Below are 56,631 nucleotides of genomic sequence, written 5' to 3'. Positions count from 1 at the left end.
CGGTGGCCAGGTAGGCGACTCTGGCTACCTGGAAACCGACAGCGGCGTTCGCTTTGAGGTTCGGGACTGCAACAAACAGGGCGCCAGCCATTTGCACATTGGCCGCCTGTTGCATGGAGCCATTGCGGTCGGGGATACCCTGTCGGCCCGCGTGGAGGGCAATGTACGCCAGGCGACCGCGCTCAACCACTCTGCCACGCACTTGATGCACGCCGCGCTGCGCGAAGTATTGGGGGAACATGTGACCCAGAAAGGGTCGCTGGTGGACTCCGAGCGGCTGCGCTTCGATTTCTCGCACTCTGAACCGGTGAGCGCTGAGCAGATCAAAGCCATCGAAGCCATTGTTAATGAACAGATACGTGCGAATACGGAAGTGACTACTGAACTCATGGATATCGAGTCTGCCCGTACCAAAGGGGCTATGATGCTGTTCGGTGAGAAGTATGGCGATGAGGTTCGTGTGTTGAGCATGGGCGACGGCTTCTCCGTGGAACTCTGTGGTGGCACCCACGTCTCACGCACGGGGGATATTGGCGTGTTCCGTATTACGGCGGAATCCGGTGTGGCTGCGGGCGTTCGTCGAATCGAAGCCGTGACCGGTCTGGGGGCGCTGGCGTTGTTTGACCAGCTCGAACAGCTGGCCGAAGGTACTGCCCAGGCGCTCAAGACCCGTCGGGCGCAGGTGCCCGAAAAAGTACAGCAGCTGTTGACCCAAAATCGCAAGTTGGAGAAAGAACTGACCGCTCTGAAAGCAAAGCTGGCCACGGCGGGCAGTGGCAATCTGCTGGATGAGGCGCAGGATGTGAACGGTGTGAAAGTGCTGGCCATCAAGCTGGAAGGCGTGGACAGCAAATCGTTACGCGACAGCGCCGATCAGTTGAAAAACAAACTCGGTAGCGGCGTTGTCCTGCTGGCGGCAGTGGACGGCGACAAAGTGGCGCTGGTGGCAGGAGTGACCAAAGACCTCACTGATCGACTGAAAGCCGGCGACCTGATGCGGGATGTGGCCTCGAAAGTCGGCGGCAAAGGCGGTGGCCGACCGGATATGGCTCAGGGCGGAGGCACCGACCCCAGTGGTCTGAAAGAGGCGCTGGAGGCGGTGCCAGAGTGGGTAAGGGACCGGTTGTCCTGAAAGCCGGCTCGCGGCGAGGGTGGGGCGAGCGGTCAGTCGGCCTCATTCGCTTCTAAATAGCTCAAAAACCCTGTTAAAACCGTCGAAAAACGGTTTCACCGACACAAGAATTGCGCTTTAATAGCGGGCCGCGCCTGGCGCGTTATTAAGCAAACGTTGGACCAATGAGATCGCCGCCGCGGCGATCCTTCGAGGAAGCGCGCAAGCATGAGTTTGTTCGTTCAGAAATATGGCGGCACCTCCGTCGGCAGTGTCGAGCGGATTGAGGCGGTGGCCGAAAAAATCGCAGGGTTTCGCGCACAGGGACACGACATGGTCGTGGTGGTATCGGCGATGAGTGGCGAGACCAACCGGCTGATCGGTTTGGCGCAAAGCCTTCAGGAGACACCGGATCCACGGGAACTCGACGTGCTGGTGGCCACGGGTGAACAGGTGACGATCGCCCTGTTGTGTATGGCGTTGAAAAAGCGAGGTTGTGATGCTCGCTCTTATACCGGTAGCCAGGTCCGTATTCTGACCGACAGTGCCCACACGAAAGCACGCATTCTGGCGATTGATGAAGCCAATATGCGCGCTGACCTCAGCGCTGGCCGAGTGGTGGTGGTGGCCGGTTTCCAGGGGGTTGATGAGCAGGGCAATATCACCACTCTGGGGCGTGGCGGTTCCGATACCACCGGTGTGGCCCTCGCGGCGGCCTTAAGAGCCGATGAATGTCAGATCTATACGGACGTGGACGGCGTATACACTACCGATCCGAGGGTTGTCGAGCGGGCGAAGCGCCTGGAGCGCATCACGTTCGAGGAAATGCTGGAGATGGCCAGCCTGGGCTCCAAAGTGCTACAGATCCGGTCGGTCGAATTCGCCGGGAAGTACAAAGTTCCGTTAAGGGTGTTGTCCAGTTTCAAAGAAGGGCCAGGCACTCTGATAACTCTCGATGAGGAAGATGATTCTATGGAACAACCCATTGTCTCGGGCATTGCGTTCAATCGTGATGAGGCGAAGGTGACCCTGGCGGGCGTGCCCGATACCCCGGGGGTGGCGGCACGCATTCTGGGTCCGGTGGGGGCTGCCAATATCGAAGTGGACGTGATCGTCCAAAACGTAGGGGCCGATAACACGACCGATTTGACCTTTACCGTAAACAAGGGCGACCTCAAGAAAACCCTGGGAATTCTGGAGAGTGTGGCCAGCACGATTGGCGCTCGCGAAGTGCGTGGTGACGATCGCGTTGCGAAAGTGTCTATTGTCGGGGTGGGTATGCGTTCCCACGCCGGCGTGGCTTCCACCATGTTCAACGCCCTGGCGGAAGAAAACATTAATATCCAGATGATCACCACCTCGGAAATCAAGATTTCGGTGATCATTGAGGAACGCTATCTGGAGCTGGCCGTGCGCTGTTTGCATTCGGCGTTTGATCTGGACAGCGAGCCGGAAGAGAGTCGCGAGCGGGGCTGAGCCCCGCAAGGTACAGGGCGCGGCGGCGCGAACCGGGTTGGTTAGCGATTGCTCAACAAATCTGTTAAAGTTGCCACCGCGTAATGTAACCAGGGAGAAAAAGTGAGACAGGATGCAAAATGTTTGTCCTAATCGTTGAGTATGGTCAATACTAAGACTTGGGGGTTAATGTGTTGGCCTCATGGCTCGGCGAGCGGGGTTAGCCGAGAAGCGGCAGCGGACGATGGAGTCTACGCCGTGTTCTTACAGGATGAGTGAAGGAGATAAAGTATGTTGATTCTGACCCGCCGTATTGGCGAAACCTTGATGGTTGGTGACGAAGTCACCGTGACGGTTCTTGGAGTAAAAGGCAACCAGGTTCGTATTGGTGTCAACGCTCCCAAGGATATCGCGGTTCACCGTGAAGAGATCTATCAGCGCATTCAGCGCGAGAAGCAGACGCAGGACGACGACTCACAGGATTAAACCCCTGTTCTCGTCAGCCCGGTCTCGGGAGCACGGTTTCCGTTGTGCTCCCGAACCGAGCCACCCGAAAAGGGTAAAGAGTGAAAGAAGGCGTAGACTTTTTCACGATAGATCTGGCTCAACCCTTTGATTTTTCGTGAGATATGGTATGATGCGCCGCACTTGTCGAGAGGCACCCGAGGTGCGGAGACAAGAGACAATTTGATGGTGAGGTGGCCGAGTGGCTGAAGGCGCTCCCCTGCTAAGGGAGTATACCCTAATCCGGTATCGAGGGTTCGAATCCCTCCCTCACCGCCATACAGAAACCGCTCCTGCATAGGGGCGGTTTTTTTATGCGTGCTTCAAAAAAGTATGATATGGCACCCAACTTGCCTGCCTCGTGGCAATTGTCGGAAGCGCATAACGCGCCTCCGACAATTGCCGGTTCGAGGATCTACAAACTCTCGATGCGTTTTATCTGCTCCTGCAGCTTGCCCAGGGCAGACTTCAAACCGTCCAGACGGTCGCGCTCCTTATCCACCACCTCTTTGGGAGCCTTGTCCACAAAGCTGGCGTTGCCGAGTTTGCCTTCGGTTTTCTGAATATCCTTCTCCAGCTTGGCCACTTCTTTGTTCAGGCGCTCTAACTCGGCGTCCTTGTCAATTAGACCCGCCATGGGCACCAACAGCTCGAGGTCACCCGCCAGGGCTGTGGCTGAAACCGGTGCGTCCTCCCCGGCGTTCAGCCAGGTCACCGCCTCCAGAGCCGCCAGCTTGATCAGGTACTGGCGGTTTTCTTCGAGTCGGCGCTGGTCATCAGCAGAGCCGTTGTAGAAATACAGGGGCAGCTTTTTCGCCGGGGAGATATTCATTTCACCGCGAATGTTGCGTACACCGAGGATGACCGACTTCAACCATTCAATGTCTGCGGAAGCGGCGGCATCCACTTTGCTGTCGTCTGGGCTGGGGTAGGGTGCGAGCATGATGGTATCGCCACTGGCCCCGGCCAGCCCTTTGATTTTTTGCCAGATCTCTTCGGTGATAAACGGCATCAGCGGGTGTGCGAGACGCAGCGTGGTTTCCAGTACGCGAATCAGCGTGCGGCGGGTGCCACGCTTCTGTTCGGCGCTGGCGTTGTCGTCCCAGAGGACTGGTTTGGACAGCTCCAGATACCAATCGCAATACTCGTTCCAAATGAATTCGTAAAGCGCTTGCGCTGCCAGATCGAGACGATAGCTGTTCAGCGCCTCGGTGACGCTGGCCTCGGCGTTTTGCAGGCGGGAAATAATCCAGTGGTCGGCCAGTGACAGTGAAACTTCACCGCCGTTTTGCCCGCAGTCTTCACCGTCGCACTGCATCAGCACGTAGCGAGTGGCATTCCAGATTTTGTTGCAGAAGTTGCGGTAGCCTTCCACCCGACCCATATCGAATTTGATATCCCGGCCGGTCGATGCCAGCGAACAGAACGTAAAGCGCAACGCATCGGTGCCGTAGGCCGCAATGCCTTCCGGGAACTCCTTGCGGGTTTGCTTTTCGATCTTCTGTGCATCCTTCGGGCGCATCAGGCCCTTGGTGCGTTTCGCCACCAGGCTTTCCAGGTCAATGCCGTCGATGATGTCCAGCGGGTCCAGCACATTGCCCTTGGACTTGGACATTTTCTGCCCGTAGCTGTCGCGCACCAGACCGTGGACGTAGACGGTTTCAAAGGGCACCTGCGGCTTGCCGCTCTCGTCTTTGATCAGATGCATGGTCAGCATGATCATGCGTGCGACCCAGAAGAAAATAATATCGAACCCAGTGACCAGCAGGTCGGTGGGATGGAATTTCTTCAGCAAGTCGGTCTGCTCCGGCCAGCCGAGCGTGGAGAAAGTCCACAGGCCCGAGCTGAACCAGGTGTCCAGTACGTCGTCATCCTGCTGTAGTTTCACATCGCGAGGCAGGTCGTACTTGCTGTAGATTTCGGCTTCGTTGCGGCCTACATACACGTTGCCGTTCTCGTCGTACCAGGCGGGAATCCGATGGCCCCACCACAGCTGCCGGCTGATGCACCAGTCCTGAATATCACGCATCCAGGAAAAGTACATGTTCTCGTACTGCTTGGGCACAAACTGAATGCGGCCGTCTTCCACCGCCTCGATGGCCGGCTCGGCCAGGGGTTTGGTGCTGACGTACCACTGATCGGTGAGCCAGGGCTCGACCACCACGCCGGAGCGGTCGCCACGTGGCTGCTTCAGGGCGTGGTCTTCGATGTTGTCCATCAGGTCTGACGCCTGCAAGGCCTCGACAATAGCCTCGCGCGCGGCGTAGCGATCTTTGCCCGCCAACGCATCGGGCAGTGCTGTATCAATATCGGTGCGGGTTTCCCCAGCGTAATTGAATGTCTGGGCCGTACCGAGAATAGCGGCGTTTTTGTCCAGCACATTGATCAGCGGCAGGTCGTGGCGCTTGCCGACTTCATAGTCGTTGAAGTCGTGAGCCGGGGTGATTTTCACGCAGCCGGTTCCGAACGCGGGGTCCACGTAGTCATCGGCAATGATCGGAATGCGACGGCCCACCAAGGGCAGTTCGATAAACTTGCCCACCAGCGAGGCGTAGCGTTCGTCTTCCGGGTGTACCGCCACCGCCGAGTCGCCGAGCATGGTCTCCGGGCGGGTGGTGGCGACTACCAGGTAGCCTTTGCCATCGGCCGTCTTTTCGCCATCGGCGAGCGGATACCGCATGTGCCAGAAAAAACCCTTTTCATCGTGGTTTTCCACTTCCAGATCGGAAATGGCGGTGTGCAACTTCGGGTCCCAGTTGACCAGGCGCTTGCCTCGGTAAATCAGACCGTCTTCATACAGGCGCACAAAGGCTTCACGCACAGCGTCGGACAGGCCCTCGTCCATGGTGAAACGCTCGCGGCTCCAATCCAGAGAGGAGCCCAGGCGGCGCAACTGACGGGTGATATTGCCGCCGGACTCGGCTTTCCATTCCCAGATTTTTTCCAGGAACTTCTCACGGCCGAGGTCGTGCCGATCCTGTCCTTCGGCGGCCAGCTGCCGTTCTACCACCATTTGCGTGGCGATGCCGGCATGGTCGGTGCCCATTTGCCAGAGCGTGTCGTCGCCTTTCATACGGTGGTAGCGAATCATGGCGTCCATCACGGCGTTGTTGAAGCCGTGGCCCATATGCAGGCTGCCGGTCACGTTGGGCGGAGGAATCATGATGCAGTAGGGGTCGCCCTCACCTTGGGGCTTGAAGTAACCTTTTTGTTCCCAGGTCTGATACCACTCGCGCTCGATGGCGTGGGGGTTGTACGTTTTTTCCAAAGACATGCGGTAACCTGTACTAAGCTCTATGAAGGGCTGGCGTCAAACCGGCAATTATACAGCTTAGCGACCCACCGGCCTACCGGGAGAGAACCATGGCAGATCACAGCCACAACCCGCCGGGTGAAACCCACGAAGTGTTCAATGTGCCGCCCCCGCTGACGGGTTACAACGCCTACCGGGAAGATGTGGCGTTGCAGGATGCGGTCAAGGTGGGCAATGCCTCCCATCGCTCGCCCGAGCTGACCATTCAGGGGCGCCGTGTCGGCGAGCCGGAATGGCAAAATCTCGGGTTTGAAGCCAACGCGAATCCGCCCGTGCTCGAAACTCATGACCGCTGGGGCCACCGCCTGGATCGGGCGCACTATCACCCTGCGTATCACCAACTGATGGAGCGGGCCATCAAGCTGGAACTGCACGCCGGGCCCTGGCGTAAACCGGGCGATGGAGCCCAGGTCGGGCGGGCCGCCTTGCTGTACCTGCAAACCCAGCTGGAGCAGGGCCACGGCTGCCCGATCACCATGACATTTGCCGGTATTCCCGTTATCCGGAACTCGCCCGCGCTGGCCGAAAGCTGGTTGCCGGGGCTGTTATCCCGGCAATACGATCCCTCCGACCGGCCTTCCTCCGAGAAAGCGGGGCTAACCCTCGGCATGGCCATGACAGAGAAGCAGGGCGGTTCCGATGTGCGGGCCAATACCACACGGGCCCGTGAAACCGATGGCTATTACCACCTGACGGGCCACAAGTTTTTTATGTCCGCGCCCAATTCGGATGGTTTTTTGACGCTGGCTCAGGCCGAGGGTGGTTTGACGTGTTTTCTGGTGCCGCGCTGGCGCAGCGATGGCCAGCGCAATGGCCTGAAGTTACAGCGGCTGAAAAATAAGCTCGGCAACGTTTCCAATGCGTCTAGTGAAGTCGAGTTGGTGTCCGCCGAAGGGATATTGCTGGGAGAGCCGGGGCGAGGAGTGGCCACCATTATTGATATGGTGGCCCTGACGCGGTTTGATTGTACGTTGGCGTCGGCGGCTGCGATGCGGCAGGCGGCGGTTCAGGCCATTCATCACTGTGTTCACCGCCGCGCCTTTGGTCAGTCGTTGGTTCGACAGCCCTTGATGCAGAATGTACTGGCGGACTTGGTGGTTGAGAGTGAAGCCGCGTTGCAATTGGCCATGCGGCTGGCGCGTTCGCTGGATCATCGCGGTGACCCGCAAGAGCAGCTGTTTCTGCGGCTGGCGACCGCGCTGGGAAAATACTGGGTGTGTAAACGCGTGGCGGGTCACAGTGTCGAGGCGATGGAATGTCTGGGCGGCAGTGGGGCCATGAACGAGTTTATGACGGCGCGTTTGTATCGCGAGGCGCCCATCAACGCGATCTGGGAGGGCAGTGGCAATATCCAGTGTTTGGATGTGTTGCGAACGTTGCAAAAAGCCCCGGAATCGCTGGAATTGTTTATGCAGGAGGTGGGTCGATCACGCGGTGTCGATGCCAGACTGGATGGGCGCATCAGAGAGCTGGAGCAGCATCTTGCGCAACGAGAGACAGCGGAGTTTTCAGCGCGCACGCTGGTGGAAACCATGGCGGTGGTGCTTCAGGCCTCGTTATTGCTTCGCCACAGTGATGGCAGAGTCGCGGACGCGTTTATTGCCACTCGTATTGAACAACCGATGGGGTTGTATGGCAGTTTGCCAAAGGGCACACCAGCGTCGGCCATTATCGCCCGTGCTTTGCCGATGTATGCATGACGAGAGGACCTGCTTTGCGTTCGCCCGCTCGTCATGCCATCAACACTGCGTCTTAAATGTCGCCTCGGTTATGGGGGGCTTTCAAGTTCAGCATGGGACCATTTGGCACAATGCGTGTCGGGTTGATGGTGTCGTGGCTGTAGTAATAATGATGTTTGATATGATCGAAATGGACCGTTTCGGCCACGCCGGGCACCTGATACAGCTGCCGTAAATAATTGGACAGATGCGGGAAGTCCGCGATGCGGTTGCGGTTGCATTTAAAGTGTCCGACATACACCGCATCAAAACGCACCAGCGTGGTAAACAGCCGCCAATCAGCTTCGGTAACGACCTCGCCGGCCAGGAATCGCTGGCGTGACAACAGTGCTTCGACGTCGTCCAATGCGTCAAATAACGCCTCATAGGCTTTATCGTACTTGTCCTGCTGTGTTGCAAAGCCCGCCCGGTACACGCCGTTATTAATCGAGTGATAGACCGTTTTGTTAACGGCATCAATTGTCTCTCGCAAAGGCTCCGGATAGAAATCCTGTGGCGAGTGAGCGAACTCGCGAAACCCGGTGGGCAACATACGAATGATTTCCGCCGACTCGTTGTTGACGATCGTTTCCTCTTGCTTGTCCCACAATACCGGCACGGTTACCCGGCCTGAGTAATCCGGGTCGGCTTTGGTGTAGACCTGATGCATAAAATCCAGGCCGTACAGCGGCTCTGGCCCTTGCGTGTCGAATTGTTTATCCGTTCGGAATTCCCAACCATTTTCCAGCATATGCGGATGCACCGCCGATACGCTGATGACATCTTCCAGCCCGAGCAACTGGCGAAAAATCAGTGTTCGGTGCGCCCAGGGACAAGCGTAGGAGACATACAAATGATAACGGTCGGCTTCTGCCTTGAAGCCCTTTTGTCCGTCTGGTCCGGCACTGCCATCGGGCGTCACCCAGTGGCGGTACTGGGCATCTTCGCGAATGAATTCGCCACCGTTTTTTTCGGTGTCGTACCATTGGTCATGCCAGGTGCCTTTTACGAGTAGCCCCATAATGTGTGCTCTCCAAAATATGAGTGGTCCTGGCTAGCGTAAAACGCTTTTCAATAGATATCCACGGCACTGTAAAGCCCGCTAACCAATCTTTACATTAAATGGCAGGCTGGCGTCGGAAGCCACCTCGTTATTTGTATGATACTAGCGTAGTCTATTACTCAAACGATCAGTACCGGATGCTCAGTATCCAGCGATGTATACGCGGGCCTGACTTACACGGACGCGTCGCCTTTTCTCTAACGATAATTTGACCGATTTTTGTATGAAACAGATGTTCCTCTCTCCCGTCAGAGGCCTTTCGGGCTGTGTGGCGTTGGCCGCGATGTTACTCACCGCCTGCTCAGATTCTTCAGCGCCCCCCTCCATGCCCGGCAGCGCCGAGCGTATCCGACCGGTACTGACGGAAAACGTGGAATACCGTGCAGAGCGGATGTTTGTGGAGGCGGTTGGCACGTCCCGCGCACTGAAATCGGTGGAGGTTCGTCCCGCGGTTACCGGTGAAGTCATTGCCGTGAATTTCGAAATGGGGCAGAAGGTGGAAAAGGGACAGGCTCTGTTGCGACTGGATGACCGCGATGAACGGCTGGCGGTGGATCTGGCGCGCGTGGAGCTGCAAGACGCCGAGCGTCGCCTTGATCGTTACGAGCGAACGTTCGGGGCTGGCGGCGTGACTCAGAGCATGGTCGATGACGCCTCCAGCGAAGTGGAGCGGGCCCGCATTGCGCTGCGTCGTGCTGAAGTGGAGCTGGAATATCATACGGTGCGCGCGCCGTTTACGGGTTATATCGGCTTGACGGAAGTGGACCCCGGTGCCTGGATTTCTCCCACTGATGTGATTGCCACGCTTGATGATCGCGATACCTTGCTGGTGCGTTTCCAGTTACCCGAACTGTTGCTGGGTCGTCTGCAAAAAGGGGAGCAGATTCAACTGAGCACCTGGAGCGATCGGTTTACGCTCGCCGAAGGGGAGATTGTCGATATCGCCTCTCGCGTAGATAACCAGACCCGTACCTTTTCCCTGCGCGCGCACGTCGATAATTCCGATGATCAACTGCGTCCGGGGATGAGCTTCCGTATTCAATTGGTTCTCGATGCCAACCGATACCCGGCAGTGCCGGAAATTTCGCTGCAATGGGGTGGGGAAGGTGCCTTCGTGTGGACGGTGGAAGACGGCCATGCCAAACGCATTCCAGTCAACATCGTACAGCGCACAGACAGCGGGGTATTGGTGGAAGCGGATCTCCCTGAAGGCACGCCGATTGTGACCGAAGGGGTACACCTGGTTCGCGCCGGTATGCGCGTGCGGCCTTTGAACACCGAGTTGGATGATAGCAACGACAGCGCCGAGGTTCAGACCGACAACGACCAGGTTGGGGTTGAGTCGTGAGTGAAGAGTCCAAAGTCCATACCGTTCAGGACGCGAATGATCTGCCCAGCCTGAGTATCCGTCGTCCCATTTTAGTGTTGGTGATCAATCTGCTGATCGCTCTGGCCGGGATCGCCGCCATTCTCGCGGTAGAAGTTCGGGAGTTGCCCGATATCGATTACCCGTTTGTGGTGGTCAGTGGTAATTATCCTGGTGCCTCACCTGAAACGATGGACGCCGAAGTCACCAGTCTGGTTGAAGGCGCGGTGGCCAGGGTAACCGGGTTGCGCACCGTGCGTTCCGATAGTGAGGAAGGCTATTTCCGCATGACGCTGGAGTTCAACCCCGGCGTCGAGCTTAACGACGCGGCGTCGGAAGTGCGTGAGGCGGTGAGCCGGGTTCAGCGCGACCTTCCGGAAGACGTGGAGCGGCTGACCATTACCAAAGCCGATCCGGACGCCCAGGCGATTATTAACATTGCCGCGATCAGCGATACGCTGTCGGAAACCCAACTGACCCGGCTGATCGAGCAGGATATTGTGCCTGAATTGATTTCCGTGGAAGGCGTGGCGGATGTGCAGGTTTTCGGGGGGCGGGAACGTGTATTGCGAGTGGTGATGGACCCGGTGCGCCTGGCGAGCTTTGGTTTGGGCGTAGCCGATGTTGCCGATGCGCTGCGCAATGCGCCCTACGATGTACCCAGCGGCAGCTTCCGTTCCAACGATCAGGAGCTGCTGGTTCGCGCCGATGCCACCGCGATTACCGAGGAAGAAATCCGGGATATTATCATTCGCGGTGAAACTCGCGTCGGCGATGTCGCCCGGGTGTTTTACTCACCGCAAGATGCCGGTTCACTCGTGCGCTTTAATGACCGTCCGGTGGTGGGCATGGGTATTGTGCGCCAGGCGCAGTCCAATACCCTGGAAATCTCCAACGGTATCCACAAAGTGATGGGACCGCTGAATGAACGGTTCTCTGAAGTGGAGTTGATGATTACCGAAGACAACGCCACGTTTATTCGCGGCTCGGTCAAGGAGGTGATTACCAGCTTGCTGCTGACGGTGGCGATTGTGGTGGCCACCATTTGGCTGTTTATCGGCTCCTTCCGAATCACCCTGGTGCCAAGCCTGGCCATTCCCATTGCGCTGATCGGCACGGTCGCCTCTATCTGGGCACTGGGTTTCTCAATCAATATTCTCACACTACTGGCGCTGGTGCTGGCCACCGGGCTGGTGGTGGATGATGCCATTGTGGTGCTGGAGAATATTCAGCGTCGAAGGGGCCAGGGCCTCGGGGCCAGAGCGGCCGCTGTACTGGGTACACGACAGGTGTTCTTTGCGGTAGTGGCGACCACAGCGGTCCTCGTGTCCGTGTTCATTCCCATTGCCATTCTGCCGAGCACGGCGGGTCGTCTGTTCCGTGAATTCGGCTTTGTGCTTGCCGTGGCGGTGGCCATTTCCTCCTTTGTGGCGCTGTCGCTGGTGCCGGCGGCCGCGGCGCGAATTTCGCCCGAACCGGCCAATAAACCCCACCCGTTCAGAGATCGTCTGAGCCGCGTCGGCAACTGTGTTGCAGCCGGCTACGGCTGGTTGGTGGATCTCGCCTTGCGCCACGCGTGGTTGACCTTTGCCTTGGCGGTGCTGGTAACTATTGGTGCCGGGTTCGCCTACCAGAATGTGGCCAAGGAGCTGTTGCCGCCGGAGGATCGCGGCGTGATTTATATTGATGCGCGCGGGCCGGAAGGGGTTGGCTTGGAGTACACCGAACGTCAGGCATACGCCATCAGTGATGTGGTTCAGCCACTGCTGGATTCCGGTGAGGCGGAGCTGGCGTTCTCCATTATTGGCTGGCGCGACCCGAACCGCATTCTGTTTGTACTGCCCCTGGCACCCTGGGAAGAGCGCAGTCGCAATCGCCAGACAATCGCGGAAGAGCTTGAAGGCCCGCTCAATGAAATTCCGGGTGTCAGCATTCGTACCGGGGGCGGTAACAGCCTCAACTTATGGGGCGGCGGTGGCGGCAGCAGCATCGAGATGGCGTTGACCGGCGCCGATTACGATGAAATCTACGCGGCGGCCCGCACTTTTATGGAAGCCGTGCCGGAGCGCCTCGAGTACCTGGGGGACCCGGATCTGGATTACGACCCGTCCAAGCCCCAGTTGTCGGTGGATATTGATCGACGCCGTGCCTCCGAACTGGGCGTGGAACTGGACGATATTTCCGCCACACTCCGGGCCATGGTGGCAGGTTATGAACTGGTCGACCTGAGTGTAGGTGACGAAGCCATTCCAATTATTCTGGAGTCCAAAACGGGCCAGATTCGCAGTCCGAATGATCTTGTGAACCTGTACGTCACGTCCAGCAATGGAGAGCTCGTGCCGTTGTCCAGTGTGGTGCATTTGCGAGAGGAGAGTATTGCGGCCGAACTGGAACGTCATGCTCAACGCCGGTCCATCGAAATCAGCTTTAGTCTTGATGCGGATTATCCGCTGGAATCGGCCGTGGAAGACATTCGTTCCATTGCCGGTGACGTGCTGCCCCGCGGCATCGGTTTGGTGTTTTTGGGGGAGGCCCAAACACTGGGCGAAACTTCCCGCGATGTCGCGATTACTTATGTTATCGCATTGGTCGTGGTGTTTCTGGTGTTATGTGCGCAGTTTGAAAGCTTCACCAGTGCCTTGATTGTGATGGTGACGGTGCCCTTCGGTGTGGCCGCCGCCATTCTGGCGATTCTGTTTACAGGCACCAGTATTAATATTTATTCGCAAATTGGGCTGGTCATGTTGATCGGTTTGATGGCGAAGAACGGTATATTACTGGTCGAGTTCGCCGATCAGTTGCGCGATCTCGGCCATTCCGTGTTGAGCGCGGTGCGTACGGCCGCGATGGTGCGCTTGCGACCCATCGCCATGACGTTGCTGTCGACCGTATTGGGTGGTCTGCCATTGATTCTGAGTTCAGGGGCGGGCGCGGAAGCGCGCTGGGCCATTGGCTGGGTAATCTTTGGCGGCCTGGGGTTGGCGGCGCTGTTCACGCTGTTTTTGACGCCGGTGGTGTATTTTGGCCTGGCGCGATTTGCCAAGCCAAGAGCGGCGGAAGGGGAGCGTTTGCAGCAGGAAATGGAAGCGGCAGAAGCCATTCCGGACAGCGACGCCGAGTGGCGGTCCTCCTGAGGTTGACCTGAAGTTGAAAAGGACCGCGAGTGGCTCGCCAAGTTCCGTTTGGGGCTGAGAGAAGGCGCACACGCGCAAGACATAAAAAGGTGTTAAGCTGTTAATGGAACGGTGATGTTGCCGTACAACGGTGACCCACCGTAATTTGTTGACTGCCACTACACTGGCGAACCGCCGTAAGGAGGCTGACATGGCAACATCCAAAACCCGTACCACTGATAAAGACACCGAGTATGGTGCCCCTTTCACTGAAAAAACCGTGGCCGCCGCTCACGAAGCGATAGATCGGCTGTCCGAGCGAGTCTCCAAAACCGAAGAGCGTGTGCGCGGTGCGGCGGCGCACGGTCAACAAAGCTGGTCGGAAAAGCAGGAAGAAGTCCGGGCGCAGGTCGAAGGGTCTCTGGCTGGCATGAAAGCGTATGCCCGTGAAAACCCGTTGATGGCGGCCGGCATCGCGTTCGCAGCGGGTGTTGTGATCGCGAACATGCTGCGCCGCTAGTCGGGGCCGGTATGCCTTCGAAGGAACATTCCGCATCGCGACATCAGGAAGACGAGTACGAGCGGCCTGACGACGACCCCAGACCGGAGGGCGACGCGCACACCAGGGACGGTGAGGCGCGCGACGAACGCGACGACACCGACACCTCTCTGTTTGAAATGGCCACCGCCGTTGTCGTGGTGCTGCGTCAGGTCTGGAGTGATCGGCTGGCGTTGTTTCGTGCCGAGGGAAAACTGGCGGTCAAGACGTTAACACTCGTAGTGCTGGTGCTGTTCTGTATGGCGCTGGCCGTCACTCTGATTTGGGTGTCGCTGCTGGTGGTGCTCAGCATGGTTGCACTGGAAGCCGGAGTCCATTGGGTGGGTGTCGCCGCTGGGGTGATTGTGGCGCAGCTGTTGATGCTGTGGTACCTGAAACGTCAGTTGGACCAGCTACTCGATTGGATGAGTTTCCCGGAAACCCGCCGGTCATTTGCACGGGTTCCCGAGCCTCAGTCTTTGACACCCAAAAAGACCGGGACGGGGGCCGCCGCCGAGTCGTCGTCCTCTAAGTCGTCCTCCTCCCAAGAGGAACCGAACCCATGATCCATCTGTTATTACAGCACCAGCGCCGTAAGGTCACCCGGTTGTCGGGGTCGATCACACACAACCGGCAAGTGCTTAAAATCCTGCGCACAGAAACCCGCGAGACGCTGGAAAAACAGGCGCAGGGTGGCTGGGCACTGTTGGGTTGTTTTGTCTCCGGTTTGCTGGTTGGACGCGTGGGAGGCAAGGGGATGAGCGCACTGCGCACACTGCCGCTTATGAATTTCGCGCGCCAGCTGTGGGCGCATTTGTTAGTCTGACCTGACGCGAGCGCTGCGCTACCTTGGAAATGTTCAAACCTTTTTCTTCTCGCTTCGGGCTGAAGCACTTCCAGTTCCTGGCCGTGTTCGTGCTAGCCTTCGTGGTGCTGGTCGTTGCGCTCAAGGCTGCCTCGGCGATTTTGATTCCCATCGCACTGGCCTGGCTGTTGGGCGCTCTGCTGTCCCCGGCGGTGCGTTATGCGCAGCGGTATCACATCCCGCCCACGCTTTCCGCGCTGGTGCTGATGGGGCTGGTTGTCTACGGCATGGTGCTGCTGTTTTTGCTCATGATCGGGCCCGTGGAGCAGTGGCTTCAGGAAATCCCGCGCATACTGCGTGACTTCCGGGAAAAAATGGCCGATTTCAGCGGACCGCTATCCAGCCTGCAAGCCGTGACCGAAGAGGTCCGCCAGTTGTACGTTATTGGTGACAATGATCGTATGACGCCCGTAGAGGTAAAGGTCGAACGCGAAAGCACGCTGGGTACGTTCCTGCTGGCTAACTTACCGGTGTTATTGGCGGGCACCACAATTGTGGTGTTTCTCACGTATTTTTTCCTGGCCTCGGGCGATCGCTTCTTGCGTAAGTCGACGCAACTGGGAGCGAATTTGGGTTCACGGCGGCGCATCGTGCGCATTGCCTATCGCATTCGCCAGGATATTTCCCGCTACCTCGCCACCATTACCGTCATTAATATCGGCCTCGGCTTATGTGTAGCGCTGGCGATGCGTCTATTGGGCGTACCCAATGCACTGTTATGGGGGCTGATGGCGACCTGCTTTAATTTTGCACCTTATGTGGGTGCCGTCGTCATGGTGGGGCTGCTGACGTTAGTGGGGATTGCCACCTTTCCGAACATGGCTCAGGCGCTGCTGGTGCCGGGTGTGTATGCCATGTTATCGATTGCCGAGGGCCACATGATTACGCCCCTGGTCATCGGGCGGCGACTGGCCGTGACGCCGACGGCGGTGTTTTTGTCGGTCGTAGTGTGGGGCTGGCTGTGGGGGGTGGCCGGTGCGCTAATGGCCGTTCCCCTGTTGGCGAGTTTCAAGATCGTGTGTGAAAACGTACCGCAGTTAATGCCTATCTCGCGGCTGCTGGATAACAGCAGCCCCAAGCGTCACCGGCGATTCTTGCGGGCGCGTTGACGACGCAAACGGGTCCGCTCTTCTTTTTCCGCCTTGCGTTTTTCTTCCTCGGCTTTCGCCTCCAGGGTTTCCCGCTCGGTCATTTCCGGCGTCTCCAGGGTAATCGTCCCGAGTTGACCACCGCGCAGTTCCGTGATCAACAGTGCCGAGACTTTTTCCAGATCCACTTGGCCGCCCCGGCGCATCGCGCCGCGCGCACGGCCCACGGCTTCAAGTTGTCCGAGATCGTCCTCCGGCAAATCAACCAATCCGTAACGCCCCTTGAGCGCCTCGGGGTAGTGCGTGGCCAGGTAATGCACGGTGAACAACGCCACCTCCGGGTAATCGAACACCTTTTCCTTGATGGCTCCAGTAGCGGCCAGCCGGAAACCACAGCTCGGCGGCGTCAATTTAGGCCATAGGAAACCGGGCGTGTCGGTCAGCACAATGCGGTTATCGAGTTTGATACGCTGCTGGGATTTGGTCACGCCCGCTTCGTTGCCGGTTCTCGCAATACGGCGACCAGCGAGAATATTGATCAATGTGGATTTGCCCACATTCGGAATGCCCATGATCAGCGCCTGAACATGGCGGGCGCTCACATTGCGATCAGACACCAGAGCCTGAATACGGTCGAGCAGGGCACGAATCCCCTCCGGCTGGCTCTGGCTGACGGGAATAGCCGTCACCCCCTGTTCCCGCTCCAAATGTGCAATCCAGCGTTGAGTCATGGCCGGGTCGGCCAGGTCGGCTTTGTTGAGCAGTTTGAGGCAGGGTTTGTCGCCACGCAGTGACGGAATCAGCGGGTTTTCGCTGGAAAAGGGAATGCGGGCATCGAGCACCTCAATGACCACGTCCACTTGTGCCATAATATCCGCAATCTCCTTGCGGGCCTTGTGCATGTGTCCGGGGAACCAGTTGATGGCCATAATCTGCTCGGGTCGCTGGAAGGAGAAAACTCTGAGCGCGGATTTTGCCCGGATTTTACCGGGGGCTCAACCGCTGGACGACGAACCACCGGAATTCTTTAATGTCACATTTTCGTCTCGCCCTCGCGCTGGCCTGTTGCGTCGCGATTGCGCCATTTGCTCTGGACGCCTATTTGCCCGCCTTTCCCGATATTGCGCTGTCATTGGGTGTCAGTGTGCATGAGGTATCGCGGAGCGTTTCCATCTACATGATTGCGCTGTCCATGGGGCAGCTGGTCGGCGGCCCATTGGCTGATCGGTGGGGCAGGCAATGGGTGATGATGAGCGGGCTGGCCCTGTTTGTGATCAGCAGCCTGGCCATCAGTCAGGCTGATACGCTGCCGTGGTTGTTGGCCTGGCGCTTTGTGCAGGCCTTTGGCGGTGGCTGGGTGATTGTGTGTGTACCGGCGCTGGTGCGCGATCGGGTGCGTGGCGTTGAAGCGGCGCGTCTGTTCAGTTTGATCGGCTTGATTACCGTCGCGGCACCCGCTGTGGCGCCTAGTATCGGCAGCCTGTTACTGGCGTGGGGCGGCTGGCAAGCGGTCTTCTACTTTATTGCGATCTACGGCGTGTTGGCGGCGGTAGCAGCCAAAGCCGTCATTTTTGCCGGTCGGCCCCTGTTAACGACCGGGCAGGGAGACCCCCATCGGGAATCCATTGTGCGGCGCTACCGGGCCGTGCTGGCTACGCCGTCGGCGTTGCGTTATGTGTTTTTGCAGGCCTCGGTGTTTTCCGTGATGATGCTGTTCGTCACTCACGCGTCGTTTATCTATCAACAGTATTTTGATGTATCCACCGGTGTATTTTCCGCGTTGTTTGGCGCGAACATTCTGCTGATGTGGAGTGTGATGCTGTTAAACCGCTGGCTACTGGGCCGTAAAAGTCCGGCGAATCTGTTGCGGGCCGGGGTGACATTACAAGCGACGGCGGTGGCCTTGATGCTGCTGGTGGCCGTCGTCATTCCCAAACTGGTGCTGTTCGCGCCCGCGCTGATGCTGACCGTGGGTGCAGTGGGTGCGACCTCTCCGAATTGCCAGGCGTGTTACATGGAACACTTTGGCAGCAACGGCGGCACCGCTGCTGCCTTGATGGGCGCCTCCCAGTTCGGGATCGCCGGGCTGGTTTCCACAGCCTCGACGCTGTTGCCGGAAACCCTGGTCACCATCGTGCTGACGCAAACCGCCTGTGCGCTGATCGCACTCACTCTGGCCTGGTGGCCGGTGCTTCAACGTCGATTCAGCGCCTCATCCAGCGTCGATGCGCCGTGAAACAGCGGATAAACCTGCCCGCCGGTCACTTCCGGATGTTTGAGGCTGTGTGCTATCGCCAGCGCCACATCCGCGCGTGAAATCCACTGCTCCTCCGGGTTCTCCGCCCACGCGGTGGACACGTTGCCCGTGGCCTCATCATCGGTGAGACGACCTGGGCGAAAAATGGTGTAGGGCACACCGCTGGCCAGCAGATGATCGTCCGCCAGTTTTTTGCAGACGGTGTAATGCTTGATCTTGGCAGGGCCTTTTTCCGGATCTTCCGCCCCGCGCGAACTCACCATGACAAAATGTCGAGTACCCATTTCGCGAGCGACATCCACCGCTTTGATCGCGCCCCAAAGGTCCACCAAAATGGTTTTATCCGGCCCGGTTTTCGCACCCGAGCCCGCCGTAAAGACCACCTTGTCGCAACCGGAAAACGCCTGCCGAAAATCGTCCTCCAAATCTGCAATGACCGGCTCGGCGCCTAACGCCTTCACCGTTTGTGCCTGAGCATCCGTCCGCACCATGGCTCTCGGCGTGTCGCCGGATTCAGCGAGCACCTTAATCAACTGTTGGCCGATTTGGCCGTGAGCGCCAATAATCAATGTCGTCATAAAACCTCCTGCTCCGAATATTCAATCACCCGATAATAAGATGCGCTCGAATGTCAGAATTTAAACCCTGGCCGCCAACCGGATTTACGATTCAAAGATAAGAGACCGATGAGCGGCAACGCCCGCCATGGTGCCTGAGGCAATGGCAAAGGTGCCGTTTTGCATAGCGTTGGATAAGTCGCCTGCGACAAATACGCCTTTTAACGAACTCTCTTTTAATGCGTCCACTTGAACAATCGAACCCATGGGCGTTTCCTCCAGCGTCAGGCCCAGCTGGTCGATTAAGGGTGACGTGAGCGTGATTTTGGGTCCGACGTAAAGGCCTTCGACGGGAAGTCTGCGGTTGTCGGCCAGTGTCACCTCGTGGATATCGACACCATTGCCTGACACTTCCACGATAGGGGTGCGCTCAAGGCTTACGCCGCGGGACTGAAGATGCTTCAAGGTGTCATCGTTTGGCTCAAACAGCCCCTGGGTAAACAACGTGGTGGCTCCCCAGTCTGGAATCATGGCCGCTTGGTGAAAAGACATTTCGCTGGTAGCCAAAACCCCCAGGTGGCGATCTTTAAGTTCGTAACCGTGGCAATAGGGGCAGTGAATCACGCTTTTACCCCAGTGCTCTTTAATGCCAGGAATATCGGGTAGGGTATCGGTAATACCCGTGGCAAGAATGATACGTTGTGCGTTCACCGAAACTCCGTGACCGGTGATCACGGCAAAACCGTGGCGGGTTTGCTCGATATTGGTCGCCGTTCCCTCAATCAGATCAAACGTGGGGTAGGCCTGTAGCTGAGTCAGTGCTGTGGCACGAATGTCACCGGGAGTTTTGCCATCCAGACAAAAGATGCCATGGGAAGCGTCGGCAAAACGGTTACGGGGGGTGTTGGCGTCAATCACCCGTACTTGGCGCTGCGCCCGGACCAGCGGCATCGCGGCGGCAAGCCCCGCGAAGCTGCCTCCGATAATCACGACTTCAGTATTCATAGGTACCTCGCTGCTATCTCGCTGCTATCATGGATAGATATGTGTGGGATATGGGCATGTCGTCAGTAACGTAACTTAAAAGGTTACACTTAAAGACGTTATCAGGCAATACATGTAACAAAAAAAGTTTCATGATAGTATGCACGTTCGTCTTATGGGGCTCTTTTGATAGGGGCTCGCTTCAACGGGTGATTTATGCGAAAAGACAGCCGTTTATCCCGTGTCCTCCATGTTCTGGTGCACCTGGACGCATCCGATGCGCCCGTGACCTCAGACACTATGGCCAGCATGATCAACACCAATCCCGTGGTGGTTCGTCGTACCATGGGATTAATGCGAGATCGTGGGTATGTAACTTCGGTAAAAGGGCACAGCGGCGGCTGGTCGTTGTCCAAGCCCTTGAATGAGATCACGTTGCTGGACGTTCACACGGCGCTGGGCGAGAATTCAGTCTTTACGATTGGCTTGACCGATGAACACACTCAGTGCCCGATTGAGCACGCCGTCAACGCGGCGCTGAAAGACGTTATGAATGAGGCTGAAGCACTGATGCTGGAACGCTTTGGCGAGATTACTCTGGATATTCTGGCGGTGGGGTTTCAGCGTCCGGATAATGCCTATACTGGGTAGTATGATTAATATTTGCTTCAAGGCCGAGGTGTTTGTACCCCATGATTTTCAACATTGACGAGAAGCTTCCCGCCCCGGTGAAGTATTGGCTCAGCATTCTGGTGGCTGCGAGTAAGAACTGGCTGGGCAGCCAGGCCTTCATTTACGCCGCGGCGCTGGCGTTCTTCACCGTCTTCTCCATTGCTCCGATTCTGGTGGTGGTCGTTACGTTAGTCGGACTGTTTATCGGGGAAAGAGCCGTGCAGGGGCAGCTCTTCGAACAGCTTGAAGGCACGATTGGTCCGGAAGCCGCGGGCGTGGTCCAGACGGCCGTGTTGAATTCCCAGATCGATCAGAGCGGCATCTGGCCAGCGCTGATTGGGATCGGCGCAACCATCGTGGGTGCCACCACCGTTTTTGCGCAGATGCAGCGCTCGCTGAACGAAATCTGGGGCGTGGTTCCCCGACCGACTAAAAACAGTGCGTGGATTTTTATTAAAAGCCGATTGTTATCACTGACCATCATTCTGGCCATCGGCTTCATTATGCTCGTGTCATTGTTATTGTCAGTGGCCTTGCGAGCCGTGATGGCGTTCGCGGATGAATGGTTGCCGGTGCCGGGATGGTCCATGGTGGGCGTCGAGCTGTTTCTGTCGTTGTTTGTGGTCACTGTATTGTTTGCGGCCATGTTCAAAATCCTGCCGGATGTACTGCTGACCTGGCGAGACGTTATGCTCGGCGCGTTCATCACCGCCGTTCTGTTCACGGTGGGTCGCTCTCTGATCGCTATTTACCTGGCTTATACCGCCACGGCCTCCGCCTATGGTGCCGCCGGCTCTTTGGCGCTGCTCCTGCTGTGGGTAAACTATTCGTCAATGATCCTTTTGTTCGGGGCTTCGTTCACTCGCGCACACCGAGAAGGTAGGGGGCTACCGGTTCGACCCAAGAGCATGGCGGTGTGTGTGCACCGGGAACTGGTGGATGAAGAAAGTTCATAAAAAGAGCGCATGAACCTTAACCTTGAACCCGGAACCAGGAAAGTCCCGGGTTGTCACTTCAAAGTCCGTACTTCACGGCCCTTTTGCGTCAAAGCGGTTACGCACTTCTCTCGATCAGCGCATCGTCCAGATTATCAGCGCGTTTAGCGGCTTCCCGCTGTTCACATCGTTCGACGTATTCGGCGAATACAGGGTTCGGTTCCAACACTTTCATCATCGTTTCCCAGCCGATATAGCTCGCCATCAACAAATCGGCCGTTGTGAATTGGTCACCGCACAAATACGGTTGTCTGGTCAGGGTTTGTTCGATGACATTCAGCGTGTCTTGAATATGACCGCACCCGACCGCGATGGCGGTTTCATCGGTAATTTCCCAGTGAAAGGCCTTGGCACTGGACGCCATCTCAAACGGGCCTGCGACAAAAAACAACCACCGAAGGTAACTGCCGCGCGTCGGACTGTCGAGTGCCGGAGCCAGATTCGCTTCCGGGAACTGTTCAGCCAGGTAGGTGCAAATGGCGGCGACCTCGGTAATCACCTCGCCGTTGTGAGTCAGCGCCGGCACCTTGCCCATGGGGTTCACTTTGAGGTAATCGGGTGACTTGATGTCGCCGCCGAAGGTCATGACTTTTACATCGTAAGGCTGGCCAATCTCTTCCAGCATCCACCGAACGACCCGACCTCGGGATTGTGGATGGGTATACAGAGTCATCGTGTTCATAAGATTTGCTCCTTGGCTTATGTCTGATAAAGGTTACATTCAGGTTGACTCAGGTCGCTGCAGCGCCACCGAAACCATCTTATTGGGCTAATAGGCTAGAATTCGTCCTATTAAAAAGCGATCATGGTTTTTTTAAATGGGGTGAATCTATGACTGGGCCGACGACCCGGGTACTGGCGTTGCTGGAGCTGCTTCAGGCCCGGGGCCAGCTTTCAGGAACGGAAATAGCAGAGCGGCTGGGTGTCGATCGACGCACGGTCAGGCGGTACATCTCAGTGCTGGAAGACCTGGGTATTCCCGTGATGACCGAGCAGGGACGCTATGGGGGTTACCGATTAGTGCCGGGTTTTAAACTTCCACCGCTGATGTTTACGGAAGCGGAAGTTCGAGTGATCACGCTGGCGCTATTGGCGGTACGCGAACATAACCTGTTGGAAGACGGCGTAGCATTGGCGAGCGTGCAGGCAAAACTGGAGCGTGTCATGCCCGCCCGGTTAACGGCCCAGGTGCAAACGATGGAAAATAGCATTCAGTTGATCCCCTCGCGTCACTCATCTGGTCATCAACAACTGCTGGAACTGGCTCAGGCGATCCAGGCGTGCCAAGTGGTTTACATGTCTTACCACCCGCCGCAGGGAGACACCATGCAGCGCCGATTCAACCCATACGGTTTAGTGTTTCGGAATGGCTATTGGTATGTCGGAGGATTTTGTCACCTGCGCCAAGCGTTACGCTCCTTTCGGCTAGACCGGTTATCAGACATCGTTCGGGAAAATGAACACTTCGTTCGCCCCGCCAATTTTGATGCAGCCCGTCACCTGCAGGAGAGTTTGTACAATTCCGAATACCGCTTCCCTGTCAGTGTCTTGTTGCACGCTGACATGGACTCGTTGACGACGTACATGACGACGCGAACAACCTGCACCAGTGACATGGAAGGTCTATTTGAACAAAAGGAAAATGGGGTGCTTATGACCACCAGCACAGACAGTTATTACTGGTTCGCTTGGTGGTTGGCGCAATTACCGTTTAGCTTCGTGATTCAATCACCTGACGAACTGAAGACAGCGCTTAACGACCATATTCAAAGGTTGGTGGCAGCGTTGTAGGTCTGTCTTCTCCACCTTCGTGGAGGTGTTTCCAAAGCTGGTGGCGCAGGGTTCCAGTTGATCGCCCTTTTTCCGGGCGTTCTTTCTTGCCAGTCCCCCATTCTTTGCTACCAAAGTTTCTTCGCGAAGGGTGGGAGGATGTCGCTAATATAGTTCGACAAGGCCAACACCCTCCCTGGCTTACCCACTCCTTCAGTATCCTCTACCGCTTACTGATACACCCTCACATAATCCACATACATTCGCTGCGGGAAGGTGCTGCTGCCATCCGGTGAGCCGGGCCAGTTGCCGCCGACGGCGACGTTTAGTAGCAGGAAGAACGGGTGGTCGAATACCCAGTTGCCGTAGGCTTGCACTTGGGAGCGGCTCAGGCTGTAAAAGTTGTTGCCGTCCACGTACCAGCGGATGTTGTTTGCGTCCCACTCGACGGCGTAGACGTGGTAGTCGGCATCGACGGATGCGCCGACGTTGTAGGTGCCGGTGAACGGAGTATTGCCCGAGTAACCAGGGCCGTGTACGGCGCCGTGGGTGAGGGTGGGCTCGTAGCCGACGTGTTCCATGATGTCGATTTCGCCGCTAGTGGGCCAGCCGACGGAGCCAATGTCATTGCCGAGCATCCAGAAGGCGGGCCAGATGCCCTGGGTTTGTGGCAGTTTGATGCGCGCTTCGAATCGGCCGTAGGTGAACTCCTGTTTGTTGCGGGAGATCATACGGGTGGAGGTGTATTGGCAGTAGCCGTACCAGCAGTTGTAGCCCTGCGGGTTTTCCTGACGGGCTTCGAGCACGAGCACGTTGCTGTTTACGGCGGGGTCGAACTGGATGTAGGCGTTGTCGCCGCCCGTGTAGAACTGAAGTTCGTTGTTGCCCCAGCCACCGCCACCGGTTTCAAAGGTCCAGTTGTTGCTGTTGATGGTGTCGAACTCGTCGCTCCAGACGGGTTGGTTGCCGGGGTTGCCGCCGTTTTCCGGGTTGAAGCGAATCCAGTTGAGGTTGAACTCGCCACCGTGGATGTTCACGCGCACGGTGTGTTGTCCGGCCGGAAGGGGAATGGGCCAGGAGGTGAGGGTGGTCCAGGATTGCCAGCCCCCTGTGGCACCGACATTTTGGGTGCCGACAATCTCGCTGCCGTTCAGGTCGATGGTAAAGGTGACGCCACCGGTTTCCGAGGCGACGCGGGAGCTGACGGTGTAGGTGTCGGCGCTCAGGTTAACGGTGTACTCCAGCCATTCTCCGGCGGCGGTCCAGCCGACGTTGTAGCCACCGCCGTTATCGCTGGTCGCTTCAATATCGACATCGTCGCTGCGGTAGACGCCGCCAGTGTTGCCCGCAGTGGTGTCGTAGGCGTTGGTGTAGTCCTCCGCCTGAATCGTCAGGCTGCTGCCACCGCCGTTGCCGCCGCCCTGGCCGTAGATTTCGATTTCCCAGATGGAGTAGCCCCACTCGTTCCCTGCGCTACGGCTGATGCCGAGAATGCGCACGAAGCGGTATTGACCGCTGACCGTGACGTTGTCAGTGCGGTGGCCAAACGTGCCGCCGGTGCGGGTGGCGAGGTTGGTCCAGTTAACGTTGTCATTGGAGCCCAGCACTTCATAGGTAGCCGCGTTGGCGGCTTCCCAGTGAATGACCACGCTGGACAGGTCATAGGATTGTCCGAGGTCCAGGGTGATGTGGGAGGGGTCGGTTTGTGCTGCCGAGGCCCAGCGGGTGTTGCCATCGCCGTCGATGGCGTTGCTGGCCGGTAAATCCTGAGTGCTGGCGGTGGCGCTAGCGCCGCTGGCCAGGTTGTTGCCCTGAGCGTAGCCAAGGTGGGCGATGCTCATTAGAAACAGGCACAAAAGTCCGTGGGACAGGAGCCGATTCAAGTGTGTCATTGTCAGTGTATCCTCTCTGATGATTATTGGTGGTATGGTCCTGACTGCTCATTGAGTACAGCAGAGGAAATCGGAGAGGAGGCCCCACTTTAGGCGTTGCACCTAAAGTGGGGCGTTCTGATGAACCGCTCTGTGAGAGCGGTCACATTGCTCAGGGAACGCTGATTCCGCAGTTTGCCAGTGTGGTCCATTGGCCGTTGCGATAGCAGCTTTGCTCGCCGGACAGGTTCAGGTCCGCAGTCTGTGCTCCGCCGTTGTCGTTAAACACAATATTCAACGAGTCCAGCGAAACCTGCGTGTTGAAACAGGCGTAGCCGTTATCACTGGTCATGGATACACCGGGCCAGTTCACCGCGGGCAGGCTGCCGCTGGGCGATGGGTTCCAGTAGTAAAGGTGCGGGTTAGCGTAGCCGTTGGCGTTGTCGTAGCAAATGTAGGTGTCATTGTCGGGTGCTGGGCCCGGATTGCCATTGCCGCCGAGGCGGGCGTTTTGGTGAATAGCCACGGCGCTCATGCCGCCAGTGCTGATGTTGGCTTGCCCCTCGGCGTTGACCCACACCGTTTCGCCGGTGCAAGTGCCGTTGTTGAAGTCGCCGTCGATGATATTGCAGTACTCTCCTTCGGGCAGGCCGGTCGTAAAGGTGCGGGTGAGCTGACCCCCTTCGCGGTTGATGACCACAAAACCGGCGTTACCTCGCGCGAAGGCGATCTGGTTGCCGCCGTTGTCCCACCAGTGGTTGATGCCCTGATTCGCCGTGGCTGTGCGAAAGGCGACCATGTTGGCAATGGGGCGCCAGCGGTGCTCGCATTTCCAGTCGGAGCCATAGCAGTTCAGGTTGCCGTTGTTGTGTACGGCGGCGGAGGGCGGGCCGGCTTCACTGTCGGTAAAATCAAAGCTGGACATCACTTTAGGATAACCGTAGGGCCAGGCCAGCATGAACACATTGGCAAGGTCGTAAAGCGAGCCGTCTTTGTAGGTGAGCACGTTGCTGCCCCCGGCACCGTGGCCCCGCTGGTTGTCGTGATTATCGGTAAAAACCACCGCAGAGCCCGTGCCAAGAAGCCCCCAGCTTTCCCCAAAGGTCTCCAGCCACTGCAACTGTCCGTTTTTGAATTGGTTGCCCAGCTCCGCGCTGTATTTGAATTCGGTGACGTCGCCCCCGTTCAGGTATTCATAGGCGCTGACGGCTTCTCCGCCGAGATCGATCACTTCCTGAAAAATGTAGGGGTTGCCGTTCAGGCGGCTGGTAATGGCGTTAATGTCGGTGGGTGACATGTGCTTGGACGCATCCAGCCGAAAGCCTTTAACACCAATCGCAATCAGGTCGTTGAGGTAGTTCGCCAGGGTTTGCCGAACGTATTCGGCGCCGGTATCGAGGTCGGGTAATCCCACGAGTCGACAGTGACGAACGCGCCGGGCATCACTGGCGTAATCGCCGCCGTTGATATCGCACGCGGCGTGAAAATCGTTGCTGGAAAACGCCGGGTAAAGTGTACCGTAGGAGTAGGCGCTGCCATTGGTGCCGACACCGGAGCCAGCGGCCATATGGTTGATAACGGCGTCCACATAAATATCCACGCCCACCGCATCGCAGCGGTTCACCATATCGACAAATTCAGCGCGGGTGCCGCTGCGGCTGTTATCGATACTGAAACTGACCGGCTGGTATCGGGTCCACCAGGCATCGCCTTGAATGTGTTCCTGTGGCGGCGAAACCTGGATGGCTGCATAGCCTTTCGGGCCGAGGTGCTGTTCGCATTCCGTGGCGATGTCGCTCCAGCGCCACTCGAACAAATGCACAAACGTATCGCCGGGTTGAGGCTGGGCCAGCGTACTGGGCGCAACGGCGCTCAGGCCGATGACGGCGCTGATCAGCCAGCGTTTGGTGGTGTTTAACGGGTTTTGCATACTGCCTCCATTCTCGGTTTGTCTGAAAATTTATGGTTATTGCCTTGCCAGACCGCGCAAGCCGGGAGGTTGGGAGTACCGCAGTGGCGTTAATTTTAAGTAGATAAGGGTTCGCCGCTGACTGTATGTAAGCGCTGCTTAGAGGGGTGGGCAACATGAATACGTATGCAGCCGAGTGGTGGGCATGTGCATACGTATTCACGTCGAGGACGATCACAAAGCGCCCGTGCCGCTGTTGACGCCTGCCGACTGGCGCGTTTTTTATTTTTTACGGGAAAACTCTGTGGTAGTCTTGGCTAAAAATAATGTCCTCTTGGGAACCACTCATGGCAAAGCCTTCCACCACACGATCTCCTTCCCGAACCAAAATCAGTGTTCCGGACAGCGCCGACAGTGATGATGCGGAGCGCAAATATCGCGCTCCCGCGCTTGAGAAAGGGCTGGACGTTCTGGAATTGATGGCAAAGGAAGGGGCGCCGCTGACCACCTCGCAAATTGCTGCGCAATTGGGCCGCTCGGTGAGCGAGCTGTTCCGGATGGTGCTGACTCTGGAGCACCGGGGCTATATTGCGCCCTCGGATAACGGCGAAGGTTATGAGCTGACCAACCACCTGTTTACCTTGGGTATGGCTCAGTCGCCCACGCGTTCTCTGTTGGAAATTGCGCTGCCGGTGATGAAATCACTGTCACGGACGGTGGGTCAGTCCTGCCATTTGGTTGCGCCATCCGGCGATCAAATGGTGGTGGTGGCTCGCATAGAAAGCCCGCGGGACCTCGGATTTGCAGTGCGCCTGGGGTATCGCCGCCGGATGGTGGAGTCGGCGTCGGGCCTCTTGTTCTACGGGGCCTACTCGGAGGCAGAGCGCGAGAGCTGGCGGCCAGAGTTGGAAAAAGGAGTGAGCAAGGCGCATTGGCAGCGCTTTGAGGCGGACGCGAAGGAAGCGGTGGCGCGGGGTTACGTGCGTCGGCCCAGCGATTTTGTGGAGGGTGTGACGGACCTGGCCTGCCCGGTGATGAGCCGCGAGGGGATGGTGGCGGCCTTGATTGTGCCGTACATTCTGTGCAATCCGCCGCAGTGTGATCAAGAAGAAGTGCTGCAACATTTGCAGCAGGCGACCGCTAAAATCGGCGGCCAGCTGGTCGGTATTTAAGCCTTCAGTACGGAAGGCTTAGCTAGAGTTTGCCTTCCTCAATCAACATTTCCAGCAGGTGTTGATCCCGTTCATCGTTAGCGTGTTCGACCAGTTCCGAGCGCGATAGCGTCCATTCAGAACAGAGTGCCATGGCCAGCGCCCGCGAGCACGGGTGTGCTTCGCCGTCCGCGTAAAACACGGCATCCCCTTCCCCAGTATTGGTGTACGCGAACCGGCTCGCCGGATGTCGGTACAAGGTATCGCCTGGGTTTTCTTCGTCATCGACGTCGGGTTCCAGCTCCGGGTATTTGGGGCTGGTCATGTAGCGGCCAAACCAGTCCCGCAAGGTGTCGGGCTTCAGATGCTCGCGTACCAGCTGTGTTAACGCCTCAACCGTGGCGTCGGAAATTTCCCCGGGGTGTGAAAAGTCCGACGGCTGGATATCGCGGTAGCGTTGGTCGTTAGTGAGCTGGCTGGCCGCTTCCTGGCTGGCCTCGGTCAGAATATCGGCGATAGACGGGGCACGAAACCCGATGGAGTACGTCAGGCAGTCGTCCCCTTCAGCGGTGCCCCAGTGCGCGACGCCGGGCGGAATGTAGAGCATGTCGCCCGGTGTCAGTACCCAGTCCTGATTCGCATCGAACGTTTTTAGAATATTCAACGCGGTGCCTTCAATGCGTGGGCTTTGGCTGTCGCAGGTCTGGCCGAGTCGCCAGCGGCGCTGTCCGGCGCCTTGCAGCAAAAACACATCGTAGTAGTCGAAATGGGGGCCTACGCTGCCTTGATCGACGGCGTAGCTCACCATGATATCGTCCACGCGCCAATCGGGGAGGAAGCGAAAGTGCTCCAATAACTCCCGCACCTCCGGCACCCAATGGTCGACAGCCTGTACCAGCAGTGTCCAGTGGTTCGGCGGCAAGGTAGCGAAGGTGCTCTCGTCAAAGGGGCCTTGCCGCAGTTCCCACGGCGTGTCGCCGCGCTCCAGCACCAGGCGGGATTCCACCTCTTCCTCCAGCGCCAGCCCCGCCAGTTCATTGCCATCGATGGGCGATTCAAAATCCGGGAACGCCTGCCGAATGAGTACCGGCTTTTGTTGCCAGTACTCTCGGAGGAAGGTGGCGATGGGCATATCGCCCAAATGCGTCAACGGCATGGTGAGCACCCGCTCGGCGTTAAATGTTCTTCGCCTGCGTTTCGGCGTTGCCAATGTAATTAGCCGGGGTCAACTGACGAATCGCGGTTTTGGCTTCTTCCGGAATATCCAGTCCGGCCACAAAATCGTCCAGCACTTTTTGGTTGATGGTCTGGCCACGCGTCAGTGCCTTGAGCTTTTCGTAGGGCTCTTCCACGTTGTAGCGACGCATAATGGTCTGGATGGGCTCGGCCAGCACTTCCCAGGCGTTGTCCAGGTCGTCGGCCAGGCGGGCGCGGTTGATTTCCAGCTTGCCAATGCCTTTCAGCGTAGACGCATACGCGATCAGGCTGTAGCCGAAGCCCACGCCCATGTTGCGCAGGGCGGTGGAGTCGGTCAGGTCGCGCTGCCAGCGGGAAATCGGCAGTTTCTGTGCCAAATGGGTGAACACGGCGTTGGCCAGCCCCAGGTTGCCTTCGGAGTTTTCGAAGTCGATGGGGTTGACCTTGTGCGGCATGGTGGACGAGCCGACTTCACCGGCCACGGTTTTCTGTTTGAAGTAACCGAGTGAAATGTAGCCCCACACATCGCGATCAAAATCGATGAGAATGGTGTTAAACCGGGCGATCGCATCGAACAGCTCGGCAATGTAATCGTGCGGTTCGATCTGGGTGGTGTAGGGGTTCCAACTCAGCCCCAGGCTTTCGACAAATGTTTTGGCGTTGGCGGCCCAGTCGATATTCGGGTAGGTGGCCAGGTGGGCGTTATAGTTGCCCACGGCGCCGTTGATTTTCCCCAGCAATTCCACTTGTTCGATCTGGCGGATCTGGCGGCGCAGGCGCGCGGCCACGTTGGCCATTTCCTTGCCCACGGTGGTGGGGGAGGCGGTTTGACCGTGAGTGCGTGAAAGCATCGGGTCGGCGGCGTAATCCTGTGCCAGCTTGGCGATGGCGTTGGTAATGTCCTGGGCCTGCGCCAACAGTTGCTCGCGACCGGCCTTGAGCATCAGGGCATGGGACAAGTTGTTGATGTCTTCGCTGGTACAGGCGAAGTGTACGAATTCCAGTACCGCTTCCAACTCTTTGTTGCCGGCGAACTGCTTTTTCAGGAAATATTCCACGGCTTTAACGTCGTGGTTGGTGGTGCGCTCGATCTCCTTGATCTGCTCGGCCTCGGCTTCGGTGAAGTTGGCCACGATGTCGTCCAGCTGCCGGTGGGTTTCCGGGCTGAAGGCGGGCACTTCGGCGAGATCGGCGTGTTCGCTCAAACGTTGCAACCAGCGGACTTCCACCGCCACGCGGCAGTGAATCAGGCCGAACTCGCTGAAGATTGCGCGCAGCTCGGTGGTTTTGCTGCCGTAGCGGCCATCAATGGGAGAAACGGCGTTCAGAGGCGTGAGTTGGTCAAAAGTGGCGGATGTCATGGGGTTCTCTTGGTTGTTCGCTGGGTGAGTCGCTGCTTGCCCGGGGCTGGTGAGCCCCGAAAAGGCGTGAATTGTACCGGAAAACCGGTGATTTTTCTCAATGCCGCTCGGATTTTGCCTCACGTAGCAGCCGATCAACGATTTGGGCAATTCGCTTGCGTTGCAGTAACAGTTGCCAGCGCGTGCCGCCGACCTGACGCCACAGCGTGGCCGAGCGAACGCCGGCCAGGAGCAGCGCACGAATCTGGTTGGCAATGCGCCCCTGTTGCAGGTAATTGTGATCACCGGTCACCTGAATACGAAAACGGAAGGTGCTGATGGTGTCCTTGTACAGATCGGCCAGGTTGCCGATGACGTTTTCGTGGGTGCTGTCGAAGTGCTCCGCCTGGCGGGAGGCTTGCTTGAGCCGTGTGCCCAGAACGCTGAGCATGTCGCGCCGTTTGCTGAGCTTGCGTTGCAGATGCAAGACGCCGAGACCGTAGCGAAGGGCATCCTTGTGGCGCTGGTTGCCCGGTTCGAGCGTGTGCTGCAAGGCTTCCAGTCCGAAGGTAAGGCTCGCGAGCGAGTCGCCAAACACCGCTCGGGTGTGGGGTGGGTCCATGACGAACAGGCTTTCAATGGTGCAACGGTAAGCGTCACCCGGCACGTAACCGGTTTTGGCCAGCTGCTCCACCAGAGCGGCGGCCTGGAAAATACCGGCGAGGGCGATAGTGGCGTTTTCAAGCTTGTCAGTCACGGGGGAGGGGTATCCTCATTCGGTGTCGATGTGTGTCGGTTTGACGGTGTAGGTTCAGGCCGCGCGCTCAATAACGGCACCGCCCAAACAGACATCGTTTTCGTACAGTACCAGTGATTGGCCAGGGGTGATGGCTCGCTGAGGTGCATCAAACTGCACTCTCAGGCGGTCTCCCTTCAAAGAACGGCTTTCCACTACCACTTCGCATTCCTGGTCTGGCTGGCGATAGCGGGTTTTCGCCCGGCAACGGAAACGGCTGGCGGGCGGCTCTCCGTTAATCCAGTGAATCTGGCTCGCTTCAAGTCCATTGGCGTACAGCAGGGGGTGATCGCCCTGGACGGCAATCAATACATTTCGTTCGAGATCTTTTTGCGCGGCAAACCAGGGCGCTTCATCCGCACCGGGAACGCCGCCGATGCCCAGGCCCTGGCGCTGGCCGATGGTGTAGTACATCAGGCCGCTGTGCTCTCCGATGACCTGGCCTTCGGGCGTTTCAATCGTGCCGGGTTGGGCGGGCAGGTATTGTTGCAGAAAGTCTTTAAAGCGGCGCTCGCCGATAAAGCAGATGCCGGTGCTGTCTTTCTTGGCGTGGGTGGCCAGGCCGTGCTGCTCGGCGATGCGACGGACTTCGGGTTTTTCCAGTTCGCCCAGCGGGAAGAGGCTGCGGCTGAATTCCGCCTCACCGACGGCGTGTAAAAAGTAGCTCTGGTCCTTGTTGGGGTCCAGGCCTTTGAGCAGGTAAGTACGGCCTTCGCGGTCCTGCCGCCGCACATAGTGGCCAGTGGCGATCAGATCGCCGCCGAGCATTTCCGCGTATTCCATGAAAACTTTGAACTTGATTTCGCGGTTGCAAAGAATATCCGGGTTGGGGGTTCGGCCCGCCTGGTACTCGGCCAGAAAGTGCTCGAATACGTTATCCCAGTATTCCGCTGCGAAGTTGGCCGTGTGGAGCTTGATGCCCAGGCGATCGCACACCCGCTGGGCGTCGGCCAGATCGGCCTTGGCGGTGCAATATTCGGTGCCGTCGTCTTCGTCCCAGTTCTTCATGAACAGACCTTCGACGGGGTAGCCCTGCTGTTGCAGGATCAGCGCGGTGACCGAAGAGTCGACGCCGCCAGACATACCGACGATAACGCGGGGTTTGCTCAAAGCCTTCATACCTCTCTAATCAGGTAACGCTACATCAGGTAACGCTAAAAACGCGAGATAACGTAACGCGAGCTGCGGGGGTGTAGTTTACCGGCGCGGGTGCAGCAACTCCAAGGGGTAGCGCACGCCGCTCAGGTAATCATCCACGGCGTCCATTACCATGGGGCTGCGCCATTGGTCGCGTTTGGCGAGCAGTTCTTCCCGAGTCAGCCAGCGGGGTTCAATAATGCCGTCGTCCAAGGGCAGTGCGGAGCACTCCTCCAGCGCCTCGGCGACAAAGGTGTGACGCAAGTAGGTAATGCCGTTGGCCGGCGCTTCATACAGTCCCACGCCCAGTAGCGCCGTGGGGCGTACCCGCCAGCGGGTTTCCTCCAGCGTCTCCCGCACGGCAGCCTCGATCAGTGATTCGTTGGGTTCGAGGTGGCCAGCGGGCTGGTTGTAGACCTGCCGACCGTCGCATTCCTCGTAAACAAACAAAAAACGACCCTCTTTTTCCACCACGGTTGCGACGGTAACGTGGGGTGCCCAGCTCATAGGAATCCTTGCGGTTGGAAGTGGTTCGGTAGAGGCGCCAGTTTACCGGATTTAACCGCGTGAGGCACGAGCGGTAAGGGTGTGCATGATAGTGGTGCAGGGCGGCATTGCGGGGGGTATGGACCCGCCCCGGCATTTGCGAGACGGGGAAAAGTCTGGCAATGTGAACGACCCCCGGGCGTTACCTGAAAAAAGGTTTGCTTTTGATGCCATTTTCGGCAAAATTGCGCCCCCTTTTGCCAACCCGTTAGACAGAGGTAGGTTCCTGAATTGACTCACTCCCAAGACTCCCAGGCCTGGTCCGCAAAACAGTCCGCCGAATTGTACGGCGTTGAAGAATGGGGGGGCGGTTACTTCGGTGTGTCACCCGATGGGGAGGTAGTGGTCCGCTCCCCCAGCAATGGGCAGGCGGGCGCGACGGTCTCGCTCATGGATATTGCCCAGGGGCTGCACCAGCGCGGATTGGATATGCCAATCCTGCTGCGTCTTGAAAACCTCGTGGACAGCCGCCTCAGCATTTTGAATGAATCCTTCGCGAAGGCGATGGAAACCACCGGTTACCAAAGCTATTACCGTGGCGCTTTCCCGATCAAGGTGAACCAGCAGAGCCATATTGTGGCGGAGATCGCGCGCTTCGGCGAACGCTACAATCACGGGCTGGAAGCCGGCAGCAAGGCGGAGTTGATGATCGCGCTGTCCACCTTGCAGAACCGTGAAAGCCTGATTATCTGTAATGGCTACAAAGATGCCGAGTTTATTGACCTGGGGTTGCAGGCGCGCAAACTCGGCTTCAAGTGTTTCTTCGTATTGGAAACCCCGGCGGAAGTCCCCCTGATTATTGAGCGCAGCCGTGCGCTGGGTGTCGACCCGATGATTGGCGCGCGCCTGAAACTGTCCACCAAGGTGGAAGGGCACTGGAGTGAGGACAGCGGTGACCGCAGCCTGTTTGGGTTGACCGCAATCCAGCTGGTGGATGTGGTGGATCAACTGCGCGAGGCCGGGCTGCTGCATTGCTTCCAGCTGTTGCATTTCCACCTCGGCTCACAGATTCCGAATATTCGCAGCATCCGCGCCGGTGTGTTCGAAGCGTGCCGCTACTATATTGACCTGGTAGCCGAGGGTGCGCCCCTGGGCTATATGGACCTCGGTGGCGGCCTGGCCATTGATTACGACGGCACCTGCAGTAGCAGCGGCCACAGCCGCAACTACTCGGTGCAGGAATACTGCATCGATGTGGTGGAAGCCATTCAGCAGGCGCTGGACCCTCACGAGGTGCCCCACCCGGTGATTGTGACCGAGTCCGGCCGGGCCACCGTGGCTCACACCTCGGTGCTCTTGTTTAACATTCTCGATGTCGGCCACTTTGACCCGGCGCCGTTGCCTGAGCAACTGCCTGAGGGCAGCCACGCGCAACTGGCCAACCTGTGGCACGCCATTCGAGTGATTGCCGCCAATAATTTGCAGGAAAGCTATAACGACGTGACCTATTACCGGGACCAGATCCGGGATATGTTTCACCGTGGCGAGATCAGCCTGCGCGAGCGGGCGGTAGGGGAGAACCTTTATCTGGCCGGATTGCAGAGGATTGCCGGTCTGCTGCCGGAGCTGAAGCGCATTCCGCCGGAGCTGGAGACGTTGCCGCAGCAGCTGGCGGATATTTACTACGGAAACTTCAGTGTGTTCCAGTCATTGCCGGATTCCTGGGCGATTGAGCAGGTGTTTCCGGTGATGCCGATTCACCGCCTGAACGAAAAGCCGAGTCGACATGCCATTATTGCCGATCTGACCTGCGATTGTGACGGTAAGCTGGACCGGTTCGCCGGTCCGCACGGCAACACGGAAACCCTGTCCGTGCATCCGGTGAAGGAAGGTGAGGAATACTACCTTGGCGTGTTTTTGGTGGGGGCCTATCAGGAAACCCTGGGCGACCTTCACAACCTGTTCGGTGACACCAACGTGGCCAGCGTGCGTATCAATCACGAAGGGGGGATGGAGTTTGTACATGAACTGCACGGCGACAGCATTGCCGACGTGTTGAGCTATGTGGAGTACGATCCCCAGGCCATGTTCAAGCAGTTCCGCGCCACGGCCGAGCAGGCGGTGCGCGATGGCCGCATCAGTGTATCGGAGCGGCAGGAGATGCTGGCGGCTTTCACCGAAAGTCTGCGGGGCTATACCTATTTTGAACGGTGACGGGGCGAGGGCCTTGTTCACGTTGTTGAGCGTTTGAGTGCTTAAGGAGTCCAGTTTATGGCGAAAGTATTGATTATCGGTGCCGGGGGTGTCGGTGGGGTAGTGACGCACAAGTGCGCTCAGGTACCCGATGTGTTTGAAGAAATCGTGCTGGCCAGTCGCACCGAAGCCAAATGCAAGGCCATTGCCGAGCAACTTGATCGGCCGATTAAAACGGCACAAGTGGATGCGGACAATGTGCCGGAGCTGGTGGCACTGCTCAAGCGCGAGACACCGGATCTGGTGATTAACGTCGCGTTGCCGTATCAGGACCTCACGATCATGGACGCCTGCCTGGAAGCCGGTATCCACTATCTGGATACCGCCAACTACGAGCCACCGGGTGAAGCCAAGTTTGAGTACAGCTGGCAGTGGGCCTATCAGGACAAATTCGTGCAGGCCGGTAAAATGGCACTGCTCGGCTCCGGTTTTGATCCAGGCGTGACCAACGTGTACACCGCCTATATTAAAAAGCACCTGCTGGATGAGATTCACACGCTCGATATCATTGATTGCAACGCGGGCGATCATGGTCATCCGTTTGCCACCAACTTCAATCCGGAAATCAATATCCGTGAAGTAACGGCCAAGGGACGCTTTTGGGAAAACGGCGGCTGGAAAGAAACCGATCCGCTGAGCGAGAAACGCTCGTTCGATTTCCCCGAAGGCATTGGTCCGAAAAACTGCTATCTGATGTACCACGAAGAGCTGGAGTCCATCACCAAGCATTTTCCGGAAATTCAACGCGCCCGCTTCTGGATGACGTTTTCCGACAATTACCTGAAGCATTTGGAAGTGCTGCAGAATGTTGGCATGACCGGTATTGAACCGGTGAATTTTGAAGGCAAAGAGATTATTCCGCTTCAGTTCCTGAAAGCGCTGTTGCCGGACCCGGCCAGCCTGGGGCCGCGCACCAAAGGAAAAACCTGCATTGGCTGCCTGGCGCAGGGCGTGAAAGACGGTAAACCCAAAACCGTGTACATCTACAACATCTGTGATCACGAAGCGTGCTACGCCGAAGTCAAATCCCAGGCGATTTCCTACACCACGGGCGTACCGGCGATGATTGGTGCCAAGATGATGCTGGAAGGCAAGTGGATGGAGGCGGGTGTGTGGAATATGGAGCAACTGGACCCCGATCCGTTTATGGACGATTTGAATAAACTCGGCTTGCCGTGGCAGGTAGAGGAAATCACGCACAAAACCGGCATGGAAGAGTAGGGCATGTCGTTTGCCCAATTTGATCCAACGCGGGTGCCGTCCCCCTGTTTTGTCATTGATGTGGCGGCGGTGGAGGCGAACCTGAGTGTTCTCAACCGCGTGCAGCGGGAAAGTGGCGCAAAGGTGTTGGCCGCGTTGAAAGCGTTTTCGTGCTGGCGGCTGGGTGAACTGACCGGGCGTTACCTGTCGGGCATTTGTGCCAGTGGCCTGCATGAAGCCCGACTCGGACGTGAGCACTATGGCGGTGAGGTGCACACCTATTCAGCGGCCTTTCGCGAAAACGATTTGCGGGAAATTTTGACCCTCTCCGATCACGTGGTGTTTAACTCGTTCAGCCAGTGGCGCCGGTTCCGCGACATGGCGTTGGAAGCCCAGCGGCAGCGGCCCGAATTGCGCTTTGGTGTGCGCGTTAACCCCGAGCACTCCGAGGGGGATGTGCCGCTGTATGATCCCTGCGCACCCGGCTCGCGAATGGGGGTGCCGGCCAGTCGGTTCGAGCCGGATCTGCTGGACGGCATTTCGGGTTTGCATTTTCACACGCTGTGCGAACAGGATGTGCCACCGCTGGCACGCACTGTTCAGGCGGTTGAAGAAAAGTTTGGTCCCTGGCTGGCGCAAATGGAGTGGGTGAATTTTGGCGGTGGTCACCACATTACCGAGCCTGGTTATCAAGTGGATGAGTTGATCGCTCTGGTGCGGGACTTCAGCCAGCGTCATCAGGTGCAGGTGTATCTCGAACCCGGCGAAGCGGTGGCCATTCACTCCGGTGTGCTGGTTTCGGAAGTGCTGGATATTACCTGGAACCAGTTGGAACAGGCGATTCTCGATACCTCGGCGACCTGCCATATGCCGGATACGTTGGAAATGCCCTACCGGGCGCATATTCTGGGCAGTGGCCAGCCGGAGGAAAAAGCGCACACCTATCGTCTGGGCGGAATGACATGCCTAGCGGGTGATGTGATGGGGGATTACAGCTTTGATGCACCGCTGGCGGTGGGGCAACGGCTCGTGTTCGATGACATGTCCCACTACACCATGGTAAAAACCACGACGTTCAACGGCATTCCCTTGCCGTCGATTGCCTTGTGGGACTCCCGGACCAACGCGCTGGAGGTGGTGCGGGAGTTCGGGTATGAGGACTTTAAAACCCGACTTTCTTAAAACCCGGCCTTCATAAAAAGGCAGTTGCTGGGCCGCGTGGACGCTATTCGTCTTGCATGGCGTCCCGCGCGTCATCAGCCGTTTCGCGTGTCTTGTCCTTGCCTTTTTCCCAGCCATCGCGAATAGCGTCGCTGGTTTTTTCGGTGGCTTCGCGGATGCCGTCAGCGGCATCCCGGCCCATTTCTTTGGTTTCGTCCCAGGCCTCACCGCTTTTATCCTTGGTCTCCTCCCACACTTCACCGCTTTTCTCTTTGGTGGTTTCCCAGGCTTCGGCGCTGTTCTCCTTGGTTTTTTCCCAGGTCTCGCGGGTGGCCTCAGAAGCGTCCTCGACGTTCTCGCGAGCTTCCTCTTTGGAGCAGCCAGTGGCGATGGCACCGGTAACGGCGAGCAGGCCGACCAGCAGTACAGACTTGTTCATCACTCGATTTTTCATCACTCGATTTTTCATAACTATCATCTCCCGTGAAAGTGGATTGAGGCGACCCGAGCCGCCTCGGCATGGCGACGACGCTATAACCACAGGCGTTCCGTCCAATGTGTAACAAGTACGGTGTAACAAACTCTTTGAGTGTAGTCCTTTCCGAGGCTTCGGAAAAGTACCGGCGCGGCCCATATCTATCAGTGGTCAGTCGGGCTTGAGCCTGCGGCCGGTCTGGATTTATGCCAGGCCCCTTTATACAATGCGCGTGATAATTGACTTTAGATCATTGTGTGGTATCGGTTATGACAATTGATCAGTTCGAAAGTTGGTCGCTGGTGCTGGGTATTGGCGGCCTGATTGTATTCATGCTGTTCATTGTCTGGGATCTGGCCAAAACCTCCAAAGCCGGTCGTTTTGGGACGTTTATCCTGTTTTTGGCACTGGGCCTGGGGCTCTTGGGCTTTGTGATCAAAACTGTACTGGTGGAAATCGTCCTTCACTGACACTTTTCGGGAAGCTCGCGCATGTGGTTGCAACTGTTCACGCCCACCTCCAAGGTGCAAAAAGACCGACAGATCATGCGCGACACCGATGCCCGGGTCGCCAAATACAGTCGACGCGGTCTGGTGGTGAATTTCATCGTCGCGGTATCCTGTCTGACGCTGGGACGGTTTTTTCACGACTTCCAGACGCTATCCATCGTTCTGATCATTGGCCTGTTGCTGGTCACCTTGCTTCGGGCGTATTACCTGTTCCGTTTCGACACGCTTTATGCCCGGGCTCCAGCCCGATGGCGCAACCAGTATTTCGCCGCGTCGTTTCTCGGTGCTGCCTGGTGGGCCTTTATTCTGGTGAGCCTGACGTGGCTGCGCGGGATGGAAGACGAGACACTGATCATGTGGCTCTACTCCATTGTGTTTTACTCCAGTGTCTCGAATGTATTCGCCCCTTATCGCCGCTTCCTGCGTGTGTACCTTTTCATCGGCCAGGTGCCCGCGGCACTGACGGCGGTCATGCTGCTGAGCGTGGAAGGGCACCTGTACGGCAGCATTATGCTGGTGTTCTACATTATGCTGGCGCATCAGGCGAAGGTGACTTCGGATACCTACTGGGAGCGTCTGGAAGCCAACTACGCGCTGCGTGAACGGGCAAAAGGGCTGGAGTTTGAACAGCGCAGTTCCAAAGCCGCCATCGAATTGAAGAACGAGTTCCTGGTGAATCTCGGCCAGGAATTCCGGGCCTCGCTGAATGATATTCTGGGCACGCTCGCGCTAGTGGATGACGACCAGCTGCCCGAACGCCATCGTGAATTATTGCTGCTGGCGAGCAACGCGGCGGAGCGCCAGCTGGACCTGGTAAACAACGTGGTGGACTTCTCCAAAATCACCACCCGTTCGCTGGTGCTGGAAGACTCGGCGTTTAACCTGCGGCGTCTGCTGGACAAGCTGGTACAGGATTTTGCCCTGGAGGCGCACCAGCAGGGTATTGAACTGAACTACCTGTTCGATAAGGATTTGCCGAGACGGGTGCAGGGCGATGCGACGCGCTTGAGCCAGATTTTGGGCACGTTGATGACTTACGCCGTCAAGCAGGCCGGTATGGAAGAGATTCTGGTGGAGGCGGTGTTCCATCAGGGGGCTGAAGAAGCGGGTGAGTTGCAGATTATTATTGGCGATGCTTCCCGAACCGGTGCGAACGACAGCGAGGAGACTGAAAGTGGTGATAGCGAAAGCTTGCGCGGTATTGGTCTGTCCATCTGCAAAGGGCTGGCCGAGTGCATGGGAGGCAGCGTCAACCTCCTGAGCGGCGGCGAGTCCGGTAAACGTATCGTGATCAATGTTCAACTGGATGTACTGACGTATCAGGACAACGAAACCACCGATCAGCGGTTGCGCGGCAAGCAGGTGATGCTGGTCGAGGTGCCGGAAGTGGTAGCGCCCAGTCTGGTGGAGCAGCTGGCGCACTGGGGCGTGAAGGCATCCCGGGTAGCCACCCGGAAACAGGCGCTCACGCAGCTGCAAAACGCCGCCGACAAAGGCGTTGTGCCGGATATGGTGCTGATCTACAACGAGCTTGGCGGGTTCGAAGCGCTGACATTGTCGCGTGATATTGCCAGCTCGCCCGGCCTGGAAGCGCTCCCGCAAATGATTGCCATGAGTCTGCTGCAACGCGATGCGGACGAGGTAAAGTCGCACTTGCAGCGCTATCCTCACGTCAGTTGCATCGAAAAACCGATTGTTCATCGCAAGCTCAGGGAAACGCTGATTCACCGTTTGCTGAGTCACGAGACGCCGGAAGACGCACTGGTAGAGGAAGAAGAGGAAGCACCGTTGCCGTCCTCCAGCCGTCGGGTGTTGCTGGTCGAGGACCAGAGAGTCAGCCAGATGGTGATTTCGGGCATGTTGAAGAAGCTGGGCTGCCAGGTGCAGGTGGCCAGTAATGGTAAGGAAGCGCTGTCCGCGCTCGAAAAAGAAAAGTTCGATCTGGTGTTGATGGATTGCGATATGCCGGAGCTGGATGGCCCGGCGGCCACCGAGCGGCTGCGCGCCAGCGAAAAAGACGAGGGCGCTGCGCGGCTCCCGATTGTGGCGATGACCTCCGATACGTCCGAGGAGGAGCAGGCGCGCTGCCTGGCGGCGGGCGTGAACGATCACCTGAGCAAGCCGGTGCGATACGAAGCGCTGCAGGCCCATCTGGACCAGTGGCTGGGCAAGGGGCATGATCAGAGTCAAGGGCAGGGGCAGGACGGAAAGGCCGGTTAGGCTCCCCAGTCCCTCGTGTTGTCTCGCTGGACGCACCGGATGTAATCGATTACTGTGGCGCCTTTTCCACGCCCGGAGCAGCGGTTTACCCCCGGCTCCGGCTTTGTTGTCCGTCAGAACCCTTTATGCTTCGAGAACTGTTGCGTCCGGTCCCGCTCGGGATCTATTTCCTGTCCTTCGCCGTGGGAATTGTGGGGGCTCTGGTGCTGCCCACGTTCAGTGTGTTCCTGGGCAAGGAACTGGGTGTCCGCCCCTTACTCGTAGGCCTTCCCTTTACCGGACTGGCGCTGGCCAGCATCGGGTACAACCACTGGATCGGGCAATGGTCCGACCGTTTGAGTGATCGCCGCCCCCTGGTCGCGGGGTTCTGCGCGGTGGGGGTGCTCTCCTGCGTTATTTTTGCCTTGACCCGCAACTATTGGCTGGTGGTCTTTTCAGCGGTAGCCTTGTTCAGCCTGGGTATGGTGGCGTACTCCCAAATGCTGGCTTATAGCCTGGATTACGCCGATCGGCAATTACCGCTGGGAAGAGTGCCGCTGTTCAATGCGATTGTGCGCGCCCAAATTGCCATCGCCTGGGTAGCGGGGCCGCCAGCGGGTTTCCTGTTGTCTTCGTATTTTGGTTTTAGCACCATGTACTGGTCGGCGGCAGCGGTATTTGCCCTGGTGGGGTTGGTGAGCGTGAAGCTGTTGCCCAAGCTTGATGATAGCGCCGAAACGGATAGCGCCGAAACGAGCACGCACGAGAACGACCAGCCCCCCGCACCCTCGGAGTCGCCAGCCAGGCGATCTGAGATTCCACGCATAACCTCCCCCGAGCACCGGCGATCCCTCTGGCTGTGTCTGCTGGCGTTCTCGCTGATGTGGTGCGTTAACCACGCCTACCTGATTGCGCTGCCGTTGCACCTGGATGAAAACCTCGGCATTGGTACAGAGTGGGTGGGCTGGATTATGGGTACGGCGGCCGGATTGGAAGTGCCTATCATGCTGGTAGCGGGCGTGCTGGGCGCGCGAATCAATTTGATGGTAATGGTGCGCTTTGCGGGCTTTGCCGGCTTCGTGCTCTATGCGGGTGTATTGTTTTCCAGCCACCTCTGGCAGCTGTTCGCCCTGCAGTTTTTTAATGCCGTGCTGGTGGGGGTACTGGCGGGGCTGGGGGTGTCGGTCATTCAGGCGTTGATGCCGGGTCGCTCCGGCAGCGCATCCGCGCTGTATACCAACACCACCCACGTGGGCAATCTGCTCAGCAGTGTGCAGATTGCCGTGGTGGCGGACCTGTTTGGCTACGACATGGTTTTCTGGGTCAATCTGGTGATTGTCGCGCTGGCCATGCTCGCGTTTGCTGGCGTGCGCACAGTCAACTCGACGCCTCGTCCTCCGTCTTCGTCTCCGGCGGTACCAGACTCAGCAACGTAGCGCCTTCACCCGGGTCCAGTTCTTTACCCGCGATGACCGGGCGCAGCTTGCCACTGGCGCGGATTACGAACAGCGGCACGCTGCCCCGGCTGCGTTTTTGCTGGTAATCCTCATAGCGGTATTCCTCGGTGAAGCGCGTGGCCTTCACTTCCGCGCCGTCGCCAATCAGGCTGGCCAGCTTGGCGTAGGTAATGCGCTCGGCAAACAACGGGGCGCCTTTCAGATCGTCGGATACCTGATGCTTTTCCGCTTTGTGATTTTCCGAAATGTGGCGAATCGTGAAGACGTTGTTCGGGCCGAACTCACTGCGAAAGTGCATGCAGGCGATCACATTCAGTTCCCGCAGGGGCGATAGTGCCAGCAGCTTGCCGATGCCGGTCAAATCCAGACGCTGGTTGGCGTACTCGGAGGTTGGGTTTCCGTAAAAGGTACGCAGCCCGGCCATGCGTGCGCTGCGAATATTATCCCAGTTGGAATCGCACAGCAGTACCGGTAACTTCTGCTCCTGCAACGCTTTGCCGAAGGCGCGGGCCACGGCATTGGCACCGAGAATGAGCACGCCGCGTGGATCCGGCTCCACGGCCTTGAGGGCTTTCGCCAATGGGCGGGCTGTCGCGCTCTGGAAAACGACCGTGCCGAGAATCACGGTAAAGGTCAGAGGCAGTAGCCAGTCCGCGTCCGGGTGCCCTTGTTCCGCCAGCCGCAGGGCAAACAGCGCGGATACCGCCGCGGCGACAATCCCGCGTGGCGCAATCCAGCTCAGCACCAGGCGCTCCCGCCAGTTGACGGGTGACCCGAGCGTCGCAAAGGCGACGGATAACGGGCGGGCAACAAATTGCACCACCAGTAATAACAGTAATGGTGCCAGGGTAAAAATCCCGACCAGTTGATGCCAGGGCAGGCGCGCCGCCAGAATGATAAACAGCCCCGAGATGAACAGAATCGTCAGGTTTTCCTTGAAGTGCAGTATGTTGTGAATGCGGATGTCTTTCTGGTTGCCGAGCCACATCCCCATTACCGTCACGCCCAACAGCCCGGATTCGTGAGCCAGATGGTTACAGAGTGCAAACACCGTGAACACCAGGCTCAGGGTGGCAAGGTTGTGCAGGTATTCCGGCAGCCACTGGCGGGCCAGCATTTTGCCCAGCAACCAGCCCGCGCCGAGACCAATGGCCAGCCCGGTCACAATAATTTCCAGGAACAGCAGCAGGCTTTGCCCAAAGGCCGCCCCCTGGCTCTGGGTCGCGATAAATTCGTAAACCACAACAACGAGCAAAGCGCCGACAGGATCAATCACAATCCCTTCCCAGCGCAAGATGTTGGCGACCCGTTCTGAGGGGCGCACACTGCGCAGCAGTGGTGTAATCACCGTGGGGCCGGTGACCACCATGAGCGCGCCGAACAGAATCGACAGGTCCCAGCGGATATCAAACAGATAATGGGTGGTCACCGAGACGATCACCCAGGTAATCGGTGCGGCGACGGTAATCATTCGCCGCACGACGGCGCTCAGTCCTCCCAGCTCTTTAAAATTCAGCGTCAGGCTGCCCTCGAACAGAATGACGGCGACCGCGAGGGAAATCAGTGGGAACAACAGATCACCGAACAGCGCATCGGGTTTGAGCCAGCCACTGACCGGCCCCAGCGCTAACCCCGCGATCAGCAGAAACAGGATGGCGGGTAATCGGGCGCGCCAGGCCGCCCATTGGCAGAGAAGGGCAACAACGCCGATCAGGGCGATGGCGAGTCCAGCATTTTCCATAACGGGGCTCCAGGATAAACCGCCGAGAAGCGACGGCTGCAAATATCAGGTTGAGGACTGATGAACCCCTCGTTGGGTTAAGGCTCCAGCGTGTCCTCTTCCAGCAGTTGGCGCAGTTGCGCCTCGGTCATCGTGTCCAAGCGAGCCTGCAGGCGCCGCTCAATATCCGGCAGGCAGCTGTGTATCACGTCCTGAATCAACTGTTGCCGTGATGTGGGCTCGGGCGGAAACGGCGGCGTGCTGTCGACGGCGTGCCGGTTGCCTTTCAGGCGTGCCCGGATGTGGGCCGGTAGAAAGGGATTTTCCCCGAGGGTCGAAGGTGGTCGCCGGATCGACTCCGCCTCAGCCGCTGGCGCGTCGGACGCGGTTTGCGCCGTGACGCTCTCCGGTTCGGGCGGCGCTGCAATGGGTGCCGGATTGATCAATAAAGAACCCTGCCGTTGCTGGTGGGGAGGCACCGGCTCCAGCGTGTTGATCACTTCATTGAGAACGGGGATCTCATCCTCGTTCTGCAATAAACCTTTGATGGATTCCAGCTCGTCCAGCAAGGTGTCTTTGGCATCGCCTTTGCGCTTGGCCATGGCAGTACGCTCGATCACAGTGATTGATGGTGAACAGAATAACCCCGCGCCTTGTAAAAACTAAAGTGTTCGCGCGTGTTTTTTAACACCTCGGGTGTTTGGATAACGATTTCGGCCAGGCGCTCGAATCGCTCGAAGGCTGCGGGAATGGTGGGGCATAAATTAATCAGTACGGCGTTGTGATCGCCGCACTGGTCGTTGCTGGTAATTTCCACAGTGGCGGCTGGGGCGTTCTGATCATTCAGACACCGGTGCGGCAAAAAGCTGTCTTCCGGGTGCGCCCACAGAAAATCATCCAGCGCCCGCGCCTGATTGTCCGACGCCACCGTGATTAACACCCGGTGCCCCAGGCGGGAGGCCTTGCTGGCGAGCCTGCCGGCGAATTGCCAGCGGCTCTCGGTGTCATCAGCGCGCAAAATGTAGAAATCGACTCGGTTCATGCGCTCTGCTTCAAGAGGTAGTGCATCAACAGTGGGACGGGGCGGCCTGTCGCGCCCTTGGCCGCGCCGGAACGCCAGGCAGTGCCGGCAATGTCCAGGTGAGCCCAGGGGTACTTGTTCGTAAAGCGGGACAGGAAGCAGGCGGCGGTAACGCTACCGGCCTCTCGTCCACCGATGTTAGCCATATCCGCAAAGTTGCTGTCCAGCTGCTTTTGGTACTCGTCCCACAGCGGCATACGCCACGCCCGGTCGCCGCACTCTTCACCGGCGGACAGCAGCGCGTCGGCCAGCTCATCGCGGTTGCTGTACAAGCCCGTGGCGTGGCTGCCGAGCGCGATCACGCAGGCGCCGGTCAGGGTGGCGACATCGACCACCGCGCGCGGCTTGAAGCGCTCAACATAGGTCAGAGCGTCGCACAGCACCAGACGGCCTTCGGCATCGGTATTGAGAATTTCGATGGTTTGTCCGGACATGGAAGTCACAATATCACCGGGTTTGGTGGCATTGCCGTTGGGCATGTTCTCAGAGGCGGCGACCACTGCCACGACGTTGATCTTCGGCTGTAATTCCAGCAGCGTGCGCATGCAGCCGAACACGCTGGCCGCGCCGCACATGTCGTATTTCATTTCATCCATGCCCGCGCCGGGTTTCAGGCTGATGCCGCCTGTGTCGAAAGTGATCCCTTTGCCCACCAGTGCCACCGGCGCTTTGTTTTTGGCCGCGCCCTTATATTCCATCACGATCAGCTTGGCTGGCTGATCACTGCCAGCGGAGACGGACAGCAAAGAGCCCATCCCCAGTTCTTTCATTTGCTTCTCGTCCAGAATTTTGGCGCTCAGTTTCTGTTGGCCCTTGGCCAACTTGCGCGCTTCGGAGGCGAGGTAGGACGGTGTGCAGATGTTGCCGGGCAAATCGCCCAGTTCTCGGGTCAGGTTGGTGCCATTGGCCAGCGCGGTCCCTTCGGTCAAACCGGTGCGGGCTGCGCTCACGTCTGGTTTGCCGACGCCCAGCGTGAGTTTGGTGGGCGCGAACGGCGAAGCATCGGGCTTGCGGCTCTTGCAGCGCGTGAAGCGATACTGACCCAAGCCGAGCTGGAACGCGATCTGCCGGCCAATCCAGCCCGCATCGCGGTCGGCGACGTTCACGCCGTCCAGATCCAGGGTGAGTGACTTCACCGGCGTGTTCTTGAGAGCGTCCAGCGCTTTGCTCCAGGCATTTTGGAAGCTGGACGGCGTCGGTTCGGCGCTGCCCAGGCCGAGTATCAGGACCCGTTTGGCCTGAGTGCCTTCCGGAGTAGTGAACAGCAGCGTCTCACCCGCCTTGCCCTTAAAACCCTCGCGCTTGCACAATGTCGCCACTTGACCGGCCTTGGCCTCCAGCGAGGCGGCTGCCGGGGACCACTGACTGTTTCCAAAAGCGGTGACAATCAGACAGTCACTGCGGTCAGTGAGGGCATTGACGACTTTGGCCTGGGTTTGCATGCAGTAGCTCCGTAGCGTTGGATCAAGACAAATGCGGTCGAGTAGGGGATAATGCGGCCCGATCGACGACCGTCGGTGTAGGTGCCAGTTTACGCGATCCAGACAACAGGGCAAATGGCTGCTGGCAGCGATGGAATTTTTCAGTGTCGTTCACGGTCCGAACGACCATCCAAAACAGTCGGGATGCGTGTGTGATTATTTTTCGCTACCTCAATCGTGAGATATCGGTAACCACTTTGGCTGTGAGCAGCATTCTGTTGCTCATTTTCATGAGTGGCCGCTTCGTGAAATATCTCGCGGATGCTGCGGCGGGCGAGCTGGCCGTGAATGTTCTGTTTGTCATCATGGGGTTTCGCCTGCCGGGTTTTCTGGAATTGATCCTGCCGCTGGGTTTCTTTATTGCCATTCTGCTGGCGTATGGTCGATTGTATGCCGACAGCGAGATGGTGGTGCTGTCCGCCTGCGGCATCAGCCAGGCGCAGTTAATTATTCTGACGTTGATCCCCGCCACGATTCTGGCCCTGCTGGTGGCGGCCCTAAGTCTTTGGGTCGGTCCCATGGGTGCGCGCGCCACGGAAACGATACTGGCGGAGCAGCGCAGCCGCAGTGAGTTCGACACCATACAACCGGGCCGCTTTCAGCGGTTGGGCAGCGCGAATGCGACCGCGTATATCTCCGAGGTGAGTGATGACCGCACCCGGCTTCAAGCGCTGGTGGTGGCCGAGAGTGGCGGTGATCTGGGGTCGGGCCGCCATTCCATTATTGTGGCGGATTACGCCGAGCAGGCGCTTCACCCGGAATACGATCAACGATACCTGACGCTCTACAACGGTGTGCGCTACCAGGGGCAGCCGGGCATGGCCGATTACGAAGTCACCTCGTTCGACGCCTTCGGGCAATTTATAAAACCGCCGGACATCGAAGGCAGCATGCGTGATGATTCCGATGCCTGGCCGACTTCCGAATTGCTGGGCTCCGACGAGCTTGCCCGGCAAGTAGAACTGCACTGGCGGTTATCGCTGCCGGTCATGGCGATTGTCGTCGCATTAATGGCCGTACCGCTGGCGCGCACCGATCCGCGTCGGGGCCGTTACGCCAAGATGTTGCCCGCCATTATTCTCTACATGCTGTATTTGGGCATTCTCAGCGGTTTGCGCGGCGCGCTGGAAGGAGGGCGCTTCCCGCTGATGCCCGGGTTTTGGTTGGTCCATGCGGCGTTCCTCGGTATTGCGTTGCTGATGATTAACTGGCGGCATCTGGAGCGCCGGAAATTGCGGCGGCGTGCGCGCCGGGAGGCCGCTCATGCGTAAGATCAGCCGCTATGTGGCACGCACGGTGTTTGCGGCGATTTCCCTGGTGCTGATCGTCGTGCTATCGCTCGATTTAATCGGCAGCTTTATCGATGAAATGGGCGATTTGCGCGGCAACTACACGGTGCTCGAAGCGCTACTGTACATTTCCCTCACTCTGCCCGGTCGGCTGTATGAGTATCTGCCCTACGCCTGTTTGATCGGTTGCCTGGTCGGTCTGGGGTTGCTGGCAAGCTCAAGCGAGCTTGTGGTGATGCGCGCCGCAGGCGTGTCCGTCAAGCGCATTACCTGGCTGGTGCTCAAACCGGTGCTGGCGTTTATCGTGCTCGGTCTGGTGCTCGGCGAGTTTGTGACCCCATATACCGACCAGGTGGCAGAAAGCCGCCGCGCGGTGGCCATGGGCGGGCAGCGCGCGCTGCATACCGAACGCGGGTTCTGGCACCGTGAAGGGAACAGCTACATGTACTTCAATGCCATTCAGCCCAATGGCATTTTGCACGGCGTTACGCGCTACGAATTCGATGATCAGCAACGCTTAACCGAAGCGAGCTACGCCGAACAGGTGACCTACCAAAGCGATTACTGGCAGGAAGAAGACGTCGCGGTCACGCGCTTTGTTCGCGACGAAAACGGGGAGGCGCCCGACCGGACGAGTGAGAACATTGAAGGGATTGAGGGCACGGAAACCGCCGAATACGCCCTGCGTCGCTGGAACACTGACCTGACACCGGCATTGCTCAATATCATTGCCCTGCAACCCGAGGCGTTGTCGATTCGCAATCTGGCCTTCTACAGCAACTATTTGAGCGAGCAGCGACTGGAAAGCAGTGAGTACCGGCTGGCGTTCTGGGAAAAAGCCCTGCAACCGTTGGCGACCATCAGCCTGGTGCTGGTGGCGATCTCCTTTATTTTCGGTCCGCTGCGCGAAGTCACCATGGGGCAACGCATTTTTACCGGCGTTGTCTTCGGTATTGCGTTTCGCCTTACCCAAAGCCTGCTCGGACCTTCCAGCCTGGTGTTCGGCTTTCCGCCGCTGGTGGCCGTGCTGATTCCGATCGCCGCCTGCACGCTGTTTGGTTTTTATCTGCTCAGTCGTACTCGCTGACCCGGCGTTACTTCCCGGAGGCCTTGGGTAGCAGCAACACCTGGGTGCGAGTCAGTCGGCCATGCAGGGTTTCGTCAGTCGGGTCGAGCCAGAGCCAGAAATAGCCGAGTCCGACGAACCCCAGGGAGAGCGGTGCCAGCAGTGCGCGGGCCAGCCGCTGTTTGGGCGAAGCAAAGCCGCCGCTGTCCCGGTCCACCAGCTTAAGCCGCCACGCACGCATGCCCAGCGTTTGTCCCTGATGGCCCCAGAAGTAATAAAAAAAACCGACCCACACCGCCAGTAATCCGATAAACACCGGTAGCCGCCATTGCCCCCACTGAATGGCCTCCCCCGCAGGCGGCGAGCCCTGAATGAGCACGTTCAATAAAGTGACAATGGCACCGTAACCCAGGCCAACGGCCATCAACAGCAGGCTGTCGTACACCATGGCCGCGAATCGGCGAGGCAGGGGAGCGGAAGGCAGAGAAAGCGTTGGGTCAGTCACAGGGGTCCGTTTCAATACAGTGGTTCGGTTCAAAAATCATTAAAGTTGATAGTGGATCAGCCAGCCGTCGGTATTCTCGGCGGGCTGGCCAATGGCGATAGTGCCGCTGCCGAGCAAGGGCAACTCCTCCCGGCGCAGATAAATCTCGGGCTGGCGAGGTCCGCGAACATAAGTGCCATTAGTGCTGTGATCCACCAGCACAAACTTGCCTCGGCGGAACAGAATGTGGCAGTGATCCCGGGAGGCCAGGCCCGACTCAATATGAAGGTGGACCCGGCTGGGATCACGGCCGATAACATAGGGCGTTTGCTCTGGCAGCAGCGTAATCTCCCGGCCTTCAACCGTGAGTTGCAACTGGTATCCGCTGAGCTTACAGGCGATGTCCTCAATGGACATCACCGTGGTCGCGCTGTGGTGATGGGAGGCGTGCTCCCATTGCAGCCGATAAATCAGGCTGTGGCGCGTATCGCCCTTGACCGCCACCCGGTCGAACTCCTGGCACTGATGGCGCAGTTCGTTAGCCACCGCATCGGCCAGCGCCTGAGTGACCACAATCTGATTGGCACGGGCAATTTTGGCGACAAAAGCGGCATCGTTGACGGTCTCGCCGAACACATCGTCGGTATCCATCAGCGCCGGGCCAAAAGCAATGCCGATCCGCAACGCCACTCCGGCGCTGCGGGCTTCGCGCTGCATCTCGATGGCGGCCTGACAGGCATCGTTGGCGCAATCAAAGCGCGCCATCACCTCATCGCCGAGGGTTTTGACGACATGGCCGTCATGGCTCTCGGTTACCTGGCTCATTAGGGACACCGCACCGTCTACCGAACGCTTGGCCAGCAGGTTGCCCAGCCGCTTATACAGCGCCGAACTGCCGGAAACATCGGCAAACATCACAGCCAGTGTCCGATTCTGCGGGCTCATGGGCAGGCGGGTACTCCTGAAGTAAATGGGTGCCTGATGAAGAACTCGGATGATACCTTGCCTGAGCGGTAAAGCACAGCCGTGAGGGGGTCTATTCTTCCCTTCAATCAGCCCGGCTGAATGCGATACCGGGAGCCCGGCTCATACGCAGGCGTCGGCCACTTCAGCGGCGCAAATTCCTTGCTGAGTTGCATATTTCGGTGCTCAGCCTTCACTTTGTCGTAGCTTGCCTGGGCTTCGGGGCTTAGCTTCAAGGTGAGACTGTTGAAGATGGCGTCTTGCAGCGTCTGGATAGGAGATGTGTCAAATAGGGGCTTGCGCTGCTCATCTTTGCTATAAATATGTTGTTTAAAGACTACCTTCACGAAGTGTTGGTCCGTAATCGGGAAGACGAACAGTTGGTCGGGCTGAGAACCACCTATGTTAAGCCGGTCTGCTTCAGTTTTTCCGGGGAGGTCTTCACCGCGACCATAAATATTAAAACTCGCGCTGAACACAGGTAAGTGGTGGTGTTGTTGCCAGTCCATTGGGCCGTGCCAACGCGGTGTTTCAGGCTGTAGACCCTCCCAGATGGAATGACCATAGAGATCATTTAAGTAGTGAACCAGCACCATCTCAAAGGCTGTGGGGTTGAAGAAGGACAGGTTCGACAGCTCGTGACTGGGCTGACGCCCAACAACCGAAATGCTCAGGCGTAGCTCACCCTTACAGCCACTTAGCCAAGGGCCCCAGAAGGCCCAGGATCTTCTAAGTCCTGTCAGAGTGCCCCATTGCTCAGCGGTAGTGTCGCCACTTGAGTCGTCGCTGATTAGTTCGTGATTGTGCAGTAAGTCTTCCCCTGGCAGTAAGCGCACCTGATCAGGAAAGCGGTCCGCAGGACTATGTCCAGGTGCCTTTACGGAAACGTGGCTATCAGCGATGGGCATATCGACGACGCTTGCTCGCCCAAAATTAGGGCCTTGTGGCCGACAGTAAGTGTCTTGGCGTAACGGTATGATGTCGAGCGGAAGGTATTTAATGTAGCTGAACATTATTGGTGCCCTCAGCGGTTCAATTTGTGGCGAAGATCTTCCGCGAGACTCTGCCCAATGTTGTAGGTTACGCCTCCTGCGCCAATGGCCGTGACAATCCCCGCAATTATTGGAATAGGAGTGCCGACAGCTGCAACACTAACCGCCGCCACGCCAACAGGACCGGAAGCTTTAACCAATCCGTTGATCCATGCTTGAGAGTGGTAACCTTTGTTGTAAGGGTCATTTTTATTGTTAAGTCGTGCCCCTGCAACACCTAATTGACTGACGGCTCCCCGTAGGCTCCAGCCTGTGTCGGCAAAACTTTCGTTCAGAGTCAGGTTAAGTTGGTGGGCCAAGAGCAATGCCTCGCCCGGTGACGTCCGAGGTTTATATAAGTACGCTGTATGGCCTTTTAAGGCTACCCCTTGATCAACCAATATCTGCATAGCCTGCGTGAGAACCGCTGATCCACCTTTATCGGCTACCCATGCGACGTTGGGAATGTGGCAGGCGTCTGCCATTGTACGGGCAAGATGCAGTGCGGAGCTTCGGGTTTGGTTAATGGTTAGAGCATCATAGCGGGTCAAGCCGCCGAGCTGTTTGCCACTTGGCGTGTAGTGTAAGTCACACCCGTTGTTACGAACCTTCACGGCAGCCACGCCTGAGTGTTTTATGGCGCGTGGAACGATAGCCCGAACTGCTCGACTCGCATCTTGGTAGCCTCCATCCGCAACGGTTATCAGTCTGCCGTCCTCGGGGGTGATTTTGCCGTTGGGCGTATAACTAACCGACCATTCTTCACCTCTCGGCTCAGCCCGATAAAGCCCCATCCGATCCTGCTCTGCGGATGACACCGCTTCAAAATAATGCCCATCCAACTGCAAATCTACCACCGTATAACCGCCTTTCGCCGTCCAGTGATAAACCGTCGCCTTTAACCCTGGCAAAAACACCGCAAAGGGCGTGTGGTGATCGGCGGCCTTGCCGGGGCGAACGTACACATTTTGTTTGCCCGCCTGGCCGTTGGTCAGATCGCTCAGCTCCTTGACCGCGATGCGAGCCCAGTGGTTGCCGCGCAACGCAGCCTGCTGGAGTTTTTTAAAAGCGGGTAGCACCTCAGGGGCGCATCGGATGGGTCGGCCGGCGTTGTTGCCAGCGATGACTTCATACTGAGAAGGGGCGTTAGCCATAAGAACTCCCTGTGTCCTTGATAAACGTAAACGTGCTCCTGAATCCAATTGGTGTTTCTCATCTCCGGGTGACTTTAGCCCCGAAAAATAGCCACCAATGCCAAATTTTTGGCGGCGTAAGCATACCACCGGCTTGCTATGGCGGGAGTGATACAGTTCACGTCACACCGGGCAGCGGCGACTCCCAGCGCTGTCGGCATCGTGAATGCCCCGCTTTCTTTCTCGGCTGAATGGGTGGCAATTTATTAATACCGGGCTATTTATCTAGTCAGACTAGTCATTTTTTGGTTTCGCTGCTAATATCTGGCTTTGTTGAGCAAGGTTCGGAGGACCAATGTATGGAGTGGCAACTTCAGCACGCCAAAAGTCGGCTGAGCGAGCTTGTGGCTTCCGCTGATTCTGGTGGCCCTCAGGTGATTACCGTGCGCGGGCAACGCAAGGCGGTGGTGCTTTCTGCCGCCGAGTATGACCGATTGAGCCGCGGGGCAACGCAAGGGGGGCTGGTGGAGTTTTTCCGTCAGTCGACGCTCGGGCCGGATGTGTTTGAGGCCGAGCATGATAAGGACGCCGGGCGAGAGATCGAACTGTAATGCGCTTTCTGTTGGATACCTGTGTGTTGTCTGAGGTCGTAAAACCGGAACCCAACCCGGGTGTGACCGCTTGGCTTGACGCCGCCGACGAATACACACTGTACCTGAGCGTTCTGACGCTGGGGGAAATTCAGAAAGGTGTTTCCGGGTTGCCCGCCGGGCAGAGGAAACAGCGGCTGCAGTCCTGGCTGGACAGGGATTTGCGGGATCGGTTTTCAGGCCGGGTGGTAGCGGTCTCGGATGAGACCGCTACCGAATGGGGGTTGCTTGCGGGGGAGGCCAAACAGAAAGGCATTGCCGCGCCGGTCATTGATACGTTGCTCGCCGCCACGGCTCGGCAGCACAACCTGGTGTTGGTGACCCGAAATATCAAGGACTTTGAGCCTTTTTCGGTTCACCTGTTGAATCCCTGGTCGTGAGGGGCCAATCCCTGGCCGTATTATTCAATCCTTCAAATGATTATCCAGGAACTCGCGAATCACCGGAATGATTTCGTCGCCATGGGTCTCCAGGGCAAAGTGCCCGGTGTCGTAAAAGCGAATATCCGCGTGGGGTATATCCCGCTTCCAGGCCTCCGCGCCGGGGGGGAGAAAAAACGGATCGTGCTTCCCCCACACGGCCAGCAACGGCGGTTGGTACTTACGGAAATAAGCCTGAAACTCGGGATATCGCTCAACATTGCTCGCGTAATCCAGCAACAAGTCAAGCTGAATATCCGCCATGCCGGGGCGAGAGATCTGGGCGCCTTCGAGCATATAGGTGTCCGGTGCGACCAGGCTGGTATCGTTCACGCCCTCCAAATATTGCCACTTGATGGATTCCGGTGTCGGGAAATCACTGAGCGCCTCGCGATTCTGCTGGGTGGGGTTGTCCCAGTATTTCCGAATCGGATCCCAGCCCGTTGAAAGTCCTTTCTCATAAGCGTTGCCATTCTGGGAGATGATGGCGGTCACCTTCGAAGGGTGGGCCAACGCTAAACGCCACCCAACTGGCGCGCCGTAGTCGTGAACCGCAATAGTGTAGCGGTTGAGTTTCAGCTGTTGGGTGAATTGATCCATGGTTTTTGTAAGGTTGGAGAAGGTGTACTCATACTGCCCACGCGCTGGCGACTCCGTGTAGCCAAAAGCCGGCAAATCCGGGGCGATCACATGATAGCGGTCTGCAAGAGCGTCGATGACATCCCGCCACATATAGGAGGAGGCGGCGAACCCGTGTAGCAGTAACACTGTGGGGTTGGTTGAATCACCGGCCTCGCGGTAGAAAACGTTCACGTCGTTCACCGTCTCAAAACGGTAATGGATCGGAGGCGTTACCGGTCGTGTGTTCAAGTCTTGGTGTTTCATAACGTAGCTCATTGATAACTGTTAATGTGTATTTTTGAAGGTTACCCTTGGTCGTGATAACCTGTCAAATCGGTTATTAAAGGTTACTTCTTATGTCGTCAGACATCGCCCCGCTGTTTATTGCTGGCAACCTCGCTCTGGATTTCATCAACACGCTGTTTGGTGCTGGCGCGGATCAGCGTGAGTGCCTGGAGGACGGCGACAGTGTGGTGGCATGGCTCCGCCAGTCGGGGGCATTGGCGGAAGAGGTGAAACCCCCACCCGCTGAATTGTTGCCGCTTGCCCGTGCGCTGCGGGAGGAGATGAAGCGGTTGGTCAATGCTGCCAAGGAGGGGCAAGCCGCGGAGCCGGTTCTGGTTAACCAGGTGCTGGAGCGGGGTCATCCTGTCGAGAGAATGGAATGGCGAGCGGCGGAAGCCGCCTTCACCAGAACAGAAAAAAGGCGCGATTTGAGCGCGGAAGGCCTATTGCAACCGGTGGCGAGAGCGTTTGTCGAGTTGCTGACAGACGAGAACCTGCAGCTGGTGAAAGAGTGTGAAGCCTGCGACTGTGTCTTGATGTTCCATGATCAAACGAAGTCACATCGTCGTCGCTGGTGCAGCATGGCCTCCTGTGGCAACCGAGCGAAGGCGCTGCTCTATCGTGAGCGAAGAAAAGCGAAATAGCCTTTGTGAGCCTATTCACAAAACGGTAACGGGCGGTCGCGCTAAGCTTGCGGCTTTCCGGCCTGCTGATTAGACTTCGGGCTGATTTTTGTTTCTGGCCAGGGACGCTGCGTATATGGACGACGCTCCACCACTTTATCTTTCCGGCATGGGCGTGGTGAACGCGATTGGCGGTTCGGTTCCCATGGTGTGGGCGGCCGCTGGCGCTGGCCTCAACCGCTACAAACTCTCCCGCTTTGTCGACGATAACGGCTCCCCCATCCGATTGGCGTCAGTGCCCGATGCGGTGTTTGACCACCCCGATTGGGCGCTGGATGAAGGTAACCAGCACAGCGAACCGCAAGATCATGCCCTCAAAATGGCCCTTCACGCACTGGGCCAGGTGAGAGAACAGGGCGCTCTTCCCGAAGAAGCTCCGCTGATTCTGGCCATGAATGAGCCGGAACTGCACGCCGACTGCCTTCCCCTGAATAAATTCAAAGCCAATCTGGCGCTGTCCGGACACGACTGGTTGCGGCCGGAATTGCTGCGAAGCCTGCACACGGGCCGTGCGGCGGGCCTGGAGGCCGTCGCCTTCGCCTACGACTACCTGGCGGAAGCCTACCCGCAAGGCATGGTTATTGGTGCCAGTGACTCACCCAACCACTACACCCGCTTACGCATACCGGAACAGCAAGATCGGCTTCTGACACTCGGCCCAAACGATGGCTACGCGCCGGGGGAGGGCGCGGCGTTTCTCGTCCTGACCGCTGATCCCGCCAGAGCCCTGGAGGAGAAAGGGCAAATCATTGCCGTGCATCCACCGGGTCTGGCCCAGGAAACCGGACACTGGTTTAGCGAAGAGCCTTATCGCGGCGAGGGCCTGGATGCCGCGTTTAAATCCGCGCTGGCGAACTATACCGGGCCGCCAATCCATAGCATTTACAGCAGTATGAACGGCGAGCGGTACTGGGCCAAGGAGTACGGCGTAGCCATGATCCGTAGCCGGGAACACCTCGGTGATGACCTCCAGCTGATACACCCCGCCGAGCATTACGGCGATTTGGGCAGCGCCACCGCACCTTCGTTGCTCGCGCTGGCCGCCTTTGATCTTTTGAATAATACCCAGGCACAAAGTCATCTGGTGTACAGCTCATCAGACGCGGGCTTACGCGGTGCTCTGATAATGGAAAAACGTGCTCGGGCAAAGGAAATCAGTCAAGGAGAATCTTTATGACGCAGGTGGGCGAGAGTGTGTTCGTGTCGCAGCCAACG

At 57.9% G+C, this 56,631-nt stretch carries 50 protein-coding genes and 1 tRNA gene (1 of these 51 only partly in view); 28 read left to right on the top strand and 23 right to left on the bottom strand.

Annotation, left to right across the window (positions count from 1 at the left end; all coding sequences use genetic code 11):
* The 4 genes from alaS to ACQCLF_RS00240 form a co-directional block, all read left to right on the top strand.
* A protein-coding gene (gene alaS, locus ACQCLF_RS00255) for an alanine--tRNA ligase (protein ID WP_426984212.1) crosses the window boundary here: on the top strand, positions 1-1,132 show its end. The gene continues 1,469 nt to the left of window position 1, outside the view; the window shows 1,132 of its 2,601 coding nt (coding positions 1,470-2,601); its start codon lies beyond the left edge, outside the window; it ends in the stop codon at positions 1,130-1,132.
* Between the two features lie 207 nt (positions 1,133-1,339).
* The gene (locus ACQCLF_RS00250) at positions 1,340-2,587 is read left to right on the top strand and encodes an aspartate kinase (RefSeq protein ID WP_426984210.1); all 1,248 of its coding nucleotides are present in this window, start codon (positions 1,340-1,342) and stop codon (positions 2,585-2,587) included.
* Between the two features lie 270 nt (positions 2,588-2,857).
* A complete protein-coding gene (gene csrA / locus ACQCLF_RS00245; RefSeq protein WP_426984209.1) occupies positions 2,858-3,052 on the top strand; it encodes a carbon storage regulator CsrA in 195 nt (64 codons plus the stop codon).
* Between the two features lie 206 nt (positions 3,053-3,258).
* Positions 3,259-3,349: transfer RNA gene (locus ACQCLF_RS00240), tRNA-Ser, on the top strand.
* Between the two features lie 136 nt (positions 3,350-3,485).
* Here the strand turns inward: ACQCLF_RS00240 and ACQCLF_RS00235 are convergent.
* Positions 3,486-6,338 carry a valine--tRNA ligase gene (locus ACQCLF_RS00235; RefSeq protein ID WP_426985214.1) on the bottom strand — a complete coding sequence of 951 codons (2,853 nt, stop codon included), beginning with the start codon at positions 6,336-6,338 and terminating at the stop codon, positions 3,486-3,488.
* A gap of 95 nt (positions 6,339-6,433) precedes the next feature.
* On the opposite strand from ACQCLF_RS00235, the gene ACQCLF_RS00230 reads away from it, so the two are divergent.
* Positions 6,434-8,083, top strand: coding sequence for an acyl-CoA dehydrogenase family protein (locus ACQCLF_RS00230; protein ID WP_426984208.1), 1,650 nt, complete (start codon positions 6,434-6,436; stop codon positions 8,081-8,083).
* 52 nt (positions 8,084-8,135) lie between these two features.
* Here the strand turns inward: ACQCLF_RS00230 and ACQCLF_RS00225 are convergent, their stop codons facing one another.
* Positions 8,136-9,122 (bottom strand): glutathione S-transferase family protein, encoded by a 987-nt coding sequence (locus ACQCLF_RS00225; protein ID WP_426984206.1) that lies wholly within the window; start codon positions 9,120-9,122, stop codon positions 8,136-8,138.
* A 265-nt stretch (positions 9,123-9,387) separates the two neighbouring features.
* On the opposite strand from ACQCLF_RS00225, the gene ACQCLF_RS00220 reads away from it, so the two are divergent.
* The 6 genes from ACQCLF_RS00220 (at position 9,388) to ACQCLF_RS00195 (ending at position 16,155) form a co-directional block, all read left to right on the top strand.
* Positions 9,388-10,512, top strand: coding sequence for an efflux RND transporter periplasmic adaptor subunit (locus ACQCLF_RS00220; RefSeq protein ID WP_426984205.1), 1,125 nt, complete (start codon positions 9,388-9,390; stop codon positions 10,510-10,512).
* Entirely contained in the window at positions 10,509-13,664 is a 3,156-nt protein-coding gene (locus ACQCLF_RS00215; RefSeq protein WP_426984204.1) for an efflux RND transporter permease subunit, read from the top strand. The genes ACQCLF_RS00220 and ACQCLF_RS00215 overlap by 4 nt, the downstream gene beginning before the upstream one ends.
* A 190-nt stretch (positions 13,665-13,854) precedes the next feature.
* Positions 13,855-14,163, top strand: coding sequence for a hypothetical protein (locus ACQCLF_RS00210; protein WP_426984202.1), 309 nt, complete (start codon positions 13,855-13,857; stop codon positions 14,161-14,163).
* Positions 14,164-14,174: 11 nt separating this feature from the next.
* Positions 14,175-14,747, top strand: a complete 573-nt coding sequence (locus ACQCLF_RS00205) for a hypothetical protein (protein ID WP_426984201.1) — start codon at positions 14,175-14,177, stop codon at positions 14,745-14,747.
* Complete coding sequence (locus ACQCLF_RS00200) at positions 14,744-15,007, top strand: hypothetical protein (RefSeq protein WP_426984200.1); 264 nt, start codon at positions 14,744-14,746, stop codon at positions 15,005-15,007. The genes ACQCLF_RS00205 and ACQCLF_RS00200 overlap by 4 nt, the downstream gene beginning before the upstream one ends.
* 29 nt (positions 15,008-15,036) lie before the next feature.
* Positions 15,037-16,155: an AI-2E family transporter gene (locus tag ACQCLF_RS00195; protein ID WP_426984199.1), complete on the top strand. Its 1,119-nt coding sequence runs from the start codon at positions 15,037-15,039 to the stop codon at positions 16,153-16,155.
* On the opposite strand, the gene ylqF is transcribed toward ACQCLF_RS00195, so the two are convergent.
* Positions 16,128-17,063, bottom strand: coding sequence for a ribosome biogenesis GTPase YlqF (ylqF, locus tag ACQCLF_RS00190; RefSeq protein WP_426984198.1), 936 nt, complete (start codon positions 17,061-17,063; stop codon positions 16,128-16,130). The two genes, ACQCLF_RS00195 and ylqF, sit on opposite strands and share 28 nt — an antisense overlap.
* A gap of 101 nt (positions 17,064-17,164) precedes the next feature.
* On the opposite strand from ylqF, the gene ACQCLF_RS00185 reads away from it, so the two are divergent.
* Positions 17,165-18,370, top strand: coding sequence for a multidrug effflux MFS transporter (locus tag ACQCLF_RS00185; RefSeq protein WP_426984197.1), 1,206 nt, complete (start codon positions 17,165-17,167; stop codon positions 18,368-18,370).
* Here the strand turns inward: ACQCLF_RS00185 and ACQCLF_RS00180 are convergent.
* A complete protein-coding gene (locus tag ACQCLF_RS00180) occupies positions 18,328-18,969 on the bottom strand; it encodes an SDR family oxidoreductase (protein WP_426984196.1) in 642 nt (213 codons plus the stop codon). The genes ACQCLF_RS00185 and ACQCLF_RS00180 overlap by 43 nt on opposite strands.
* Positions 18,970-19,053: 84 nt before the next feature.
* Complete coding sequence (locus ACQCLF_RS00175; protein ID WP_426984195.1) at positions 19,054-19,953, bottom strand: NAD(P)/FAD-dependent oxidoreductase; 900 nt, start codon at positions 19,951-19,953, stop codon at positions 19,054-19,056.
* A 195-nt stretch (positions 19,954-20,148) separates the two neighbouring features.
* Between ACQCLF_RS00175 and ACQCLF_RS00170 the strand changes: the two genes are divergently transcribed.
* Positions 20,149-20,583 carry an Rrf2 family transcriptional regulator gene (locus tag ACQCLF_RS00170; protein WP_426984193.1) on the top strand — a complete coding sequence of 145 codons (435 nt, stop codon included), beginning with the start codon at positions 20,149-20,151 and terminating at the stop codon, positions 20,581-20,583.
* A gap of 41 nt (positions 20,584-20,624) precedes the next feature.
* Positions 20,625-21,560: a YihY/virulence factor BrkB family protein gene (locus ACQCLF_RS00165; RefSeq protein ID WP_426984191.1), complete on the top strand. Its 936-nt coding sequence runs from the start codon at positions 20,625-20,627 to the stop codon at positions 21,558-21,560.
* A gap of 97 nt (positions 21,561-21,657) precedes the next feature.
* Here the strand turns inward: ACQCLF_RS00165 and ACQCLF_RS00160 are convergent, their stop codons facing one another.
* Positions 21,658-22,281 (bottom strand): glutathione S-transferase family protein, encoded by a 624-nt coding sequence (locus ACQCLF_RS00160; protein ID WP_426984190.1) that lies wholly within the window; start codon positions 22,279-22,281, stop codon positions 21,658-21,660.
* 149 nt (positions 22,282-22,430) lie between these two features.
* On the opposite strand from ACQCLF_RS00160, the gene ACQCLF_RS00155 reads away from it, so the two are divergent.
* The gene (locus ACQCLF_RS00155) at positions 22,431-23,390 is read left to right on the top strand and encodes a helix-turn-helix transcriptional regulator (protein ID WP_426984189.1); all 960 of its coding nucleotides are present in this window, start codon (positions 22,431-22,433) and stop codon (positions 23,388-23,390) included.
* A 209-nt stretch (positions 23,391-23,599) separates the two neighbouring features.
* Here the strand turns inward: ACQCLF_RS00155 and ACQCLF_RS00150 are convergent, their stop codons facing one another.
* On the bottom strand, positions 23,600-25,261 hold the full coding sequence (locus ACQCLF_RS00150; protein WP_426984188.1) for a family 16 glycosylhydrolase: 1,662 nt from the start codon (positions 25,259-25,261) through the stop codon (positions 23,600-23,602).
* 151 nt (positions 25,262-25,412) lie between these two features.
* Positions 25,413-27,170 (bottom strand): starch-binding protein, encoded by a 1,758-nt coding sequence (locus ACQCLF_RS00145; RefSeq protein WP_426984186.1) that lies wholly within the window; start codon positions 27,168-27,170, stop codon positions 25,413-25,415.
* Positions 27,171-27,496: 326 nt separating this feature from the next.
* Between ACQCLF_RS00145 and ACQCLF_RS00140 the strand changes: the two genes are divergently transcribed.
* Complete coding sequence (locus ACQCLF_RS00140) at positions 27,497-28,321, top strand: IclR family transcriptional regulator (RefSeq protein ID WP_426984185.1); 825 nt, start codon at positions 27,497-27,499, stop codon at positions 28,319-28,321.
* Positions 28,322-28,343: 22 nt separating this feature from the next.
* Here ACQCLF_RS00140 and ACQCLF_RS00135 read toward each other — a convergent pair whose 3' ends face one another.
* From ACQCLF_RS00135 to ACQCLF_RS00115, 5 genes are all read right to left on the bottom strand, one after another.
* On the bottom strand, positions 28,344-29,456 hold the full coding sequence (locus tag ACQCLF_RS00135) for a JmjC domain-containing protein (protein WP_426984183.1): 1,113 nt from the start codon (positions 29,454-29,456) through the stop codon (positions 28,344-28,346).
* 19 nt (positions 29,457-29,475) lie between these two features.
* Positions 29,476-30,858, bottom strand: a complete 1,383-nt coding sequence (gene purB, locus ACQCLF_RS00130; RefSeq protein ID WP_426984182.1) for an adenylosuccinate lyase — start codon at positions 30,856-30,858, stop codon at positions 29,476-29,478.
* A gap of 97 nt (positions 30,859-30,955) precedes the next feature.
* Entirely contained in the window at positions 30,956-31,594 is a 639-nt protein-coding gene (gene hflD / locus ACQCLF_RS00125) for a high frequency lysogenization protein HflD (protein ID WP_426984180.1), read from the bottom strand.
* A gap of 54 nt (positions 31,595-31,648) precedes the next feature.
* Positions 31,649-32,752, bottom strand: a complete 1,104-nt coding sequence (mnmA, locus tag ACQCLF_RS00120) for a tRNA 2-thiouridine(34) synthase MnmA (protein ID WP_426984179.1) — start codon at positions 32,750-32,752, stop codon at positions 31,649-31,651.
* 78 nt (positions 32,753-32,830) lie between these two features.
* Positions 32,831-33,277, bottom strand: a complete 447-nt coding sequence (locus ACQCLF_RS00115) for an NUDIX hydrolase (protein WP_426984177.1) — start codon at positions 33,275-33,277, stop codon at positions 32,831-32,833.
* 270 nt (positions 33,278-33,547) lie between these two features.
* On the opposite strand from ACQCLF_RS00115, the gene speA reads away from it, so the two are divergent.
* From speA to nspC, 3 genes are read left to right on the top strand one after another with little or no spacing between them, the layout of a single operon-like run.
* On the top strand, positions 33,548-35,470 hold the full coding sequence (gene speA, locus ACQCLF_RS00110; RefSeq protein WP_426984176.1) for a biosynthetic arginine decarboxylase: 1,923 nt from the start codon (positions 33,548-33,550) through the stop codon (positions 35,468-35,470).
* A gap of 57 nt (positions 35,471-35,527) precedes the next feature.
* Positions 35,528-36,730 carry a saccharopine dehydrogenase family protein gene (locus ACQCLF_RS00105; protein ID WP_426984175.1) on the top strand — a complete coding sequence of 401 codons (1,203 nt, stop codon included), beginning with the start codon at positions 35,528-35,530 and terminating at the stop codon, positions 36,728-36,730.
* Between the two features lie 3 nt (positions 36,731-36,733).
* Complete coding sequence (gene nspC / locus ACQCLF_RS00100) at positions 36,734-37,891, top strand: carboxynorspermidine decarboxylase (RefSeq protein ID WP_426984174.1); 1,158 nt, start codon at positions 36,734-36,736, stop codon at positions 37,889-37,891.
* 43 nt (positions 37,892-37,934) lie between these two features.
* Here nspC and ACQCLF_RS00095 read toward each other — a convergent pair whose 3' ends face one another.
* Positions 37,935-38,339, bottom strand: coding sequence for a hypothetical protein (locus tag ACQCLF_RS00095; RefSeq protein ID WP_426984172.1), 405 nt, complete (start codon positions 38,337-38,339; stop codon positions 37,935-37,937).
* A gap of 275 nt (positions 38,340-38,614) precedes the next feature.
* Between ACQCLF_RS00095 and ACQCLF_RS00090 the strand changes: the two genes are divergently transcribed.
* The 3 genes from ACQCLF_RS00090 to ACQCLF_RS00080 all read left to right on the top strand — a co-directional run bounded on the left by ACQCLF_RS00090 (position 38,615) and on the right by ACQCLF_RS00080 (position 42,489).
* The gene (locus ACQCLF_RS00090; protein ID WP_426984170.1) at positions 38,615-38,815 is read left to right on the top strand and encodes a DUF2788 domain-containing protein; all 201 of its coding nucleotides are present in this window, start codon (positions 38,615-38,617) and stop codon (positions 38,813-38,815) included.
* Positions 38,816-38,836: 21 nt separating this feature from the next.
* Positions 38,837-41,074: a response regulator gene (locus ACQCLF_RS00085; RefSeq protein ID WP_426984168.1), complete on the top strand. Its 2,238-nt coding sequence runs from the start codon at positions 38,837-38,839 to the stop codon at positions 41,072-41,074.
* Positions 41,075-41,199: 125 nt separating this feature from the next.
* Positions 41,200-42,489: a sugar efflux transporter gene (locus ACQCLF_RS00080; protein WP_426984167.1), complete on the top strand. Its 1,290-nt coding sequence runs from the start codon at positions 41,200-41,202 to the stop codon at positions 42,487-42,489.
* On the opposite strand, the gene ACQCLF_RS00075 is transcribed toward ACQCLF_RS00080, so the two are convergent.
* From ACQCLF_RS00075 to ACQCLF_RS00060, 4 genes are all read right to left on the bottom strand, one after another.
* A complete protein-coding gene (locus tag ACQCLF_RS00075) occupies positions 42,431-44,251 on the bottom strand; it encodes a cation:proton antiporter (protein ID WP_426984165.1) in 1,821 nt (606 codons plus the stop codon). The genes ACQCLF_RS00080 and ACQCLF_RS00075 overlap by 59 nt on opposite strands.
* A 77-nt stretch (positions 44,252-44,328) precedes the next feature.
* A complete protein-coding gene (locus ACQCLF_RS00070; RefSeq protein ID WP_426984164.1) occupies positions 44,329-44,832 on the bottom strand; it encodes a hypothetical protein in 504 nt (167 codons plus the stop codon).
* A gap of 14 nt (positions 44,833-44,846) precedes the next feature.
* The gene (locus ACQCLF_RS00065; protein WP_426984162.1) at positions 44,847-45,272 is read right to left on the bottom strand and encodes a DNA polymerase III subunit chi; all 426 of its coding nucleotides are present in this window, start codon (positions 45,270-45,272) and stop codon (positions 44,847-44,849) included.
* Entirely contained in the window at positions 45,269-46,753 is a 1,485-nt protein-coding gene (locus ACQCLF_RS00060; RefSeq protein ID WP_426984160.1) for a leucyl aminopeptidase, read from the bottom strand. Before ACQCLF_RS00060 ends, ACQCLF_RS00065 begins: the two co-directional genes overlap by 4 nt.
* A 191-nt stretch (positions 46,754-46,944) precedes the next feature.
* Here ACQCLF_RS00060 and lptF point away from each other — a divergent pair, with 191 nt between their 5' ends.
* Together lptF and lptG are read left to right on the top strand one after the other, a co-directional pair.
* A complete protein-coding gene (gene lptF / locus ACQCLF_RS00055) occupies positions 46,945-48,063 on the top strand; it encodes an LPS export ABC transporter permease LptF (RefSeq protein ID WP_426984158.1) in 1,119 nt (372 codons plus the stop codon).
* Positions 48,056-49,168 (top strand): LPS export ABC transporter permease LptG, encoded by a 1,113-nt coding sequence (gene lptG, locus ACQCLF_RS00050; protein ID WP_426984157.1) that lies wholly within the window; start codon positions 48,056-48,058, stop codon positions 49,166-49,168. Before lptF ends, lptG begins: the two co-directional genes overlap by 8 nt.
* 7 nt (positions 49,169-49,175) lie before the next feature.
* On the opposite strand, the gene ACQCLF_RS00045 is transcribed toward lptG, so the two are convergent.
* The 4 genes from ACQCLF_RS00045 to ACQCLF_RS00030 form a co-directional block, all read right to left on the bottom strand.
* The gene (locus tag ACQCLF_RS00045; RefSeq protein ID WP_426984156.1) at positions 49,176-49,652 is read right to left on the bottom strand and encodes an RDD family protein; all 477 of its coding nucleotides are present in this window, start codon (positions 49,650-49,652) and stop codon (positions 49,176-49,178) included.
* Positions 49,653-49,691: 39 nt separating this feature from the next.
* On the bottom strand, positions 49,692-50,576 hold the full coding sequence (locus ACQCLF_RS00040) for an adenylate/guanylate cyclase domain-containing protein (protein ID WP_426984155.1): 885 nt from the start codon (positions 50,574-50,576) through the stop codon (positions 49,692-49,694).
* A 107-nt stretch (positions 50,577-50,683) separates the two neighbouring features.
* Positions 50,684-51,502: a hypothetical protein gene (locus tag ACQCLF_RS00035; RefSeq protein WP_426984154.1), complete on the bottom strand. Its 819-nt coding sequence runs from the start codon at positions 51,500-51,502 to the stop codon at positions 50,684-50,686.
* Positions 51,503-51,618: 116 nt separating this feature from the next.
* Positions 51,619-52,779 carry a hypothetical protein gene (locus ACQCLF_RS00030; RefSeq protein WP_426984152.1) on the bottom strand — a complete coding sequence of 387 codons (1,161 nt, stop codon included), beginning with the start codon at positions 52,777-52,779 and terminating at the stop codon, positions 51,619-51,621.
* Positions 52,780-53,117: 338 nt separating this feature from the next.
* Here ACQCLF_RS00030 and ACQCLF_RS00025 point away from each other — a divergent pair, with 338 nt between their 5' ends.
* Positions 53,118-53,369 carry a type II toxin-antitoxin system Phd/YefM family antitoxin gene (locus ACQCLF_RS00025; protein WP_426984151.1) on the top strand — a complete coding sequence of 84 codons (252 nt, stop codon included), beginning with the start codon at positions 53,118-53,120 and terminating at the stop codon, positions 53,367-53,369.
* Positions 53,369-53,788: a type II toxin-antitoxin system VapC family toxin gene (locus tag ACQCLF_RS00020; RefSeq protein ID WP_426984150.1), complete on the top strand. Its 420-nt coding sequence runs from the start codon at positions 53,369-53,371 to the stop codon at positions 53,786-53,788. Before ACQCLF_RS00025 ends, ACQCLF_RS00020 begins: the two co-directional genes overlap by 1 nt.
* Before the next feature lie 24 nt (positions 53,789-53,812).
* Here the strand turns inward: ACQCLF_RS00020 and ACQCLF_RS00015 are convergent, their stop codons facing one another.
* Positions 53,813-54,712, bottom strand: coding sequence for an alpha/beta fold hydrolase (locus ACQCLF_RS00015; protein ID WP_426984148.1), 900 nt, complete (start codon positions 54,710-54,712; stop codon positions 53,813-53,815).
* A gap of 92 nt (positions 54,713-54,804) precedes the next feature.
* Here ACQCLF_RS00015 and ACQCLF_RS00010 point away from each other — a divergent pair, with 92 nt between their 5' ends.
* Together ACQCLF_RS00010 and ACQCLF_RS00005 are read left to right on the top strand one after the other, a co-directional pair.
* Complete coding sequence (locus tag ACQCLF_RS00010) at positions 54,805-55,377, top strand: CGNR zinc finger domain-containing protein (protein WP_426984147.1); 573 nt, start codon at positions 54,805-54,807, stop codon at positions 55,375-55,377.
* 115 nt (positions 55,378-55,492) lie between these two features.
* Positions 55,493-56,593 (top strand): hypothetical protein, encoded by a 1,101-nt coding sequence (locus ACQCLF_RS00005; protein ID WP_426984145.1) that lies wholly within the window; start codon positions 55,493-55,495, stop codon positions 56,591-56,593.
* Positions 56,594-56,631: the final 38 nt, after the last annotated feature.

It is taken from the genome of Marinimicrobium sp. ARAG 43.8, from assembly GCF_050113635.1.
Taxonomy (GTDB): Bacteria; Pseudomonadota; Gammaproteobacteria; order Pseudomonadales; family Cellvibrionaceae; genus Marinimicrobium.
The sequence above is the reverse complement of the archived record's forward strand: the minus strand, read 5'-3'. Positions and strand labels throughout refer to the sequence as shown.

Excerpts from the sequence above, each read along its gene's own strand:
- ACQCLF_RS00135 (WP_426984183.1), bottom strand. The coding sequence starts at position 29,456 with ATGCCGTTGACGCATTTGGGCGATATGCCCATCGCCACCTTCCTCCGA.
- ACQCLF_RS00160 (WP_426984190.1), bottom strand. The coding sequence starts at position 22,281 with ATGAACACGATGACTCTGTATACCCATCCACAATCCCGAGGTCGGGTC.
- ACQCLF_RS00175 (WP_426984195.1), bottom strand. The coding sequence starts at position 19,953 with ATGAATACTGAAGTCGTGATTATCGGAGGCAGCTTCGCGGGGCTTGCC.
- ACQCLF_RS00180 (WP_426984196.1), bottom strand. The coding sequence starts at position 18,969 with ATGACGACATTGATTATTGGCGCTCACGGCCAAATCGGCCAACAGTTG.
- ACQCLF_RS00170 (WP_426984193.1), top strand. The coding sequence starts at position 20,149 with ATGCGAAAAGACAGCCGTTTATCCCGTGTCCTCCATGTTCTGGTGCAC.
- ACQCLF_RS00115 (WP_426984177.1), bottom strand. The coding sequence starts at position 33,277 with ATGAGCTGGGCACCCCACGTTACCGTCGCAACCGTGGTGGAAAAAGAG.
- ACQCLF_RS00145 (WP_426984186.1), bottom strand. The coding sequence starts at position 27,170 with ATGCAAAACCCGTTAAACACCACCAAACGCTGGCTGATCAGCGCCGTC.
- ACQCLF_RS00025 (WP_426984151.1), top strand. The coding sequence starts at position 53,118 with ATGGAGTGGCAACTTCAGCACGCCAAAAGTCGGCTGAGCGAGCTTGTG.
- ACQCLF_RS00140 (WP_426984185.1), top strand. The coding sequence starts at position 27,497 with ATGGCAAAGCCTTCCACCACACGATCTCCTTCCCGAACCAAAATCAGT.
- ACQCLF_RS00210 (WP_426984202.1), top strand. The coding sequence starts at position 13,855 with ATGGCAACATCCAAAACCCGTACCACTGATAAAGACACCGAGTATGGT.
- ACQCLF_RS00075 (WP_426984165.1), bottom strand. The coding sequence starts at position 44,251 with ATGGAAAATGCTGGACTCGCCATCGCCCTGATCGGCGTTGTTGCCCTT.
- ACQCLF_RS00250 (WP_426984210.1), top strand. The coding sequence starts at position 1,340 with ATGAGTTTGTTCGTTCAGAAATATGGCGGCACCTCCGTCGGCAGTGTC.
- ACQCLF_RS00060 (WP_426984160.1), bottom strand. The coding sequence starts at position 46,753 with ATGCAAACCCAGGCCAAAGTCGTCAATGCCCTCACTGACCGCAGTGAC.
- nspC (WP_426984174.1), top strand. The coding sequence starts at position 36,734 with ATGTCGTTTGCCCAATTTGATCCAACGCGGGTGCCGTCCCCCTGTTTT.
- ACQCLF_RS00010 (WP_426984147.1), top strand. The coding sequence starts at position 54,805 with ATGTCGTCAGACATCGCCCCGCTGTTTATTGCTGGCAACCTCGCTCTG.
- ACQCLF_RS00040 (WP_426984155.1), bottom strand. The coding sequence starts at position 50,576 with ATGAGCCCGCAGAATCGGACACTGGCTGTGATGTTTGCCGATGTTTCC.
- ACQCLF_RS00090 (WP_426984170.1), top strand. The coding sequence starts at position 38,615 with ATGACAATTGATCAGTTCGAAAGTTGGTCGCTGGTGCTGGGTATTGGC.
- ACQCLF_RS00155 (WP_426984189.1), top strand. The coding sequence starts at position 22,431 with ATGACTGGGCCGACGACCCGGGTACTGGCGTTGCTGGAGCTGCTTCAG.
- ylqF (WP_426984198.1), bottom strand. The coding sequence starts at position 17,063 with ATGGCCATCAACTGGTTCCCCGGACACATGCACAAGGCCCGCAAGGAG.
- ACQCLF_RS00095 (WP_426984172.1), bottom strand. The coding sequence starts at position 38,339 with ATGAAAAATCGAGTGATGAAAAATCGAGTGATGAACAAGTCTGTACTG.
- ACQCLF_RS00070 (WP_426984164.1), bottom strand. The coding sequence starts at position 44,832 with ATGGCCAAGCGCAAAGGCGATGCCAAAGACACCTTGCTGGACGAGCTG.
- ACQCLF_RS00065 (WP_426984162.1), bottom strand. The coding sequence starts at position 45,272 with ATGAACCGAGTCGATTTCTACATTTTGCGCGCTGATGACACCGAGAGC.
- purB (WP_426984182.1), bottom strand. The coding sequence starts at position 30,858 with ATGACATCCGCCACTTTTGACCAACTCACGCCTCTGAACGCCGTTTCT.
- ACQCLF_RS00150 (WP_426984188.1), bottom strand. The coding sequence starts at position 25,261 with ATGACACACTTGAATCGGCTCCTGTCCCACGGACTTTTGTGCCTGTTT.
- ACQCLF_RS00085 (WP_426984168.1), top strand. The coding sequence starts at position 38,837 with ATGTGGTTGCAACTGTTCACGCCCACCTCCAAGGTGCAAAAAGACCGA.
- ACQCLF_RS00230 (WP_426984208.1), top strand. The coding sequence starts at position 6,434 with ATGGCAGATCACAGCCACAACCCGCCGGGTGAAACCCACGAAGTGTTC.
- ACQCLF_RS00005 (WP_426984145.1), top strand. The coding sequence starts at position 55,493 with ATGGACGACGCTCCACCACTTTATCTTTCCGGCATGGGCGTGGTGAAC.
- ACQCLF_RS00030 (WP_426984152.1), bottom strand. The coding sequence starts at position 52,779 with ATGGCTAACGCCCCTTCTCAGTATGAAGTCATCGCTGGCAACAACGCC.
- ACQCLF_RS00195 (WP_426984199.1), top strand. The coding sequence starts at position 15,037 with ATGTTCAAACCTTTTTCTTCTCGCTTCGGGCTGAAGCACTTCCAGTTC.
- ACQCLF_RS00225 (WP_426984206.1), bottom strand. The coding sequence starts at position 9,122 with ATGGGGCTACTCGTAAAAGGCACCTGGCATGACCAATGGTACGACACC.
- mnmA (WP_426984179.1), bottom strand. The coding sequence starts at position 32,752 with ATGAAGGCTTTGAGCAAACCCCGCGTTATCGTCGGTATGTCTGGCGGC.
- ACQCLF_RS00105 (WP_426984175.1), top strand. The coding sequence starts at position 35,528 with ATGGCGAAAGTATTGATTATCGGTGCCGGGGGTGTCGGTGGGGTAGTG.
- csrA (WP_426984209.1), top strand. The coding sequence starts at position 2,858 with ATGTTGATTCTGACCCGCCGTATTGGCGAAACCTTGATGGTTGGTGAC.
- ACQCLF_RS00185 (WP_426984197.1), top strand. The coding sequence starts at position 17,165 with ATGTCACATTTTCGTCTCGCCCTCGCGCTGGCCTGTTGCGTCGCGATT.
- ACQCLF_RS00035 (WP_426984154.1), bottom strand. The coding sequence starts at position 51,502 with ATGCCCATCGCTGATAGCCACGTTTCCGTAAAGGCACCTGGACATAGT.
- ACQCLF_RS00200 (WP_426984200.1), top strand. The coding sequence starts at position 14,744 with ATGATCCATCTGTTATTACAGCACCAGCGCCGTAAGGTCACCCGGTTG.
- ACQCLF_RS00015 (WP_426984148.1), bottom strand. The coding sequence starts at position 54,712 with ATGAAACACCAAGACTTGAACACACGACCGGTAACGCCTCCGATCCAT.
- lptG (WP_426984157.1), top strand. The coding sequence starts at position 48,056 with ATGCGTAAGATCAGCCGCTATGTGGCACGCACGGTGTTTGCGGCGATT.
- ACQCLF_RS00205 (WP_426984201.1), top strand. The coding sequence starts at position 14,175 with ATGCCTTCGAAGGAACATTCCGCATCGCGACATCAGGAAGACGAGTAC.
- ACQCLF_RS00080 (WP_426984167.1), top strand. The coding sequence starts at position 41,200 with ATGCTTCGAGAACTGTTGCGTCCGGTCCCGCTCGGGATCTATTTCCTG.
- ACQCLF_RS00165 (WP_426984191.1), top strand. The coding sequence starts at position 20,625 with ATGATTTTCAACATTGACGAGAAGCTTCCCGCCCCGGTGAAGTATTGG.
- ACQCLF_RS00020 (WP_426984150.1), top strand. The coding sequence starts at position 53,369 with ATGCGCTTTCTGTTGGATACCTGTGTGTTGTCTGAGGTCGTAAAACCG.
- ACQCLF_RS00220 (WP_426984205.1), top strand. The coding sequence starts at position 9,388 with ATGAAACAGATGTTCCTCTCTCCCGTCAGAGGCCTTTCGGGCTGTGTG.